Source organism: Akkermansia biwaensis (assembly GCF_026072915.1).
Lineage (GTDB): Bacteria > Verrucomicrobiota > Verrucomicrobiia > Verrucomicrobiales > Akkermansiaceae > Akkermansia > Akkermansia biwaensis.
The window spans coordinates 115,344-173,014 of the sequence record NZ_AP025943.1 but is presented as its reverse complement, the minus strand read 5'-3'; the positions used below and the strand labels follow the sequence as shown (position 1 = coordinate 173,014).

Below are 57,671 nucleotides of genomic sequence, written 5' to 3'. Positions count from 1 at the left end.
GGACATGTTTAGTCTGTGCGCAGACATGAGCAGCATTTGTCATTTTACCAAAGCTCTGACACTCCGTTTTGGTCGGCTTGCCGCAGTGGCGGCAGCCGTCTTTTTCATGGCCGCCGGAGCGGGAGAGGCTGCCGTGCGTGCGGCGGAGCCCGCCTATCCCGCCACGGAAATTGGAGGAGAATCCCAATACAGCCATTTCCCGATTCCGCTCAGCCAGTACAAGCAGCTGCCCCCGGACGCCAGCCTGTCCCAGGTGCTCAGCGAACGCAACGAACAGTCCGGCGGCTTCAACCTGGCCGTGACGCTGGTATTCCTGGGCGCCATCATACATACGTTCCTGGCGGGGCGCTTTGAACGCTACTCCCACAAGCTGGCTCTGCGCTACAAGGAAAAGCTGAAGGAATCCAACTTCCGCGTGATGCATCCGGAAGAACGGCTGCCGGTCTCCTTTGCCTCCGCCATCTTTCATTTCCTGGGGGAAGTGGAAGCCGTGTTCGGCATTTGGATCATCCCCTTCATGTTCGTGTGCTGGAAATACTATTCCTTTGAAGACTTTTCAGCCTACTTGAATTACGACTGCTCGTTCACGGAGCCCATGTTTGTGATGATCATCATGATCATCGCTTCCTCCCGCCCCATCTTCAAGCTGGCGGAATCCGTAGTCAACTGCGGCGCCAGACTGGGGAAGGCCACTCCAGGCGCCTGGTGGATTTCCGTCATGTGTCTGGCCCCGCTACTGGGTTCCCTGATTACGGAACCGGCCGCCATGACGATCGGCGCGCTGATCCTGAGCAAGAAATTCTATGACCTCAAGCCCAAGCGCTCCCTGATGTACGCCACGCTGGGCCTGCTGTTCGTGAACATCTCCATCGGCGGAACCCTGACTCACTTTGCCGCCCCTCCCGTCGTGATGGTTGCGGAAAAATGGGACTGGGGCCTGGCGCACATGATCCAGCATTTCGGCTGGAAAGCCGTGTGCGCCATCATCATATCCAACCTGATCTATTTCCTGATGTTCCGCAAGGAATTTGCCCGTCTGGCCACCCAGCAGCGCGAATTCAGCGAGTTTGACGATGCCATCCCCCAGTCCTGGGAAGACCGCAACGATCGGATTCCCGTGTGGGTGACGCTGGCGCACGTGTGCTTCCTGACCTGGACGGTGCTTTTCTCCCATGAACCGGTGATGTTCATCGGCAGTTTCCTCTTCTTCATCGGCTTTACGGTTGCCACGCCGCAGTACCAGAACCAGATGTCCCTGCGCGTTCCGATGATGGTGGGCTTCTTCCTGGCCGGGCTGGTGATTCTGGGCGGCGTGCAGGCCTGGTGGCTGGAACCGGTGCTGACGCGCCTGGGGGACTACGCCATGATCGGCGCCACCCTGCTGACGGCGTTCAACGACAATGCCGCCGTCACCTTCCTGGCTTCCACCGTTCCCAACCTGCCGGAGGCCGTCAAATATTCCGTGGTGGCCGGCGCTGTGACGGGCGGCGGCCTGACGGTGATCGCCAACGCCCCCAACCCGGCGGGGCAGGCCATTCTGGGCAAATACTTCAAGGGAATCAATCCCCTGTGGCTGTTCACGTGGGCGGCCCTCCCCACGGCGATCGTGTTCATCTTCTTCACCTGTTTCGGCCATTGAACGCCGAATCCTGATTGACTCTTATGTTTACCGGACTTGTTGAAACAACTGGAACCGTGGTGGGGTTCACCCCCATTGACGGCGGAGCCAGGCTGACGCTGGACATTCCTTTCGGCAGCGAACTCTCCCTGGGAGATTCCGTGGCCGTGAACGGATGCTGCCTGACGGTGGATGCCCTGGATGGGAACCGCGTTTCCTTCGACCTGCTTTCCCAGACCATCCGGGTGACCAGCTTAGGGAATCTGAAACCCGGCAGCCTGGTGAATCTGGAACGCGCCATGTCCGCCATGGACCGTTTCGGCGGCCACTTTGTGATGGGGCACGTGGACAACACCGGAACGATCGCGGCGCTGGAACCCGTGGGGCAGGATCACAGGCTGGAAGTGCGCATCCCCGATGAACTGGCCCGCTACTGTATCGACAAGGGCTCCATCACCATTGACGGCATTTCCCTGACGATTGCCAATCTCAACGGAACCTTGCTGGAATTCTGGATTACCCCTCATACCTTCGGCCGTACCAATCTTCAGGACGCCGCTGTAGGACAGCCCGTAAACCTGGAAGTGGACATGCTGGCCAAATACGTGGAAAAGCTGTTCACGGCCCGTGAAAGCGCAGGCATTTGATGTCCCCAAATGGTGAACTGTTCCCTGTTTATACAAGCCAGTAGGTGATCATGGGCAGAATAATACTGGCGGCGATCAGCGTATTGACGATGAGCAGCAGCAGGTAAAAGACGCCTATGGTCTTATTCATCTTCCCGTTCCAGTAACTCCGGAAATGGTACAGGGCATGGAAATACAGCAGGAAATTGATGGTCATGTAGGAATATTCCGCGATTCGGCTCATGAAGCCGGCCAGATACAGTCCCATGATCAGGGCCGCCAGCGGATAGCCCAGAAGGCTTAATACCCAGGCTCCCGTGAGCAGGTTTTTCCAGTCGTCGCTGTTTTTTCTCCCGTCGTTTTCTTTTATGGCCGTGTCCGCGGGATTATACGCGGGCCGTTGATGCCCTCAGTCCTCCTTTGGCCGTCACCCATTTCCCCCGTTTGATTACTTTGTCAAACGTGAGTCCGCGGCGTTCCGCGGACGCCTTCGTTTCCTCCCACTGGGAGGCTAGAATACCGGAAATGACCAGCACGGCATTTTGCTTCATGGCTGTGATGATGCGCGGAAAAGCCTTCTGCAGAATGGTGGAAAACAGGTTGGCGACAACCAGGTCGCCCTTTTGCCCGGCCGTGGGAGTCCATTCAAACACGTCCCCCACAAACAAATCCAGCCGGGTATCGGTAATGCCGTTGCGTTCCATGTTGTACCGGGCCACTTCAATGGCCATCGGGTCGAAGTCGAAGGCGGCGGCGCGGGCCGCCCCCAGTTCCAGCGCGGCCATGGCCAGCACGGCGGTGCCGCAGCCGATGTCCGTCATGCTCCAGTCCGTTCCCTTGCGGGACTTGGCAAAGTCGCAGATGAAGCGCAGGCAGGCGGATGTGGTGGCATGGTCTCCGGTGCCGAAGGCCATTTCCGCCGGGACGCTCAGGATGCGGCGTTTGGGAAACTGCTGTTGCAGGGCTTTCAGCTTTTCGGCATCCGTTTGTTCCGTGATGAGCAGGGAATCCCTGATTTTCAGGGGAGGGCGCGGCTCCCTGTTTTGCGCCGCTACCCAGTCCTGTGTCTTGACTTCCCGGACGGACCCTCCGAAATGTTCTTTCAATATAAGGGCATCTTGTTCCGTATCGCAGTAAACGACAATTCTGATAGTTTTGCCCCCCTTGATTTGCGTAATGACGGCATTCGGATTTCCGGCAATGCGTTCGCTCCAGGCGTCTTCCCATTTGGCGGCGGACAATTTGTTCCAGCTCCAGCTCATGGTGTGAGTATGAAGACTTTTTTCTTTGGAGGCAAGAATGGATGCGGAAAGGGAAGCTGCTTGGAATTATTTTGATGAAGGCTCTCCGCATTCGGACAGGAAAGTATGATGAAGAGTCCGGTATTTTTCCTGGATTTCCTACAGAAGAAACTGCAGTTCAAAACATGATTTCTATTATGGAGCTTCATTGGCGGATTTGGAATCCGGAGTCAAGCTACGATTCTGAAGAAAAATCATTTGGACAAATTCTTCCTTGTTTTCCTCCATGCCGAATGCCCGGAAATGGCGGCATTCCGGCTTTGGCAGTGGAAACATTTCCGAAGCACAGGGAAGGGAAAATGCTCCTTCGTTTTTTGCTGTCCGGGACTTTGCAAGGAGCTGATTTATTTGGTCTCATGCATTTATGGCACTTCTGCAGGGACGGAAGGTGTATGCCGGACCATGGAAGCCTGAAACTCTGATTCACCGGTACACCTGCCTGTTTCTCCCCTTGAGAAATGCGTTTCGGATTCCAAATCCGTTAAAGATCGCCCGTACGGTATTGATGTACTTTTGTTTATTCTAACGAGATCCAAAATAATGATAAAAATATTATTGATAAGCGCCCGCAGATTGATGTTCGGTTCCGCGTCCTCAGCCTCTCTTGCCTGGAATGGCGGGAAATCCTGTGTTTGGGTGAGCCGGAAACCTGATTAATACAGGGACGGGCGACGTCCTGTCCTTCCTGCTTTCCGGAATCTGGCACAGCCTCTCCTAGCCTGCCGGGGCAGGCTTTCCTGGCGTTCCGGCTCAGAAGAGGACGAGCCCGCATCCTTTTTGCGTGCCGGGCGGAGCATATTTTCCGGGGTTTTTCCCGGCGTCCCGTTAAAGCGATTTGCCGTTGGGCCACATCAGCATCCGTTTCAGGAAGCGTTCGTTGTTCACGGTCACCTTCGGGAAAATGCGCTTGCTGGATGCCTTGAGTGCGTTGATGGCGTCTTCCCCCTGGAGCGGCGTGCGGTCGGAATCGTCAATGATGGAGCGCAGCCATGCGGTCTGCGGCATGGAACAGGCTTCCACGGCCTTGAAGGGCATGCGTTCCCTCCAGTTGGTGCCTCCGGTGGTGCCGGGAATGTTCAGGCGCTTGTTGATATCGAACAGGGCGGGCCAGAGAATGGCGGAATAACGGGATTTGGAGCGGAACAGGGCACGGTACATGGCCGTCTTGATCTCCAGATTCCAGTAGGACATCCAGGTTTCCGGCTGCATGCCGCAGTAGTCGGCAAACCATTTCAGCAGGCGCGCGCCGTCTTCCGCTTCCTTGATGATGTGTTCCTGTTCCGGATTGGCGGGAGTTTTGGGAACGCCCCCCATCCACAGATTCAGCTTGCGGGCGCGTTCGATCTTGGCATAGCTGTCGTTCCACGTCTGCATGAGCGTTTCAAAATCATGCGTGCCGAATGCGGCGAAAGAGCATTCGTGATATTCCTTGCCCAGGATAATGGAGCCGTCCGGCTTGATTTCCCAATGGGGAATCTTGAAGCCGGGAATGTCAAGCTGGCGCATGTTCGGGCGCACATAGTCCGGCACGCAGCCCAGGTCTTCTCCCACCACGCTGACGCCGGGGGCGGCGGACAACACAAGGCGCAGGTACAAGTCTCCATCCGCCAGATTCATGTTGCGCTCCCACGCCTGGTCGTCGCCGCGCGGCTTGAAGGCGGGCAGGCGGCCTCCGGTTCTTTCGGCGGCCTGCTCCTGTGTCAGGGGCAGGAAAACGTCGTTCTCCGTGGGTTTCCATGGGAAGGCGTAAATGCGGTAAAAGCCCAGGATGTGGTCGATCCTGTACATGCTGAAAATCTTGGTGCAGTACTTCACCCTGCGGCGCCACCAGGCGAAATTGTCCTGGGCCATCACGTCCCACTTGTACAGGGGAATGCCCCAGTTCTGGCCCCATTTGGCCGTAAACGGGTCCGCGGCATAATTGCCTTCCGCCGGAGCGCCGCCGCACCAGTCCGTGTTGAACAGATGGCGCTCAAAGAAAACGTCGGAACTGGACAGGGAAACGCCGATGGGAATATCCCCCATCAGCTTCACGTTGCGTTCGTCCGCATAAATTCGGATGAATTCCCACTGCTTCTCGCAGAGCCATTGAAGCCAGCGGGAGAAATCCTTCTCTTCCTCGTAGTCGGAGGCAATGGCCTTGGCGCGCGCCGGGTCCTGTTCCGGCCAGTGCCACCAGATCGCCGTGCCGAACAGGTCGCAGAGCACCTGGAAGCATACGAAGTCTTCCAGCCAGCTTCCCTGTTCCTTCACCCATTCCCGGAACTTGGGCATGATGCCCGCATATTCCGGCTTGGTCCGGAAATTGTGCCACGCGCCGCGCAGATTCCACATCTTCCAGGAGCGGACCTTGGGGTAGTCCACCAGGTCCGGGCCGGAAGGCTGTTCCCAGGGCGGCGTGTCTTCCGTCTCGTTAAAGACGCGTTCCTCCAGGCCGGGTACGGTCCAGGGTTCCAGGGAAAGGTACAGGGGTTCCAGCGCAATGGAACTGATGGCGGAATAGGGGGAGGGGCATTCGTCCCGGCCCAAGGCATTGACGGGCAGCAACTGAAGAAATCCCACATGAGCGTCTGCCGCCCAGTCTATCCACTGGCGCAGGGCCGTCAGATCCCCGATGCCGTGGTCATTATTGCGGCGCAGGGAAAACAAAGGCAGAACGACGCCGGCTAGTCTCTTTTCATCCATAGCAGATTTTCTGGTGCGAGCCCTCATCCGCCGTGGAACATGGTTCGGAGACAGGCTGGAAAAGAAAGTAGCATTCCAAAGGGGAAAGCGGCAAGTCTAATGCGCATGCATACGCCCTGATGTGTGGCAGTGCCATGAGCCGCTTATGAAGGAGGGTGGAACATGAAATTTCTGCTTTCCTAGGAAGGGGACTGTGATTATGATGCGGGACAATGAAACTTGCATTGCTTCCTTCCGCTCTGTTGCTGGTGCTGGCATCCTGCAGTACGAACAAGCACGTGAATCCGTGGGAACGCCAGAGTTCCGCCCTTGACCCGGTAGGCATCACATCCAAGAAAATGGCGGCGAAGGCCAATGCGGAACAGGCTGTTTACAAGCCGGGGGATTCCGTCACCTTCAAGAAGGAAAAACTGGTGGTATTTGAGCAGAATCCCGAGAACAGCTTCTCCACCAGCGGGAAAGTCATGAGCGGGTCCGGTTCCGCGAAAGTGCTTGTCTGCGGTGAACTGTTCGCCAAGGTGGAATTTGAGGACGGGCGGCAGGGGTATGTAAGTCTTTCGGAAATCGTCAATCCGCAGGAAGCCATGGGATTCTTCCCCGTTTCCGGTACCGATATGTTCGGCCAGGACGGCGGTCTGCTGCCGCTGCCCGCCAATATGGGCGCCGTCAGCCCGGAAGCCGCAGCCGCTTCCCGGGAACTGGATTTGAATACTTCCCTGGTCCCCGTCCAGCCGGGAAATTCCGGTTCTCCGGCTCCCTCCGTCATTCCCCGCCCGTCGCCCGCACCTGTGGAAAACATGCCGCTGCCCGAATCCAGCGTGAAGCAGTGACGCGCCTTTGGGGCAGAGATGGAGCATTCAGGGGCTGACTGCTGAAGATTGTGGAAAGCCGTGGTATTTGGAAAAAGCGGCTTTCGGCCTTTAGTATTTAATCTTCAGTATTTGAATCTAGCCGTCTTGTACGGTTATTTCGCCGTCAGCTCATAGGCCGCGGCATCCGTCACCGTGACCGTTGCAAATTCGCCCACGGGCAGCGTGAGAGGAACGGAAACGGTCCCGTCAATGTCCGGGGCGTCCCACTCCGTTCTGGCCGTGCCGGGAGCATCTACCAAAACCCGGATTTGCTGGCCGATCTGCTTTTGGCCGATCTCCGAAGCAATGCGCGTGAGAAGCATGGTCGCCTCATTGTAGCGGCGCGCCTTCGTGCGGTAGTGGACTTGGTCTGGCATGTTGTAGGCCCTGGTTCCCTCTTCCCGTGAAAAGGTGAAAATGCCGGCGCGTTCAAAGCGGAATTCCTCGATGAACTCCATCAGTTCCTGATGGTCGTCTTCCGTCTCTCCGGGGAAGCCGGTGATGAACGTCGTGCGGATGGCGATGCCGGGCACGGCCTTCCGGATGCCCCTGAGAAGGTTGCGGATGTAGTCCCCGTCCGTCACGCGCTGCATGGCGTTGAGCATGTTGTCGGAAATATGCTGAAGGGGAATGTCCACGTACCGCGCCACCTTCGGGCTTTCCGCGATGGCGGCTGTCAGTTCGTCGCTCCAGTGGGCGGGGTGGGTGTAAAGCAGGCGGATCCAGAATTCCCCTTCAATCGCATTCAGGGCGCGGATCAGGGAGGCCAGGGATTCCCCGCGGGAGGAATCCACCGCGCTGCGGCGGTTCGGGCGCGCGTCCGTCCACTTGTCCATGCCGTAATAGGTGATATCCTGGGCAATAAGGTTGATTTCCTTCACGCCGGCCCTGACCAGGGCTTCCGCCTCGCGCACCACGTCCTCCTGGGAGCGGCTGCGGTGGCGTCCGCGGATCATCGGAATGATGCAGTAGGCGCATCCGTGGTTGCAGCCCTCCGCTATCTTGATGTAGGCGGTGTGGGGAGGTGTCAGGCGGTAGCGCGGCGTTTCCCAGTCCGGAACGTACTTGCATTTGCCTTCCACGAAATTCTTGTTCCGCACGGTCCGGTTCATCACTTCCATGATGATCTCCGGCAGGCGGGTGATCTGGTCCGGGCCGATGAAGGCGTCCACCTCCGGCAGCAGGGCGGGAAGTTCCTTGTGGAAACGCTGGGACAGGCATCCCGCCACAATCAGCTTCTGGTTTTCCGGATAGGTTCCGCTTTCCCTGGCGCGCACCACATCCAGAATGGCGTCTATGGCTTCCTGCTTGGCTTGGTCGATGAACGCGCAGGTATTGACCACCATCACGTCCGCCAGTTCCGCGTCCGGCGTCATCGTCATGCCCGCCTTCTGCAGGTGACCGATCATGATTTCGGAATCGATCAAATTCTTGGGACAACCCAGGGAAATGAGTCCAACGGTGAGAGACATGGCAGTAGTGGAAAAGAGTGATGCGGATTATTCCCCGGCGGGGGATTCGTCCCTGACGACGACGAGGTCGAACGGACGTATGTCCACGACGCGCACAGGGGTACCCTTAATCAGTATGCCTTGTCGAGAGAAAACCTCGCATATTTCGCCATTGATCATGGCCTTGCCGTTGGGCTTCAGTTCCGTGACGGCGTTTCCCCGGTCTCCGACCTGGACGCGCGTGATGCTCACGGCCTCCCCGGCGGGGCCGCCGCTTACGGTGGCGTTGGTCACGCGGCGCATCAGCACGGAATCAGGCAGGTACTTCATCAGGATGGTGATGACAATGGCGCCGCCCGTCAAGCCCAGCACCAGCTTCAGCAGGGGAACGCCCAGGACCAGGGCGACGGTGTTGAAGTCTTCCCACTGGCCTCCGCGGATGACGTTGTCCCATTCCCAGGAACTGATCATGCCGCCGAACAGGGCCAGGAAGATGCAGATGCCGCCCGCAATGGCGGCGATGAACGTGCCGGGAATGACGAAAAACTCCACACACAGCAGAATGACCCCCAGCACGAGCAGGGCGGCCGTTTCATATCCGGCCAGGTTCCCGGCGATGTTGTTGCCGAAAAAGAACAGGGCGAACGCGGCAATGGCCACGATGCCCCCGATACCGAATCCCGGCGTCTTGAACTCCATGTAAATGCCGCCGATGCCCAGCAGAATCAGGAGGGGGGAGGCCCACGCAATCCACAGGCCGATCTTTTCAAAGGCGGTAGGCACTGCCGTGACCACGGGGGCATCCACTTTCTCCTGCGCCAGCAGGTCCGCCACGGAGGTGGCCGTTCCCTGGGCCAGCAGGGGCTTTCCGTCATCCAGCCGGGTGGTGGCCTCCTTGCCCGTCAGGGTCAGCAGGGCTCCCTTTTCCAGCTTGACGGGGCCGAACTCCTGCACCTCTTCGGACGGAATCATCATGGCCTTGATCACTTCCGGGCGGTATCCCTTCTCCGTCACTACGGAACGCGTGAAGGCCCAGAAGGCGCTCTCCGCCTTCTTGCGCATCACGGGGTCCATCTCCTCCCCGGAGGAAGTGATGATGCCCGCCGCCCCGATGGAGGAAACGGGAGCCATGTAAATCTTGTCGCACGCCGCGGAAATGAGGGCCCCCGCGGACATTGCCTTGGGGTTCACGTAGGCATAAGTGGGGATGGTCAGCGGCTGGATGCTCTTCATCATCATCTCGCTGGTTTCCCAGGCCAGGCCGCCCGGCGTGTTCATCTCAAACACCACGGCGCGGGCCTGTTCCTTCTGCGCCCGTTCCAGAATGCGGTTCATGAAGCCGAAGCTTTGCTTGCTGGTCAGGGCGTCCTCCCCCACGGGAATGAGGACAACCTTGTCGCGGAAAGATTCTTCCGCGGCCGCCCGGAACGGAGCGCCCGCAAACAAAGCCAGAAAAGCCAGCAACAGGAGGTGGATGTGCTTCATGGTAAAATGCTATCACGGCGGGTCTTTTTTCTCAATGGGGAAATGCATCCTCCCTGCCATGATGGCTGCGTTGGAAATGGCGGCTTCCGGAAACCGGGTGAGGGTCCGGTTTTAAAGGGACGCAGTCTGAAGCTTGGGATGATTCAAGCGCCTGATGGAAGGAGCTTCTCTTCTGTCTCCTTGTATCAAGCCGGTTCTTGTGATAGTCTGGGCGGGCCGTATGGGAAGGATTGATGAAGACAGCATCAGGCGCGTTCTGGAAGCCACTGACATTGTGGATGTGGTAGGCTCCTATCTGTCCCTGAAGCGCGCCGGGTCCCGCTGGAAGGCGTGCTGTCCGTTCCATAATGAAAAAACGCCGTCCTTCATCGTGGACCAGACCAGGCAGAACTTCAAATGCTTCGGCTGCGGGGAAGGGGGGTCCGCGATCACCTTCGTGATGAAGATGGAAAACCTGGGCTTTGCAGACACTGTCCGGCGTCTGGCGGAAAAGGCTGGCATCACCCTGGTGGAGGAAGTGTACGACGCCGCTGAGGAAAAACGCCGCAAGGCGCGCACGGCTTTGCTGGTAGCCCACAAAAAGGCGGCGGATTTTTTTCACAAGCTGCTCCTGCGCTCCCCAAAAGCGGCGGAAGCCAGGGCCTACCTGAATTCCCGCGGCTACGGCGCGGAGATGGCCAAACGCTGGCAGGTGGGCTGGGCCCCGGATTCCTCCCGCGAGTTCCTGGCATGGGCGAGGAAGGAAGGAATTACGGACCAGGTGCTGATTGACTCCGGCCTTGCCAACCGGGGGGAACGCGGGGATATCTACGCCCGTTTCCGGGACAGGCTCATGTTCCCCATCAACAACGTGTACGGAGAGTGCGTGGCCTTTTCCGGCCGCATCCTGCGGCCCCAGGAGAATGCAGGCAAATACGTCAACTCCCCTGAAACGGCCATCTTTAAGAAAGGGGACGTCGTGTTCGCTCTGGACAAGGCCCGCGGTCCGATGGGCAAAAGCGGAAAGGCCCTCCTGTGCGAAGGGCAGATCGACGTCATCGCCTGCCATGAAGCCGGGCTGTCTTTTGCCGTCGCTCCGCTGGGAACGGCATTTACGCCGGAGCATGCCCGGACGCTTTCCCGTTATGCGTCCCAAATTGTGCTGTGTTTTGACGCGGACAAGGCGGGAATGGCTGCGGCGGACCGCGCTTTCCGGGAACTGGCCCCTCTGGGCAAGGATGTTTATCTGGTGAACCTGCCGCCGGGAGACGACCCGGATTCCTTCATGAAGAGGGAAGGGCGGGAATCTTTCACGGCGATGGTGGAACAGGCCAGGCCCTTCTTCGAGGTGCGCGTGGAGCGTGCCAAAAGCCAGGGCCTGCTGGAAGACGCAGGAGCCAGCGCCTCCTTTGCACGGGACATGACGGCCCTGCTGGCCTGCATGAGCGATCCGGTGGCCCGTGACCTGGCCACGACGGACCTCGCCACGCGGATGCGCATGACCATCGGCAATTTGCGCAGCGCCGTGAAGACGGCCGGACGCCGCAAGGAGCGCGAACAAGTGCGTGCCGCGGACCGGGCCGGGGAAGCTGCCGGAAATGCGCCGGAAGAACTGCCGCCCGTAAAGATGAACCGCGCCGTGGCCGTTTTATGCGAACTGGCCCTGCAGAATGCGCAGGCGCAGGAGCTGATCGTGGACCGCATTGAAGAATTGCTGGAGCCGATGCGCCTGCTGCCGGGCGGGGGCATCCTGAAAAAAATCCTGGCCCGCATGCCGAAACCGGACAATCCGGCCTCCATCCACGCGTTTCTGGAATCCCTGCCTCAGCCGGAGAAGGACGCCCTGGCCATGCTCAGTCTGGACCCCATCCCCATTGCGGACGTAAGCCGGTGCGTGCAGGAGGCCTGTTCCGGCATCGCAAAGGCGGCACTGGAAAAGCACATTGCCTCCCTGATGGCGGAAATTGCGGACCCCTCCACGGATGCTGCAAGAAGGGTGGAATTATCGAAACTTAGTGTTGACTTGAAACGTCTTTTGGGTACAATGTAACGCCTCGATACCTGCGGGTGTTGATATAATGGTGAATTGTGCCCTCTTCCTTTCAAGATATGTCCAAATCCGGTGACCCATCCTCCTCTTCTCCCAAGAAGACCTCTGCCAGCAAAAAAGCTTCCGAAACCAGGGAAAAAGTAGCGGCCAAACCTGCCGCCAAAGCTTCCAAACCCGCCCCGAAGGCGGCTCCCGCCAAAAAAACTGCTGCCAAGCCATCCGCTCCTGCGGCTGCTAAAAAGGCGGCGCCAGCGGCTAAATCCACGGCCAAGGCTCCCAAGGCGGTGCCTGCTGCTTCCGCCGCCAAACCCGCGGAAAAGAAGGCCCCGGTCAAAAAGGCCGCTCCCGTTCCCGCCAAGAAGGCCCCCGCAAAGGCGGCAGAAAAGAAGCCGGCGAAACCTGCCAAACCCGCGTCCAAGCCTTCCAAGAATGAAACTCCCAAAAAATTGAGCGAAATTCTGGAAGAGGAACGCAAGAAGGCCGCCAGCCGCAAGATCACGAACCCGATTGACGCTCCGGAAATCCAGGAAAAAATCCGCGAACTGATTAAGCTTGCCAAGGAACAGGGCTACCTGACCTTTGACGACATTAACGATTCCCTTCCGAACGACATCGTAGACCAGCAGGATTACGAGGCCATCATGGACCGCCTGCGCAGCATGGCGTTCGACATCATCGACGCTTCCGACGTGGACAGCTACACGGACCGCACCCGCATCAATACGGAGGAAGAGGATGAAGAGGAAAAGCTGGAAGCCAAGATGGATATTCTGGACGACCCCGTCCGCATGTACCTCAAGCAGATGGGGCAGGTCTCCCTGCTCACCCGTGAAGAGGAAGTGGCCATCTCCAAGAGGATTGAGGACGCGGAACAGAACGTCCAGCGCTCCGTCCACCGCTTCGGCTTCATCGCCAACGCCTATCTGGACGTGGCCTACCGGCTGCTTGACAATGAGGAACGCTTTGACCGCGTGATTCTGGACAAGAAGATCGACTCGCGGGAACGCTACATGAAGGGCCTGGCCCAGCTTTGCGCCCAGATCCAGCAGACGCACCAGGACGCCTCAAGCGCCTTCCGCAAGCTGTACCGCAGCAAGGAAGCGGCCAAGGCCGTCAAGGCCCGCCAGGCTGAATTCGACAAAATCACCGGCGTTCTGGTGAAGCTGTTCGGCCGCCTGTACTTCAAGCACAAGGTGATTGAAGATTTCTGCTCCGTGATTGACGAAGCCCGCGACCGCGTGCTGCGCCTGCAGAAAAAGATTGAAAAAGACCCCGGCAACAAGGAACTCAAGGAGCACCTTGCGGAACTGGAACTGCGCATGTGGATGACGGCGGATGAAATGGGCGAAGCCTACCAGGAACTCAGGAAATGGCTCCGCGAGGCCCGCAAGGCCAAGGATGAAATGGTGGAAGCCAACTTGCGCCTGGTCATCTCCATTGCCAAAAAATACACCAACCGCGGCCTTTCCTTCCTGGACTTGATTCAGGAGGGTAACATGGGCCTCATGAAGGCGGTGGAAAAATTCGAATACCGCCGCGGCTATAAATTCTCCACGTACGCCACCTGGTGGATTCGCCAGGCCATCACCCGTTCCATTGCGGATCAGGCCCGCACCATCCGCATTCCCGTACACATGATTGAAACCATCAACAAATTGATGCGCGTTCAAAAGCAGCTGGTGCAGGAATACGGGCGCGAACCTACGCCGGAGGAAATCGCGGAAGAAATCCACCTCCCCGTGGAGCGCGTGCGCTCCGTGCTGAAAATGGCCCAGCAGCCCATTTCCCTCCAGGCTCCGGTGGGCGACTCCGACGATACCTCCTTCGGCGACTTCATTGAAGACAAGGCGGCGGAAAATCCCATGGAGGAAGCCTCCTTCTCCTTCCTGAAAGAAAAAATCAAGGACGTGCTGGACACCCTCACGGACCGCGAACGCGAAGTCATTGAACAACGCTTCGGCCTCCGGGACGGCAGTCCCCGCACCCTGGAGGAAGTAGGGCGCCAGTTCAGCGTCACCCGCGAACGCATCCGCCAGATTGAAGCCAAGGCCTTGCGGAAGCTGCGCCACCCCACGCGCATCAGCAAGATCAAGGGCTTCCTGGAAATGACGGAATCCTGACCGGATTTGCGCCACATGCCGTGCTAGGCTCACGGGTCATGAAGACCCGCCTAGCCGCGGCATGCGGCATTTTTATTTTATTGGCTTCCTGCTCAGGGAGCAAGGAATTCAAGCCTGAATTCAACCAGCCTTTGCAGCCCGTGATGCAGCCGGGCTTTGTTTATGTGGACCGGGTGGCCCCCCTCGTTCGGACCAATCTTAAATACGCCGGATATGACAACTTTGTGGGGCGTCCGCTGGACGGCTACCACGGCAAGCGGGCTATTTTGCGCACCCAGGCGGCCCAGGCGTTGAAAAAGGTATCGGAAGACTTGTACAAACAGGGGTATCTTCTGGAAATCTATGATGCCTACCGTCCCCATACCGCCGTGCTGGATATTTGCAGGTGGGGCAGGGATGCCGGAGACCAGAAGATGAAGGCGCGCTATTACCCGAACATTGACAAGTCCAGAGTCTTCGGTGACCACTACGTGCGCGACTTCTCGGAACATTCCCGCGGCGTGGCTGTGGATGCCACTCTGCTGTATGCTAAAACAGGAAAGCCCGTGGACATGGGCGGCCATCATGACCTGCTGGACCCTAGCTCCGCCACGGAAAGCCCCCTGGTGACCCCGTTCCAGCACCGGAACCGGATGATTCTGAAAAAGGCATTTGAGAAACAGGGCTTTGCCAACTATTCCCCGGAATGGTGGCACTACCGTCTGCTGAATGAACCTGCGCCCTCCTTGCATTATTACTTCCCGGTATGGGACGGCATGGCCGCGCGGTAGGCACGGATACTTCCGCTGTCACGGACGCGCATTTTATCCTTTGATTTTTTCCCGGTGGAAATAGGATAACGGAATACTGTAAAATTTGACCAGATGAAAGAAGAACGTTTTCATGATTCCTCCCTCCGGCCTGAGTCCTACCGCTGGGCCGCGGTGATAGCCCTTCCTCTTCGCCTGGTGGTGGGCTGGACGTATTTCTCCGCTTTCTGGCGCCGCCTGGTTCTGGAAAACAAGTTGATTCCGGATGATCCAGGGTATATCGGCGTCAAATTCAACCATTTTCTTCCCAATGCGCTGGGCATCAAGCCGGTCATTGAATATCTGGTGACGCATCCGTCCGAACTCTGGTGGTTTATAGCGGCATTTACTATCATTGAATGCTTGGTAGGGCTGATGCTCATGCTGGGGCTGCTGACGCGTCTGGCGGCCGTAGGAGTTTTCTCCCTGGCGCTGGGGATTCTGCTGGGTTCCGGGTGGCTGGGAACCACCTGCCTGGATGAATGGCAGATAGGCATTCTGGGGATGTGCGCCGGGCTTCTCCTCTTCCTGACGGGGGGCGGTTCCTGTTCGCTGGACGGCAGGCTGGCGCAGCTTCCGTGCTGTGCGCGCCGGGCTTCCCTGTTTGCGTGGGTGGCGTCCGGTCCGCTGCCGCTGGGGTACCGGAAGCTGGCGAAGGTTTCTATCTGGTCCGCCGTGTTCATGATGTTCGTCACGCTGGGAACCAACCAGTTTTTCCATGGCGGGGTCTGGGGGCCGCTCCATAACAAATCCGTGAAACCGCTGCTGGAAGTCAGCGGGGCCTCCCTCTCCGGGGATGGCCTGCGCTTCAACGTATACCGCACGGAGGGCGTGGACACCTACGGTTCCTTCCTGGTCCGCGTCCGGCTGACGGACGGACAGGGAAATACCCTGTGGAAGATGGAGGCGGACGAGCTTTCCGCCCTCCCACCTTCCGCTATTGAAAACAGTTTTATCGCGCGGATCAAGCCGGGAGCTTTCGGTTTGGTTCTACCGCTGGGGGCGAAGGCTGGCGTAACGCTTCCCGTCACGTTGCCCGTGGTTTCGGTAGGTCCGGTCTCCGTCGTGCTGACGGATGTGAGCGGCAAGGAGTGGTCCGCTCCGGTCCGGAAGGCCGGTGGTGCATGAGGCCGCCCCGGAAGAAGGAGAAAGGCACAATAAGGATAAGAACCCCCGTGGGGAAATTTTTCCGGGCGATAAGCGTGTATGATTTCTTCAAGAACAAGCAATACAGTTTCTTCGCCAAGCCCGAAGGATGGAATGACATGCCCATTCATCCGAAAGTCCCTTGAATAAGCAATAAATTATCCTTGGGGTAAATTCGACGGGCCGGACTGTTTAAGTCCGGCCTGTTTTTATTAACGGTTTTCTTGAGAATCCATTGATAAGACATCCTCCCAATGAATCGGAAATATCCGTTAATCCCATTTTTTCGTAAATTCTTTCCATTCCTTTTCCAGATCATCATTCTTCGCGCCGTTCAGGTGCTCGTTTCCTTTTTGTGTGAAAGATATTTGTGCCTGGGGAATCGTAAACGGAAAATAATGGCTGATCGTCGTCGTTCCCTCCTTTTGCCACTTGGTACTTTCCAGCACGACGGTTAGCCCTTTTTCGTCCAGCAGGATTCCTTTTTTGGGAAAATCCGTCCAGACTGCATACTTGGCAATGGGAACCATCCTTCTCTGTGCGTTTCTTTTTACGCACCAGAACGTATAGCAAAGCACGCCCGATGCCGTCTCGTCGTAAATAACGGCCAGGGAGCGGTCATCATTCCAGACAATGGGTTTTGATGAAATATCTTGAAATACCATGGAACAAAAATCCATGTCCGGTAGGAAATCATCTTTAGGGTCTTTTACAGGCGGAGGCGTGGAGGGGACGCTTTCTTCGCTGTTTCCGTTCATGGGGCACAGCATGGCTGTTCCCGCAAGCAAGTATATTACCAGGCTTTTCATCGTATCTTATATAAAATTGTCATTAAAATGGTTTTTCTGAGTAAACCATTATCCCGTATTAGATACGATAAATGATTGGGAAGCAAGGTTATTTCCCGCTTCACGGAAATTCGTCGGAAGAAGCCTCATCCCCTTTAGCAGGAATTTCTGCCTGCTGATAATCAATAGAGAATCCAATTTCAACAGCTGCGAATTCAAGGCCTTTCGGCGTCGGAAGAGACTCTGGTCGTTCCGTGATGGATCGAATGTTCCGGTCGCTGGGAGCTGTTTAGCTGTTCGTATGGAATTTTCATGATTCAGACCCTAAAAAAGCCGTTCCGCCGGAGAGGCGGAACGGCTGAAAGCATGTTGGACACAGGGGGTTAGTGGGGCAGGCGGAAGTTGCGGTTGAAGGCGGAAACTTCCTTCTTGAGCTGGTTAAAGCCTTCCGGGTTGGGGCAAACTTGTTCGCCCACGTGCAGGGCCAGCGCCCGCGCGATGAATTCCGCCACCTGTTCCACGTCTTTTTCCTTCATGCCGCGGGTGGTTACGGCGGGAGTGCCGATGCGGATGCCGGAGGGCTTCATGGGGGAGCCCGTGTCAAACGGGATGGCGTTCTTGTTCACGGTGATGCCCACGCGGTCCAGGGCTTCCTGAGCGTCTGCGCCGTTGATTCCCTTGTTGCGGAGGTCCACCATGAATACGTGGTTGTCCGTACCGTTGGAAACGACGCGGAAGCCCAGTTCCGTCATTTTTTTGGACATGGCCCGGGCGTTTTTCACGACTTGGACGGCGTAGTCCTTGAATTCCGGTTTCAGGGCTTCGCCAAAGCAGGCGGCCTTGGCGGCGATGACGTGCATGAGCGGACCGCCCTGCATGCCGGGGAAGACGGCTGCGTCAATCTTTTTGGCGTATTCCTCCTTGCAGATGATGAAGCCGCCGCGGGGGCCGCGCAGGGACTTGTGCGTGGTGGATGCCACAAAGTCAGCATGGGGAACCGGGTTGGGGTGTTGTCCCCCGGCCACGAGACCGGCTATGTGGGCCATGTCAACAAAGAGGTAGGCCCCGCAGGCCCTGGCGATTTTCGCCATGCGTTCAAAGTCGATCGTGCGGGAATAGGCGCTGGCGCCGGCCGTGATCATGTTGGGCTTCACTTCCATGGCCAGTTTTTCCAAGGCGTCATAGTCAATGGCCTCCGATTCCTGGGAGACTCCGTAATGCACGACATTGTACAGCTTGCCGGAGAAGTTGGCGCGGTGGCCGTGGGTGAGATGGCCGCCGTGGGAAAGATCCATGGTCAGGATGGTGTCCCCGGGCTTCAGGACGGAAAAGTAAACGGCCATGTTGGCCTGGGAGCCGGAATGGGGCTGCACGTTGGCGTGCTCTCCGCCGAAGAGTTTCAGCACGCGGTCAATGGCAAGCTGCTCCACCTTGTCCACCACTTCGCAGCCGCCGTACCAGCGCTTGCCGGGATAGCCTTCCGCGTATTTGTTGGTCAGCAGGGAACCCTGGGCTTCCCGCACGGAGGGGGAGGCGAAGTTTTCCGAGGCGATCAGTTCGATGTTGTTGCTCTGGCGGCGCCCTTCTTCTTCAATGAAGGCAGCCAGTTCCGGATCACTCCATTGCAGGGGGCTGCCGGAGGATTTGATGACGCGGCGTTCATGGCGGCCGCCTTCGAAGTCGGCGTGCAGCCACGCATCCAGCACGTCTTCCACGCTTTCATTGTCCACGTAGGCGGAAGCCAGGCAGAGCAGGTTGGAATTGTTGTGCTGGCGGGAAAGGGCCGCGGCTGGAGCCGTGCGGCAAAGGGCGGCGCGCACGCCTACCCAGCGGTTGGCGGCAATGCTCATGCCGATGCCGGAGCGGCAGATCAGGATGCCGCGTTCATTGGTGCCGTCAGCAATGCTGCTTGCGACCGCATTGGCGTAGTCGGAATAATCGCAGGAATTCTTGGTTTCCGTACCCATGTCGGTCACTTCATGACCCCATGCCTTGAGGAGCTCTACTATGGTTTCCTTGAGGTCGACTCCGGCGTGATCGGAGCCGATGGCAATTTTAAATGTCGTATTCATGATGGTGCATATTGCTGGCGGGAAAATATTCTGCCTCATTTCTTTCCGGCTGGCAAGTCCGGGATGAAGAATTGAATCATTCCATTTTAAAGCTTCCGAAAGCGCCGTTTGAATAATGAAAAGCACCCCGGCTTCTGGCGGAAACCGGGGCGCTTTTCAAAGAGCAGGGATCTCTCCCTTATTTTGTGGAAGTTTGCTGTTTCAGCATGTCCTGGACAATGTTGATGCCTTCCCGGAGTTCGGGATCCAGGCCGGAGGGGTATTCCGGGGAATCGTCCAGTTCCGCCGTGGGGTCTTCCGCCACGTGCATGAACTGTTCATTGTCCTTTTCAGGATTGGCCAGGGGCAGTTCGGGCGCGTTGATGTCGTCCAGCGTCAGGCGGTAGATTTTGTACTTCGCGGCGTCGTCCTTGGCCATCTGCGCAAAGCGGGTTTTCCGCTCCTGGTTGATGGATTTGCGGCGCTCTTCCAGAGAGGCGTTTTCCTGCTCGCGCACCTTTTTGTTCAGGGAGAGCTTGTTGTCCTTGATGCGCTGCTTCATCATGGCGATGTCTTCCTTGGCAATCTGGAGGTCGCGGTCCTTTTCCACGCGTTCGGCGCTGGCCGCTTTCAGGGCGGGGAGCATGCCGGCGATGGCGGAGTCCTTCTTGTAATTGTGGCAGGGGGGAATCTGGTCGTAGGGCATGGCGTAGTCCAGAATTTCCTCTCCCAGTTCAAAGGCCGCCGTGGCGGTGGGAAGCTGGATGTCGCTTTCCACGCCCTTCAACTGCGTGGAGCCGCCCGGCACCCGGTAGAACTTCTGTGTGGTGACTTTCAGCAGGCCGGCCCGGTCCCTGGCGGAGAAGTAGGGCAGGTACTGCCCGATGTCCACAGGCTGCTGCACGGTTCCCTTGCCGAAGGTGGAAGTGTCACCCACGATGACGGCGCGGCCGTAGTCCTGAAGGGCGGCGGCGAGAATTTCCGAGGCGGAGGCGCTGAGCTTGTTGATCAGCACCACAATGGGGCCCTTGAAGAGTTTTTCACGGTTGTTGGCGGTTTTCACGTCCACGTTGCCGCGGGTGTCCTTGATCTGCACCACGGGGCCGCGCCCGGTGAAAAATCCGGTCATCAGGCGCACCTCTTCCAGAGAGCCGCCGCCGTTGTTGCGGAGGTCGATCACGAGGCCGTCCACTTTTTCCCTGTTCATCCGTTCCAAGAGCTTTTTGACGTCTGCGGCGCAGCGGCGGTCGCCGCCGTCCATGTCCGCATAGAAGGAAGGAAGGCTCAGCACGCCGATGCGGTTCTGGCCGTCCGGAGCACCGTTCAGTTCAATGATTTCCGCTTTGGCCAGTTCGTCTTTCAACGGCACCTTGGAGCGGGTCAGCGTGATGATTTTGGCCTGTCCGGGAGCGTCCGCCGGTTCCACCTTCAGGCGGATCTGGGAGTTTTCCGAGCCGCGGATCATATCCACCACCTTGTCCAGCTTCATGAACAGGATGTCCACCATCTCCCCGCTGTTGTTGGAGTCAATGGCCACGATGCGGTCGTTGAGCTTGAGTTCTCCGGATTTGTCCGCCGGGCCTCCCACGACGATTCCGTTGATCTTTGTGGAGCCGTCGTCCTCGCCGCCCAGCAGGGCGCCGATGCCGGTGAGTTCCGGGCTCATGGAAATTTTGAAGCGGTCCACCTGGCGGGCGCCCATGTAGTCCGTGTGGGGATCGTAGGTCAGGGCCACCGCGCTCAGCAGGGTTTCCGCCACGTCTTCCAGGTCCGTTTCCTGGATATTGCGCTGAATGCGCTCATAGCGCATGAGGAGCTTTTCTTCCACGGGCTTTTCATTGGCCAGCGGATCGGGCTTGTTCTGTTCCTTGGCCAGGCGCGCCACGGTCTCGCGGCGCAGGGTCTCGGACAGGAGCTGTTCCTCCACCATGTCTTTCCAGACCTGCTGCATTTCCGCTTCATCCTTGGGCCAGGAGTCGATCTTGCGGCGGGAGCGTTCAATGGTCTTGTCCTGCGTGAACGTAAAGCCGCCCTGTTTCAGCAGGTCGCGCGCATAGGCAATGCGCTGCATGGCGCGCTGGCGGTACAGGGCGTGCATGGCCTTGGCCGCGTCCATCATCTGGCCGGACATCAGGTAGTCGTCCAATTCCCTGCCGTACTTCTTCTTCAGGGCGTCCACATCCTGCTGAGTGAAGAAAATCTTGCTGGGGTCCACCTTGCGCAGATAGGTTTCCAGAAACTTGTTGGAAAGGTCGTCGCTGAATTCCTTGCGGGAAAAGTGGAAGTTCTGAAGCAGCAGGGACATTTGCTTGCCTACCTGGTTGAAATCGGTGGCCGCTGAGGCGCAGGAAGTGATGGCTGCCGCGGCAAGGGCCGAAAACGCTGTAAGTCTGATCCAACGGAATGAGTGCGTGTTCATGGGGGAAAAATGGTGCGTAATCCCTCCATTCCCGGAGGGATGTATTGCTGGGTTGTAAGTGTTACTGATTTGCGTGTGAATGTCTATCTCATAAAACGTCCACATGACGCTATTTTTGCCGGCATTCCCGGAAGCCTTTTAAAATGGGGAAAATGGGACTCTTTCGCATGTATGAAAAAAATAACGGGGAAAAAAGCCGTGTCTTCCTGTTCCGGCACCCCTTCCGTATGACGGCTTTCCGGAGGAAGCCGTTGCGCTGAGCCAATTCAGTATTGAGGTCAGGGACGTTTTCTGTACACTTTGCGCGAGTATGACCACACCACCCCGGGAAAATGCCCCTGCCGGAAGCAAGATGCGCGTGCTGTTCCAGCGTTTGTTCAGCACTCTTGTCCTGCTGGGCCTGCTGGCCGGCGCCCTGGTCTGGAACCGTGAAGCCGGTTATTACGGGCTGGTCTGCATCTTCTGCATCCTGACCGCGTGGGAATGGCGCCACATGCTCATCCGGTCCGGCAAGGCGGGGCAGGCCCGTTTGAGTTTCCTGTTCGGGGCGGCTTATCCGGTGCTGTTGTCCGTGGCGTGTTTTTTTAACAAATTCCGCCTCACGATGCGGGATGAATTCAGGATGATGCCGGACCCCCTGCTGCTGGTTGTGGCGGCTCCGGTGATCCTGGTCGTGGTGGCCTTCATCCGGGAGATGAATCGTCCCGTCGTCGGGAGTCGCGCGCTCCGCTCCGTCGCTACCACGCTGTTGTCTTTCATTTATCCCGGCTGGCTGTTCGCCTTCGCCATTCCCGCCATCCATCTGGGCTACCTGGAGGCGGGGGCCGAGTCTCCGCGCATTGTGATGATGGTGTTGTGGGTGATCCTGGTGACGAAGATGACCGATATTTTCGCCTACGTCAGCGGACTGCTGCTGGGGGGAAAATTCTTCACTAAAAAATTAATTCCCCATATCAGTCCCAAAAAAACGTGGGAGGGCATCATCGGCTCCTGGCTGTTGACGAATGCTGCGGGGATAGGCCTGGTATTTCCGATGTTCGGCACGGCGTCGCTTTCTCCGGCATCCGTCCTGATGCTGGTGCTGGGTATCACCCTCATTTTTATTCTGGCCGTTTATGGGGATTTGGCGGGCTCCCTGGTCAAGCGCAGCCTGTCCGTGAAAGATTCGGGCTCCCTGCTGCCGGGCATAGGCGGCCTCTTCGATCTCATTGACAGTCCGTCCTTCACCGTCCCGTTCCTGTGTCTTCTGATGATGACGGTAGTGTATTGAGCGGAAGAGCCGGACAAGAAAAAAATTGTAAAGCCGCATGTCTGGTACGTCCCTTCCCATTGAGGAAATCCGCGGGGAATTTCTGGAGGCCCTGAAGGGGGCGTCCCCCCGCATTCTGCTGAAAGCGCCCACGGGTTCCGGGAAATCCACCGGAATTCCTCCGATGATGGATGACGCGGGGCTGGGGGAAAACGGCCTCATCGTCGTCGTTCAGCCGCGCCGGATGGCGGCCCGCCTGCTGGCCCGGCACGTAGCCAGGCTGCGCGGCTCGGAACTGGGGCGGGAAGTAGGGTACATGGTTCGTTTTGAGCGGCACATATCCTCCCGTACCCGTATTGCGTACGTGACGGACGGCGTGCTGGAACGCTGGCTGACGGACCGCCCCTGCCTGGAAGGGGTGAGCGCAGTGGTCTTCGACGAATTCCATGAACGGAGTCTTTCCGGGGACTTGTCTCTGGGGCGTGTGCTGGACCTTCAGGAAGGCCCGCGGCCGGACTTGGCCGTGGTGGTGATGTCCGCCACGCTGGAAATGTCCGGCCTGAGGGAATACATGGGGGAATCCTGCCGGGAGCTGGAAGCCTGCGGGCGGCAGTACCCGGTGGAAATCACGTACCGTCCTTCCCGGCCGGTCAGCGACGGCCGGGGAAGGGTGGCGCCGCCGTCCGTCTGGGACCAGGCCGCGGAAGCTGTCCGTGAGGCGGTGAAGGATGCCGCTTGCGGAGACATTCTCCTGTTCATGCCGGGCGTTTACGAAATCCGGCGCACGGTGGAACTGCTGGAGGGAAAACCGTGGCTGGGGGGCTGGGACATTTTCCCCCTGTACGGGGCATTGAGTCCGGAACAGCAGAACCGCGCGGTGGAAAAGGGAGAGCGGCCGCGCGTCATCGTCTCTACGAATGTGGCGGAAACCTCCCTGACGATCGAGGGAGTGAGAACCGTCATTGACACCGGATGGGTGCGCCAGTCCGGATGGGACCCATACCGGGGCATGGACACCCTGCACCTGGTCAGGATTTCAAAGGCGTCCGCCGCCCAGCGCGCGGGCCGTGCGGGCCGCGTGGCGGAAGGCCGCTGCTTCCGGCTGTGGAGTGAGGCCGAACAGGCGAAGAAGGTGGAATTCGACCCTCCGGAGTGTTTCCGGGTGGACTTGTCCGGAGCCGTTTTGAACCTGTGTTCCTGGGGTGTGGCGGACCCGGAGGAATTCCGCTGGCTGGACAGGCCGGACCCTCTGGTTCTTCAGCGGGCGCGCCATCTCCTTGCCTCCTTGGGAGCCGTGGACGGGGAGGGACGCCTGACAGAGACGGGCAGGAGGATGACGGCATTTCCGTTGCCGCCTCGGCTGGCCCGCCTGATTGTGGCCGGGCAGGATGAACGGTGTGTGGTGGAACTGGCCGCCATTGCGGCGCTGATGCAGGGGGAAGGCGTGGAAGCGAAGGGCGGCCTGAACGATGATCTGCGGGATTCCGGCGACTATACGGACTTTCAGGCGGAATGGCGTGCCGTGGGGAAGGCCCTGGATTCCCATTTTGATGCGGGAGTGTGCGGCCGCCTGGGCATTTCCGCCCGCAGTGCGCGGGAAGTGTGGATGGCTTACCGGCAGTTGCTGTCCATCGGCAGCCGCGGGCATTCACGGGAAGTGCCGGAGCCGGATTTCCTGGCGGCGCGTTCTTCCGTCGCCCGGGCATTAATGGAAGGATTTGCGGACCATGTGGGCGTCCGGAACGGAGTGGCGGCCAACACGTGCCGCATGGCGGGCGGCGTGGGCGGCAGGCTGTCCGAAGGCAGCGTGGCCTTGCGCGGCCTGCACTTTGTGGCCGCGGAAATGGCGGAACTGTCCGGAAAGGCGGTGGAAACCCGCATAGGCCGCTGCACGCTCATCACCCCGGAAGAATTGCGCGCCGTATGGCCGGAACGTTTTTCGGGCGGGGAGGCGGCCGTTTTTGACTCCGGCCTGCGCCGCGTGCGCTTGCACCAGCGCCTGATGTATGAAGACCTGGTGCTGGAAGACCGCGACCGCGGGGATGCCCCGGCGGAACTGGCCGCTCCCATTCTGGCGGAAAAAGTGGTGGACGGCACCTTGAAGCTGGTAAAGTGGGACCACGCCGTGGAGCAGTGGATACGCCGTCTGAACGGCCTGAGCCGCTGGATGCCGGAGCTGGAACTGCCCCTGTTCGGGGAAGAAGACAAGCTGGTGGCCATCGCCATGGTCTGTGAAGGCGCCGTGGGATACAAGGACATCAAGGAGCGGGAGATCATGCCCGTGCTCCGGGACTGGCTTTCTGGCTGGCAGGCGAAGGCGCTGGACGACTACGCCCCGGTAATCCTCACGCTCCCCAACGGGCAGCATGCCAAAGTCCGGTATGAGGAGGATTCCACGCCGGTGATCGGCCTGACGGTGCAGAGATTGTTCGGCGTGGCGGAATCCCCCCGCATTGCGCGTGGCGCCGTGACCGTGAAAGTGGAAGTACTGGCCCCCAGCCAGAGGCCGTGGCAGGTGACCGGCTCCCTGGAAAGTTTCTGGCGCAACGGGTACGGCCAGATGAAAAAAGACTTGGCCGGGCGCTACCCCCGGCACCGGTGGCCGGACCCCTCCGAATTGGACTTTCCGCGTTCCTCCCGCTGACGGTCCGGGAAGGGTGAATTTTCTGTAACAAAACAGTGGCAAAATCTCCCTTTTCCGTGTAAAGAGGCGGTGGTGCAGCTCGCGGACGCCCTCCGCCCACCATACACAAGAGACAGTTATGGACTCAATTTACTGGATTATTATCGTAGCCCTGCTGCTTCTGGCGGCGTTTGACTTGATCAATGGCGTCGCGAATGACGCCGTCAACTTCCTCAACTCCGCCATCGGTTCCAAGGCCGCCCCCGTCCGGGCGATTCTTGCCGTGGCCTCCATCGGCGTCCTGGTGGGCGCGTGTTTTTCCGGGGGCATGATGGAAGTGGCCCGTAACGGCATCTTCCATCCCAACATGTTCAGCTACCATGAAGTGATGCTGCTGTTCCTGGGGGTGATGATCAGCGAGGTGATTCTTCTGGACACCTTCAATACATTCGGCCTGCCCACCTCCACCACGGTTTCCCTGGTATTCGGCATTCTCGGCGCTGCCGTGGCCACGGCCCTTTTCAAAATTTCCAAGCTCCATATGACGGAAACGGTGTGGGACTTCATCAACACGGACAAGGCGTTTGAAATCGTCACCGGCATTCTTCTCTCCGTAGCCATCGCCTTCACGGTGGGTACCATCGTCATGTGGATTTCCCGCCTGGCGTTCACATTCAAATACCAGTCCCGCTTCAAATGGTTCGGCTGCTTCTGGTGCGGCATTGCCATGACGGCCATCGCCTACTTTGCGGTATTCAAGGGATTGAAGGAATCCACCCTGCTGGACCGCGGCATGATTGCCTACATTGACCAGAATCTGGGGCTGGCGGTCCTGGTCGCCTTCGCAGGCTTCTCCCTGCTCATGTTCCTGCTTCAGCACCTGTTCATGACCAATATCCTGCGCCTGACCGTCCTGGCGGGAACCTTTTCCCTGGCCCTGGCGTTTGCGGGCAATGACCTGGTCAACTTCATCGGCGTTTTCATGGGCGGCCTGGACTCCTTCCAGTACGCCCGGGGCGTGGTGGCGGACGGCGGAAGTACGGCCTCCATCACTGCCATGGAATGCCTGATGCCCGGCAAGGGCGGTCCCGTGAACCATTACATTCTCTTTGCGGCGGGCTGCATGATGATCTTTGCGCTGTGGTTCTCCAAAAAGGCCAAGACGGTCATCGCCACCGGCGTGGAACTCTCCCGGCAGGGGGAGGGCGGCATTGAGCGCTTCGGTTCCGTGCCTCCGGCCCGCGCCATCGTGCGCAGCGCCATTGCCCTGGGGCGCGGTGTGAAAAAACTTATTCCCGCCCGCATGCTGGTGCGCATGAACCACCAGTGGGACCCCGCTCCCCAGCCCCTGAATCCCAAGGACCGCGTCGCGTTTGACCTGATCCGCGCCACCGTGAACCTGACCGTGGCTTCCCTGCTGATCGCCTGGGCCACCGGCAAGCAGCTTCCGCTCTCCACCACGTATGTGACGTTCATGGTAGCCATGGGTTCCTCTCTGGCGGACAAGGCATGGGGAAGGGAAAGCGCCGTTTACCGGGTTACCGGCGTGCTTACGGTCATTTCCGGCTGGTTCATGACGGGCCTGGCCGCCTTCACGCTGGCCGCCATCATGGCTACGGTGCTGCATTACGGCCAGGTATATGCCATCTTCGGCCTGCTGGCGCTGGTGGCCGTCATTCTGGTGAAATCTACCGTCATGCACCGCAAGCGGGAAAACAAGCTTTCCACCGAACGGTTCGACCAGATCACGGAGGAAAACATTCTGGACGTGTGCAGCCACCAGATCGTGGACAGCACGCTCAAGCTCCGGGAAATATACAACGACACCGTGGAAAACTTCTTCCAGGGAGACCGCAAGGCGCTCAAGGAAATGTCGGAAGCCGCGGAACGCCTGGCCCTCACCAGCAGCGAGCACCACAAGTACGACATCCTTCCCATCCTTTACAAGATGCAGTCCCGTTCCCTGGACATGGGCTATCACTTTGTCCAGGCGCTGGAACATTTGAATGAAGCCACGCAGAGCCTGGCCCAGTTCTCCGAATCCATCTTTACCTATGTGGACAACAACCATACGCCTTTTACCATTGACCAGGTGGGCGACTTGAGGGAAGTCCACACGGCCCTGATGAAACTGCTGGACGAATACTGCAAAATGCTCCAGACGGGAACCTACACCCAGTTCGACTACACGATGGTGGCGCAGGAGCAACTGCTCCAGCTTGTGGCCAAGGCCACCAAGCGTCAGATCAAGAGAACCCAGCGCAACCAGACGCGCACGCGTTCCTCCCTGCTTTATCTGAACATGCTCAATGAAATGAGATTCATGGCTGTCCAGGTGCGCGCCCTGACGAATGATGAAAGAAATTTTGTGGCGGCGTAAGCGGGATATTTGAGGGAGGGGAACGGCCCTCCCTTGTTTTCTTCAGGAAAGGCGGGATAGTGTTGAATCATTTTTTTCCCGGTTATTTTGACAGAAAAGAATCATTCGGCAACGGAGAGAACGGATCCCCTTTTCTTTTTTGAACAGCATTGATTTCACAATGAATTAAGGGAAACGGCTGCGGAAAAAATCTGCCGCCGTTTTTCCATTCAGAGATATTGTTTCAAGCTTGTGTCATACAAAAAAGAGAAATGTTTGAACATATTCACTTCCCGGCTGTCTCACCCATAACGGTTACGATCCGGATGCAGTGAAAGAGAGAGCACTTCATCCACCAAGGATCTCTCCGTCTTCATAGGTAGTTAGTTGAACAGCAGCCCCGGCGAAGTGATTCGCCGGGGTTTGTTCGTTTTTAAGGCAGGATTCTCATGAAGTTGGGTGAAAATAGCCGTCAGGTACTCAGCCTGCCATGACGTTGTGGAAAAAATCTGTACGGGGACATTTGCCGTCTATGATAAATAGGCCGCAGCTGTTCCTTTCGGAATAAATCGGTATTTGTGATCGTCCGGAGGTTGTCAAAGACTGCTGTGGTGTGACAAAAATCTTTTCCTGTGAGGGAAAAAGATGCTTCTTTTCCGCTATTCATGTGGAAAAACATATTTCCGGCGGAGCATTTCACAGGAATGCATGAATTGCCGCCCGTTGATGGCTCCTGTAAGGAAAAAGGGGGGGGGACGGCAGGAATATATCCGGGAAGGAATGCGGTGGATACTGTCCCTGGAAACGGAACAGGGCATGGGGATGTGCCGGAGATTTTACGGATTGGAGGAAATGGCAGGTGTGTTTTTGCCTGAACGGTTTCATCATGAATTGTCGTTACGTTTGATTGACGCGGAGTATCTGTCAGGGCATAGTGGCGCGGTATGAAGAGAGTGCTTTGCGTGATCGCCGGTACATGCGGTTTGCTCGGATGGGCTTCTGCGGACGAGATAGGCATGAAGAATGTCCTGTCCGTCTGGAACAGCAGGCAGGCGGACTGGGAATCTGCGTTCAAGATAGCTGAGACGGACGCGAAAAGGGCGGAACTGCTGAAAAGCCAGCCGGACGCCGTGTCCGCAGCCAGGGACTTGTGGAGGCAGGTGGGTCGCGATCTCTCCAAGCCTTATGCCCTTCCGGCCATTGTCTGGTTCCTGGACCATCCGCAGGCCCTTGAGAAAGCATTTCCCAACGGAGATGCTGCCAGGAAAATCGTCTTGAACTGCCTGAATGCCCTGGAAAACAACATGGTGATGGAAAAGGGAGCGGGACAGGCGGCTCACGCGCTGAGCAATTCGCGCGATTTGCGCTGCCGCACTATCCTGGAAAAGATCAAGGATATGAACCAGTTCCCGGAAGATCAGGGGCTGGCTTCCCTGGGGCTGGCGATGGTCATGAAGGAAAGTTCCGGGATGCAGCAGGATGACTCCCGCCTTGTCGCCGCCAGAGGCAGGCTTTTGAAGGACGCCATCATCAAGTGCTACGATGCCAAATTCGGCCCCGTTCCCGTCCAGGACCTGGTCAAGGAGGAACTGTATGAAATCCTCAATCTCAACATCGGCCAGACGGGGCCTAAAATCAAATTGCCTTCCTCCGCTACCGGAACCTGGGTGGAAATTCCCTCCGGAGACAAGCCCGTTCTGCTGGTTTTCTGGGACCCCCGGGATGCCATGTCCGTCAAGTTTTTGGAAAAGGCGGCCTCCCTGCGCAAGGAATTTCCGGGGATGACGGTGATGCCCATAGCTCCGGTTTCCGAAGAAGGGGTGAAAAAGGCCCTGCTGAATTTGAATCTGGACATACCCTCCCTGGTGGACGCCCAGGCGGTTGCATTCAAGGATTACCGCGTGGCCCATACTCCCCGGGTATATCTGTTGGACCCCAAGGGGAAGATTTTGATGCGGGGCACCCCGGATATGCTGTTTGACGCCAATCTTTATGCCGCCATGAACACATTCGGAGAAAAGGCGGATGAAAAAGCTCCCCAGGCTCCTCCGGCCGCACCTGCCTCCGTGATCCCGGAAAGAATCAATTCACCGGATACGCGTGTTCCCGCGTCCCGTCCGGTCCCGGCTTCACGGCAGCTCGTCCGTCCGGCGGCTCCGGCGGCGCCTCCCGTATCCGCTCCCCCTCTGCGTCCCATTCCGGAATAGCCGTTCCATGGAAAGAACCCCGATGAGAGCGGCGGCAGAAGCCGTGGCGCGGTCATTGGCCCGGGCTGGGCACCTGGTGTATTTTGCCGGGGGATGCGTTCGGGACCGGCTGATGGGGTATCCCGTGAAGGATATAGACATTGCCACTTCCGCCCGGCCTGACGAAGTCTTGCGCCTTTTTCCCGGTTCATGGGAGGTGGGTGCCGCCTTCGGCGTAGTGCTGGTTCTTCACAAGGGTTTCTGCTTTGAGGTGGCCACGTTCAGAAAGGACGGAAATTACAGCGACGGCCGCCGACCGGACGCCGTCTATTTTACGGATGCGCGTGAAGACGCCCGGCGCCGTGACTTCACGATGAACGGCCTGTTTGAAGAACCTTTTTCCGACCCTCCCGGCGGCATCGTGGATTATGTGGATGGCGTGGCGGACATTGAGGCGGGAATTCTGCGGGCGATCGGGAATCCGGACTGCCGCTTTGAGGAAGATTCCCTGCGCCTGATGCGGGCGGTCCGCTTTGCCGTCACCCGGGAAGTGGCCATGGAAGCGGAAACGTACGCTTCCGTTTGCAGGAACTCCGGCCTGCTGGCCCGGATAGCCCCGGAGCGCATCCGGGAGGAGCTGGACAGGATACTGCTGGCTCCGCGCAGGAGGGCAGGGGTGGAAATGCTGGTGGAAACGGGACTCATGAAACACATCATCCCGGAAGTGTATGCAATGGTGGATTGTGGGCAGCCCCCCCAGTGGCACCCGGAAGGGGATGTGTACACACATACCCTGATGATGCTGGAAGCGCTGGGGACGGACGGAGGTCCCGTTTCCCTGGAACTGGCCCTGGCCGTGCTGCTGCATGACATCGGCAAACCCGCCTGCCGGGAGGTGGATGAAACGGGAAGAATCCGTTTTTCCGGTCATGACAAGGAAGGTGCTGCGCTGGCCCGTGTCATTTTGCGGAGGCTGAAATACTCCAATGCCGTGGTGGATGCCGTGGCGGACATGGTGGAGCGCCACATGCGCTTCATGCATGTCCGGCAGATGAAGAAATCCACCCTGAGAATGTTCATGAATTCCCCCTTCTTCCGGGACGAACTGGAGCTGCACCGGCTGGATTGCCTTTCCTCCAATGGATTGATGGATAATTGGCAATTCGTCCGGGACGCCAGGGAATCCTACCGGCAGGAACCCCTGGTGCCGCCTCCCCTGGTGACCGGGCGCGACCTGATGGCTCTGGGATTTTCTCCGGGACCGGATTTCAAAAAATGGCTTTCCCATATCCAGGAACTTCAACTGGAAGGCACGCTGCGGAACAGGAGGGAGGCCTTGCTGCGGCTGGGCCAAATTGCCCCGGTGGATCAGAATACACTTGCAGAGTACCTGGAAAAACTAGCATTATAAACGGACTCCCTTCCTGCGGAAGGAAGAGGGCATCGCCTGTCCCCTTCTTTTTCGGGGAAGGGCTGCATCAAGTCATTTCAATTCATGCGTCCGGTCATCTATCAACTGTTTGTCCGCCACTTTTCCAACATGGAAATGCACGGAGTGGACTGGGGAAGTCGGGAGGAAAACGGCTGCGGCACATTTAACGGGGTAACGGACAAGGCTCTGCGGGAAATTGCCAGGATGGGCTTTACCCACATCTGGCTGACGGGCGTGCTGAGGCATGCCACGCAGACGGCCCACCCCGGGCTGCCCGCGCAGCCGGAATCCATCGTGAAAGGGCTGGCCGGCAGTCCTTATGCGGTTCTGGATTACTTTGATGTGGACCCTGACCTGGGGTCCGTTACGGAATTGAGGATGGAGGAATTCAAGGCCCTGGTCAGGCGGTGCCGGACCGTGGGACTGGTGCCTCTCATGGACTTTGTCCCCAACCATGTCTCCCGCGCCTACCTGGCGGACTGGGACGGCCATGACGACTTTGGAGAAGGGGACGACCACCATACCTTTTTTTCACCGGAGCAGGGATATTTCTACCTCACTTCCAACAGCCCCGGCGACGGCCCCCCCCTGCGCCTCCCGGACGGGCTGTTCGAAGGGGAGATGACTTTCGGCAGGGTGACGGGAAATAATGCGGTGACGTGGGAGCCGGACCGGTGCGACTGGTATGAAACGGTCAAGCTCAATTACGGCTATAACTTTCTGGCGGGGCTCCCGGCCCTGCGCCTGTTGCCGGACTGGACAAGTCCCAAGCAGAAGGTCCCCAAGACATGGAGAATCATGGACGATATTCTTTCATTCTGGCAGGGACTGGGCATTGGCGGGTTCCGGTGCGACATGGCCCAGATGATTCCCATGGCGTTCTGGAAATGGGCCATTGCCCGCTCCCGGGTGCGTCTGCCCGACGTGTTTTTCATGGCGGAAGCCTACAATGACCATCTGAAAACCACTCCGGGCGATCCCTGTACCGCCCTGCTGGAATCCGGATTCAATGCCGTCTATGACGCCGATTGCTACCATCTGGCGGAACATGTCTATACGCGGGGGAACTGGGCCAACGATTTTGACCGCCTCTTCCGGAGTGAGCCCCAGTATTTGACCCACGGCGTCCGTTATGTGGAAAACCACGATGAAAAGCGTGTCTGCTCGCCGATAGCATGGGGCGGGACGGGGCGCACTATTCTGCCGGCCATCATGACGCTCGTGTATGCCTCCAGCAAGGGCCCCGTGCTGGTGTACAACGGGCAGGAGGTGGGGGAACGCGCGGAAGCTCCGGGCGGCTTTGGCGGCCATAACGGCCGGACCAGCATCTTTGACTATACCTGCCTGCCGCAGTTGCAGCCCTGGGTGGCCGGCGGCAGGTTTGACGCCTCCCTGCTGGACGAGGATTCCGCGGAATTGAGGGACTTTCACGCGCGCCTGCTGCCCCTCCTCCAGCATCCCGCACTGGACCGCGGGGATTTTTATGGCCTGAACTGGGCCAATATGAAAAACACCACCTTCGGCAGGGAACCGGCGGAAGACACTTCCGGACACTGGGTGTATGCCATGCTCAGGTACCATGCCCATGCCCATTCCACGGTGCTGGTGGTGGGAAATCTTTCTCCGACCATCAATTTCTATAACCTCCGCATCTCCATTCCCCAGCATGCGTTCAACTGGTGCGGCATCCAGACGGCGAAAGTGCGCGCCAGAAACCTGATGAAGAAAGATGGGAAAGACAGGTTTTTTGACAGGAGCGAACTGATGGAGAGGGGACTTCCCTATCCTCTGAAACCGGGAGAAGTAGGCGTTTTGGAACTGTCCGGAGCATAGAAGAAGCCGGGGCGCGGAGCCCTCTTCTTCACATTCGATATTTTTTGCTCCTCTGGGCGTTTTTATAATGACGGACGGAATTTAATTCGTTATAGTCCCGAAAATTCCTATGACTAGACGTTTTCCTTACTCCATGTCTACCATTCAGCAGATTGCTCTGGCGCTTGCCGTTGCCGGAGCCTGTCCTGCCCTGGCGCAGGACGGCGCAGGCGCCGCCCGCCGTGCTGCTGCCCGGATGGAAGAACAGGCGCAGGCTTCCATGCTGCTTCTGAATCAGGCGCGTCAGCAATATTCCGAGGGCAAGTACCAGGAGGCTCTGGAACTTTACCGTAAAAGCCTGAATACCTTGCCCAAGGCTCCCAATATGGAGACCCGGCGGCGCTTTCTGGAAACCAGTATTGCGGATGCCAGCGTGGCCGTGAGCCAGGAATACATCAAGGTGGGACGTTATGACGAAGCCTCGGAACTGCTGGAATCCGCGCTGAAAACGACTCCGAACCATGCCTTGGCCAAGCGTACTCTGGAACTGCTCAAGGACCCGATCCGGACGAACCCCGCCCTGACTCCGCAGCATGCCGTGGACGTGGAAAAGGTCAATGGCCTCCTTCGCCTGGCATTCGGGTATTATGAGCTGGGACAGTACGACGAAGCTCTGAAGGAATTTAACTCCGTCCTTCTCATTGACCCCTACAATACGGCGGCGCGGCGCGGCATGGAGCAGGTGAACCGTGCGCGCACCAGCTATTTTTCCTCTGCGCGGGACGAAACCCGCGGGAACGCCCTGGCGGAGGTAAGCGGCCTCTGGGAACGCCGTCCTTCCGTTACGGAAGTTCCCGAGGAGCCGGAATCCTTTTCCCAGCCCCTGGAAAATCCCGTGGTGAGCGTGGACCGGAAGCTGGGCATGATCCGTTTGCCCAGGGTGCAGCTGGAGCAGGCTACGGTGGAGGAAGCCGTGGACTACCTCCGCAACCAGTCCCGGGTGCATGATGAAACGGCCCAGACCGAGGCCGAGAGGGGGATTAACATTTCCCTGGACCCCGGTCCTCCGGACAGCGTTACCGCCAAGGATATCGCCGCCAAGAAAATCACCCTGAATCTTCAAAACATTCCGTTGCGCGAAGCCCTGCAGTACGTAGCCCGCGCCTCCGGGCTGATTTTCCGCACGAACGCCTATGGCGCGGAACTCGTCACTCCATCCGCCGGAACATCCTACATGGTCTCCAAGACCATTCCCGTTCCTCCCGGTTTCTTCTCCGGGACGGATTCCTCATCAGGTTCGGACGATCTGGACCCGTTCGCTTCCGGTGATTCCGGTTCCTCCGGAATGACGCTGAAGCGGGTGGACCCGCAGAAGATGCTGGCCGCCATGGGGTTGAAATTGCCGGCCGGCAGCTCCGTGAAATACAACGCGGGCAACTCCACACTCTTTTTCCATGGAACTCCCAGGGACCTGAACTTCCTGGAAGAACTGGTGGCTGCCAAGTCGGCGGCTCAGCCCCTGCAAGTAATTGTAAGCGCCACGTTTCTGGAAGTCAACCAGGCGGATTTGGAAGAACTGGGATTCAACTGGATCGTGAACCTCAACCTTGACCCCAACAAATGGTTCATGGGCGGGGCAGGGACGAATAAGAACGATTATAACAATACCGTACTGGACAGTGCTGCCAGAGTGGCCGGGGCCGCATCTCCCGCAGGAGTAGTGGGCGGCCTGAGGTCAGGCAACCAGGTATTTACGGAAGACAGCATTGACGGGATGATCGAACGCGGCACTTCCGCCAGAAGTTCGGATGCCGTTTACACCCCCGGCGGAGCGCCGAGCATCCTGACCATGCGCGGCATGTGGAGCCAGGCGGACGTCACCATGATCATGCGGGGCCTGAGCCAGAAAAAAGGCACGGACATCATGCAGCATCCTTCCGTGGTAGTACGCCCCGGAGAAAAGGCAACCTTCTTCAGCGGCAGGGAACTGATTTACCCCACGGAATATGATCCGCCCGAAATTCCCAACAGCACCGGCAGGGACTACAACAATGACGACTATTGGGGCGACGATGACGACGTAGGCGAACGCATTCCCATCATGCCGATGACGCCCGCTCATCCTACGGCATTTGAAACCAGGCAGCTGGGTACCATATTCAATGTGGAGGTGACTGGCATCAGTGAGGACAAGTCCATGGTGGATCTTACGGTTGCTCCGGAACTCGTGGATTTTGACGGGTTCATCAACTATGGTACTCCCATTTTCCTGCCTCTGGTATCCCAGGAAAAAGGGAAGGATGAAGTAACCATGACCAAAGCGTCGGACAACTTCATTCTCCAGCCCGTATTTTCCAAGCGCAGCATGACCTCTTCCGTCCGCGTCATCACGGGCAATACCCTGGTGATCGGAGCCTTGAAAAAAGCTACCTCCGTCCAATATGAGGACAAAATTCCCATTTTGGGGGATATCCCCTGGGTAGGGCGCCTGTTCCGTTCCCAAGGGTCCAAGGAACAGCGCAAGGCCATCATCATCATGGTGAAGGCGGAAGTGGTGGATCCGGGAGGCAAGGAACTGTACACGCCGAATACTCCCGCTCCGGAAACTCCGGAAGGCGGTGCGGGTCTTCCCGCTCTCAGTGCCGTTGAGTAACCTTTAAAAAATCAAGCCTGTGAAAAACAGCGATTCTGATGCTGAATTCCCCCAAGGTGCGGGGAACATCATGCGCCAGCTGCATGATTCCGATTCCCAAGGCGTGGAGCGGAGAAGGGAAGTGGTGGTGCGCCCGGACGGCTCCAAGGTCATCCGTGTGGAAAAACGCCGCCGCTCTTATGGTGATGAACACCAGAACGACAAAAAGGCCGCCTTGAAAAACAAGCGTTTCCTGATCGGCCTCTGCATTCTGATTCTGCTTGTCGTCGGAGGGTTGGTGGGAACGTACATGTACCGGCTCACTTCATTCAATACGGTGGAATTTTCCAACCGCATGCAGGAGGAACTGTCCGCTGCGTGGGGGGGGGATGTGGAAGTTTCCGGAATGGCTATGGACGGCCGTTCCCTGAAAGCCTCCCGCATCAGGATCACCTTCCCGGAAGACTCCTGCCTTTCCTTCATCACGCTGAACGGGGTCTCCGGGGAAGTCTCCGCGACTTCCCTTTTCCTGGGCAGGGTGAAAGGGGAAAGCCTGAACGTGTCACAAGCCACCATCGGCCTGCGTCCGGGATACACCAAATTCTCGCTGCCCCGGACCGGTAAGGAACTGCCGTTCGCTTTTCAGCGCTATACGGCTCCGCGTCTGGAAGTGGGTTATGCCCATGAACGGGAGCCCTTCACCCTGGAGAAAAACGAAGGGCCCTTTTACCTGACGGCGGAAGCCTACATCCGTACTTCCAGGGCTGGCGGAGCATCCACGGAATACGTACTGGACCTTTCCCAGCAAAAATTGAAAATCAAGGGGTGGCCCCTGCTGGCCATGGATGCGGGCTCCGTCATTCTGGACGGTTTCGGCATCAAGCAGCTCACCTTCTCCGGTTTTGTGGACAAGGGGGTCATGTTCAACAAGCCTACGGACCTGAGCCCCTTCATGATTACGGGCAGCATGCGCCTGGACAACGATTTCCGCCACCGTCACTGGACGCTGACCGGCAGAAACTTTGACCTGTCCCAGCTCGTCGGGGAATGCTTCTCTTCCCTCATCAAGGTGCGCATGGGCGAGCAGCCCGTGGAGGAAAAGCGTGAATTGAGCGTGACCTTCTCCCTCCCCGTAGGACCGGAACAGAAAAGGCCGTCCCTGCAGGGCACCAGCGGTTCCGTCATCAAGGCTTCCATGATGCGCCTTCCCGTGTTCCAGCTTTTGAAGGCCATGACGGAACGCAGAATGGAAACCGGCCTGCCGTATTCCTCCCCCGTATTCTCGTCCGGTTCCTTTGTTTTGGAAAGTGACGGTACGGACCAGTCCGTTTCCCTGAAGGATATATCCCTGTTTGAGCAGAGCTTTCTGGGCGTTACGGGCAACTTGCATTGCAGCGGTTCCAATATATCCGGGGAGCTTGTATTCAAGCTGCCCTCCTACATGGCGAATGGCCGCCGCATTCCGAAAGGAGTCACGCAGGACGGACATGACTTCGTTATCCCCGTGAAGGTTTCCGGGACGTTGGCTTCACCCACGGATAATTCCGGCGGCATGCTTCAGGAATTGAAATCCGCCGCGGAATCCGGCATTCTGCCTCCCGCCTATCCGTCCGGCGGGACAGACGGTTCTTCTCCGGCTTCTCCCGTTCCGTCTCCCGGCCGCATTACCGTGGACGGATTCATGTAATACTGGTGCCGTTTCATGCTTCCCCCCCTTCCCAATTTACGGAAAACGACTGAAAAGCGGACCCGCTGGTGGACGCAGATGGCCGGGCTGGGCCTGTGGTCGCTCCTGCAGCCCTTGTGCATGAGTCTCAATATCCGCTCCATCAAGGAGGAGCATGACGATATATACACGACGCCCTTCCTGGTGGCTCTCTGGCACAACCGCACCGTCGTGCCGGGATACGCCTGGTCCCTGGCCCAGAAGCCGCTCAACATGTGCGTGCTCACGAGCGCCAGCAAGGATGGGGCCCTGGTGGAGGCCGTCTGCAAATACTTCGGCCTGGAAGCCGTCAGAGGTTCCTCCGGGCGCAGGGGTGCTCTCGCCTACATGGAAATGCTTCGGAAAATCCGGGAGGGAAACATCTGCTTCTGCTTCACTCCGGACGGTCCGCGGGGGCCCATGTACCAGGTGCAGCCGGGTATCATCAGGCTGGCCTCCCAAACGGGCTTGCCCATTATTCCCGTCTGCATAGAATATGAAAGTTGCTGGCGTCTGAACAAGGCATGGGATCATTACGCCATCCCGAAGCCGGGTTCCAACGTGAACATTCTCTGGAAAAAAAGGCTGTTCATCCCTCCGGGCATCACGGATGAACAAGTGGCGGAATATGGTCGGCTGCTGGCCGGCATGATGCAGGAAGGTGTCCCGGACTTTCCTCCACTTACCCAATCAAAATTATGCAAATCATCGACGGAAAGCTAGTGGCCTCCCAGGTTCTGGAGGAGGTTAAGGGAGACATTGACCGGCTCAAGGCGGCCGGGATTACGCCGGGCCTGGCCGTGGTCCTGGTGGGGGATGACCCCGCTTCCCAGGTATATGTCAATTCCAAGGTGAAGAAATGCGGAGAACTGGGCATGCATTCCCGGAAAATCGTTCTCCCTGCGGATGCCTCCCAGGAGGAACTGCTTGAGGTCATCAGGGAACTGAATGCGGATGCCTCCATCCACGGCATTCTGGTGCAGAGCCCGCCCCCTCCCCATATTGACGAGGCTGCCGTCGTGCTGGAAATAGACCCCGCCAAGGACGTGGACGGTTTCCATCCGGAAAACGTCGCCAAGCTGGTGATGGAAGACGAATCCGGCTTTGTGCCCTGTACGCCGCTGGGCTGCATCAGACTGCTGAAAGCGGCAGGCATTGAAACCGCGGGTGCCAATGCCGTGGTGATCGGCCGCAGCATGATCGTGGGCAAGCCGATGGCCCATCTGCTCATGTCCAAGCAGTCCAACGCTACGGTGACCGTAGCCCATTCCCGCACGAAAAACCTGCCGGAACTCTGCCGTTCCGCGGATATCATCGTTGCGGCTATAGGCCGCCCCTCCTTTGTAACGGCGGAATTCGTGAAAGACGGCGCCGTCGTGATCGACGTGGGTATCAACCGCGTGGAAGACGCGTCCGCCAAGCGCGGCTACCGTATTGTGGGTGACGTGGCCTATGACGAGGTGGCGCCCAGATGCCGCGCCATCACGCCCGTTCCCGGAGGCGTGGGACCAATGACCATCGCCATGCTGATGGCCAACACGGTCAAGGCCTGCCGCCAGCAGACGGGGGCGTAGCCCGTTTCCGGTGACGCCCGTTTTTCTTGTCAAAAGCGGGAAAGTAGGGCAGTATTCACCTACCATTATGTCAAGTAAAATACTCGAAGGCAAAGTTGGTGTCGTAGTCGGCGTGGCGAACAAGCGCAGTATCGCTTTCGCGATTGCCAAGGCATGGCATGAAGCGGGCGCAAAGCTCATCTTCAACTACCAGGGCGAACGCCTCAAGGACGGCGTGATCAAATTGATTCATGAAAACTTCGGTGAAGACGCTCCCGTTTATGATCTGGACGTGAGCAGTGACGAATCCATTAATGCTTTCTTTGAAAACGTCCGCAAGCACACGGACAAGGTGGATTGCATGCTGCATTCCGTAGCCTTTGCTCCCAAGGAAGCCCTTGGCGGCGGCAGTTTCCTGGAAACGGGACGGGACGCCTTCAAGATTTCCCTTGATATCTCCGCGTATTCCCTGGTGGCGCTTTCCCGCGCTGTGGAGCCGATGATGTCCGACAACGGCAGCATTCTGGCCATGTCCTACCTGGGGTCTGAAAAGGTGGTGCCCAACTACAACCTGATGGGGGTTTCCAAGGCCGCCCTGGAAGCCTGCACCCGGTACCTGGCGTACGACCTGGGCCGCTCCCGCGGCATCCGCGTCAACTGCATCAGCGCCGGTCCCATGCAGACGCTTGCGGCCCGCGGCGTTTCCGGTTTTTCCACCATGTTCAAGGTTTATGAGGAACACGCCCCCCTGGGCCGTTCCTGCACGGGCGAGGAACTGGGCGCTACCGGCGTATTCCTGGCCAGCGACGGCGCCGCCGCCATCACCGGCCAGGTGATTTACGTGGACGGAGGCTACCAGATCATGGGCATGTAACGCTCCGTGATTTTATTTTCCCTTGGGGCCGTGCCGCTTGTCGGCACGGCCTTTTTCAGGCCAAACGGGATGAAAGGGCCGGGGTTCCTGTATTCAGGACAAAAAAATCTTGCACGCCGCTTTCCGGTTGATTAGAGTCCACGAGTGACAGTCCCCTATCGTTATTCATATAACGGAGAGGCATGCGGCAGCCTGGAGGAAATGCTGAACCAATACCGTATGGCTACTCATGACTCCCGTATTTCCCTGCTCAACGGGGAGGGCGCCTATATGGAAGCTTCTCTGGCCGGAAGCGGCCTGCATTGTTGCGGTGTGGGAATCGAAACCAAGAATTACATTTGCCCCCGCGAAATGACCTTTGAGGAACTGTCTGAGGAATTCCGCCTTTTTGATTCCGGCGCGGACTATTCATTCGTGATGCAGGAATGGATCATGCTGCATGATTCTTTCTCTCTGCTGCCTGTCTTCATTAAATGGATTGCCGTTGCGGCCGTTCTGGATGCCGTCATCATTCTGATATTCTTCGGCGTGCCGGAAAACCATGTTCTTCACTATTCCCATATTCTGGATACGTTCTCGCGCTTCCTGCCCTGGTAGGGCGGCGTGAAACGCGTTTTCCCGGTACGGGTGAATGGGCCGGAGCGGATTTTTCCTCCCGGTGGGGGTCTTTACGGAGCGAAAACTTTGAGTTTGCCGGCGCGCGTGATTTGCACGGGGGCGTCTCCCGCATAATCTCCATCCAGTTCACAGGCCGCGTGGCCGATGGCGGCAACTTGTCCTTCCGTCATCCGCACATATTCAAAACCGCCGTAGCGCAGGGAATGAAACCCTCCGTGAACGAGTGCCAGCAGGCTTTCTCTGATGATGGAAGGAGCCGCATGCTTGAAAACCACGGCATCCAAAAGGCCGTCTTCATTATTTGCCTCCGCAAACAGTTTCATGGGGCCGCCGTACCTCCGGCCGTTGCCGAAGATGATGGAGCGCCCCTCCAGCACCCTGCCGTCATCCGTCGTCAGGGTCAGGAGCGGCTGCCGTTCCGTGAAAGCCCTGGCTCCTGCGATTACGTAAGCGAAGGCCTTCCACTTCTTCTTCATCTCCCATGTCGTCAGCTCCACGGAGCGTCCGTCCGCTCCGATGCCCGCCATTTGAAGAAAAGGTTGCCCGTTGAAGGCAAACAAATCGACCTCCCTGGTCCGGCCCGTTTTCAGCACGTGCAGGGCGTGGTGGAAATTCTGTCGGAATCCCATTTCACGGGAAAAAACGTTGGCCGTTCCCGCAGGGAAGAGGGCCAGGGCCGTATCCGTATTGCAGAGGGCGCGGGCCGCCAGCCTCAGCGTGCCGTCGCCGCCCGCCACGGCTACGGCGGGCGCCCCGGAACGCGCCTGAGCAGCCAGGCGGTTCAGCATATCCTCGCTGCTTTCCGGCTCCATGACGTCGAAAACGGAGCCATATCTCTTCAGCCACCGGCGGAAGCGTCCCGCCCTGGCGCTCCGCGCCGTGTTGTTGAAGAACAGGGGAATCTTCATCGGAGACTTGCGGAAAGATTCAGAATCTGCACCGGAGCCTCCGTATGCGTGATGGCCTCCCTGCGCACGGTTCCGTCAGGAAGGAGGAATTCCAGCATGCCCCGGCTCACTTTCTCCGGCAGCGTAATTTCCAGAAACTTCCGCATGTCGTCGGACGGACCGGGTGTGACGCCTTCCGCCAGAACTATCCCTTCTTCCGTCTTGAGGGAAACATGGAGGGGCAGTCTCCGGCGTTTGCCTCCCTCATCCTCCGTGATGTCCAGCATCAGCTTGCTGCCGGGAACATATTCCGGCTGGGAAGCCGCCCAGGAGGAAGCCAGCTTCATGTAGCGTTTGGTGATGTTGACGGCGGGGACAATCCGGCTTTCAGGGGGAAACTCCAGCGCGTTCCTTTTCCTGTCGTAGCGGGCCTCCCAGACCAGGGGGAAAAACATTCCTTCCGTCTTCTTCTTCCAGGATGTGGCGTAAATGGCGTTCTCCGGCTTCCGGGGGTCCAGCATGCTGATGGCGGACATGACCCAGGGCGTGTTGAAATCCTTTTCATTGTACTCCAGCATCCGCCATTCTCCGTCGCACCAGGCTTCCACCCAGTTGTGGTTGCCCCGGACGTGGTTCCAGGTGACCACGCCCGCCATGCGGGCCGGAATGCCGATGGAGCGCAGGGCGCAAATGAGCAAAATGCTCTGCCCGGTGCAGGAAACCTTGCCGGACTCCAGAGACTCCTTCACACCTTGGTGGGGGACTCTCCTCTCCGTGGAATATTTCACGTGCAGCGTCTTCTGGATGCAGGCGGCTACGGTGAGGGCGGCTTCCCGCCCCGTTTTGCAGGAGGAGACGAGCGGAGCGAAAAGGTTGCGGAACTGCTCCCTCCATTCGTCGCGCGGTTCGTTGACCACGGCGTAAGGCAGCACGTCGTTCTCGTAAACTTCCCAGGGAACCTTGCCCGCCCAAGGGAAGCGGCTGCGGACGTCCAGGGCCAGCCTGACCTCTCTCTTCAGTCGCTCTTCCGTAATCACCGGCTTGTCCTGTTCCGGCATGTAGGCGCGTAAAAACTCCATGCCCTGGGTGACGGAATCATGAGCGGAGCAAAGGGCGGCAGTCACGCCCAGCAGAAAGACATGCGGCAGCGGATTCATGAACGTCGTCATTCATAGCTGAATTCCGGCGGGGAGACAAGCCTTCTCTTGAGTGAGAAGAGCGTTGAAATGGGCGAACAGGTGGGTATCTTCCGGAGGGGTGGACGGGAAGGGGGTATCATTGTCCAGAATCTCCTCGCAGATGTGCATGAAATCGCGCGAGGTTTTGGCCCGTTTCATGTGGTGGTCAAACTCTTCCGGAAGGCCCCGGGCGGTATAGACCAGATACTTTTTCATCCGGTGGATGTGTTTTTCCTCCACGTAATGGTCCTGCATTTCCAGCGTGTGTTTGTACAGGCTGCGGATGTAGCGGAGGAGGTCCCGGAACGTGGGGGCGGTTGCGGCTTCCCCCCGGAAGTGGGCGCGCAGCTGGGAAAAAATCCACGGATTGCGCAGGGCGGTCCTGCCTGCCATCAGGCCGGCCGGAGCCGCCAGCCTCACCCACGCCTCCGCCGTCTGCGTGTCCACGATATTCCCGTTGGCGATGACCGGGCATTTCAGCGTTTCCACCGCCCATTTGACCCACTCCGGATGCACGGGGGAACGGTAGCCCTCCCGCACGGTGCGGGCATGAATGCATACCCGGTCCGGTGCGTGCCGGGCGATCACGGGGAGAATGCGTTCAAACTCGTCCGGGGTCTCGTAGCCCAGGCGGCATTTGACGGAAAAGCCTCCGGCGGGAAGGGAGTCCCGGAGCGCTCCCAGGGCGGAATCCATGGCCCGAAGGGAGCGCAGCATGCCGCCTCCGGCGCCCCGCCTGCACACGATGGGGGCGGGGCAGCCCATGTTCAGGTCCACCCCGGCGCAGGCGTGGTTCATCAGATTCAGGGCATCCCGGACCAGGTGCTCCGGCTCCTGGCCCACCAGCTGGCCGTAAATGGGGCGCCCGGTCGGGTTTTCGTCTATGGAGCGCATGATGTACGGGTCCATCTTTTTGTGATGGGCCACCGTTCTGAAATACTCCGTAATGAAATAATCCGGCAGGGAATTCAAGTCGTTCAACGTCTTGATAAAAGCCAGGTCCGTGACGTCTTTCATCGGGGCTAGGGCCAGCAGCATGGGCTTGTGCATACCGTGAAAAGCCCGGCTTGGCAAGCTGTGATTGTCTTGACGAAAGAAGGAAAGTGTGGAAGCTGTGAGCATGAATCAGGACTCAACCCGCAAAGCCAGAGTGAACGTGAGACGCGCCGAGGTGATGGAACTGGTGGAGAAGGAAATCCAGCAGCATTACCAGAGCGAACTGATTTCCCACATCCGCGCCGCGGGCAATGTGTACAACCTGGGCCATACGGAATTCTTCCTGGCCAGGGAATTCGGATTCTGCAACGGCGTCCGCCGCGCCATCGACATCGCCTATGCGGCGCGCAAGGTCTTCCCGGACCGGCAGATTTACCTGATCGGCGACATCATCCACAATCCGGAGGTAAACCGCCAGCTGGAGGGGAAGGGCATTAAAAAACTTCCCTGGAAGCATCTGGACGCCTCTTATGATCAAATTGTCGCGGACGACGTGGTGATCGTTCCCGCCTTCGGCGTTCCCACCTCCTTCATGGACGCGCTGGAGGAAAAGGGAGTCCAGATCGTGGATACGACCTGCGGAGACGTCATGAAAGTGTGGAAAAGGGTGAAAAACTACGCCTCCATGGGCATCACCTCCATCATTCACGGCAAAGCCACCCATGAGGAAACCAGCGCGACGGCTTCCCGCGCCCTGGGTGAAAAGGGCAGGGGAAAATACCTGGTGGTTTATGACCTGGAGGATGCCGCCGCCGTATGCGACTACATCCTCGGCAAAGGCAGCCGGGAAGCCTTCATGAAACGGTTTGAAGGCTGCTGTTCCCCCGGATTTGACCCGGACCGCGATCTGGAGGAAGTGGGCATCGCCAACCAGACGACCATGCTCAAGACGGAAACCCAGACGCTCCAGAAAATGATCAGGGACGCCATCGTCCAGCGCGACGGCGACGACGACAACTTCTATGTGTTCGACACCATTTGCGGCGCTACCCAGGACCGTCAGGACGCGCTGTACGATCTCTTGAAAAACCCCTTGGACGTGATGTTTGTGGTGGGCGGCTACAATAGCTCCAATACCACGCATCTGGTGGACATCGCCAGGAAACACGTTCCCACCTACTTCATTGAATCCGCTGAAAGCATCAAATCCATCCAGTATGTGGACGCCTTTGATACGGAAACGCGGGAAGTCCGGAGAATGACCACGGAACCCGTAGTGCAGAATCTGGGCAAATCCCTGAAAGTGGGCATTACGGCGGGAGCCTCGTGCCCGGCCAACCTGATTGAGGCAACTATCCTGCGCATTGCAGACCTCCGCAAATAGAAACGGCCTGCCGTTCCTGCACGGAGAGATGAAAAAGGAGCCTGCCCCGGAAGGGGAAGCTCCTGAAAAAACTGTTGAGGCGGAATGGCGGCCCGGAAGGAAGGCCGGGCGGCGAAAGTCCTACTTTTCCAGATCTTCCGGCGTGACGGAACGCTGCTCGCGGGAGGCAAGCAGCACGGCCTGTTCCACGACGTAATCCGGATTGGCGTCAAAGCGGTAGGCGTTGCAGTTGGGGCATGCCGCAGTGGTTTCGGATACGATGGAGCCGCAGGCTTCGCAGACCTTGAAATCCGCGGGGCGGTCGATGATCAGTTTGGCTTTATCCAGGCGGGATTGCTGCATGGGAGTCATAATAAAAACAAGCCGCTCAGATAAACAGAGCGGCTTGCCATAAGATCGACAGAAAACCGAAGTGAAAACTTAGGCGATTTTTGCGATGGCCTTGGCGGCCTTGCTCTTGTAGTTGGCGGCGCGGTTGGCGGGGATGGTGCCTACCTTGGCGGCCTTGTCAACTGCGGAGGAAAACGTGTTGTAAGCGGCGGCGGCGGCTTCCTTGTCAGCCGTTTCAACAGCGGTGGAAATCTTCTTGCGGAGAGTTTTCAGCTTGGAAGTCGTGGCGCGGTTGCGGGCGGTGCGGGTTGCGGTCTGACGGATGCGCTTGAGTGCGGATTTGGTATTGGCCATGTTCGAAAAAAGGTTCGGTTTTCGTTTCGAGGTGGCAGAAACATTAGAATAACAGGATAAAATGTCAAGCTTCGGATGTATTTTTTAAGCCATTCCGGCCGCATGCGGTCAGACTGCGGGCTTTACCGGAAAACGGAGGTGTGGCATCATAAGCGCCGTCATGAACAAGCGCGTGGATTTGCCTGAGAAAAAATATGAAGGATATATTTTTGACCTGGACGGCACTCTTGTGGACAGCATGCCCCTCCACTACAAGGCATGGCGCAAGGCCCTGGCCCGCGCAGGAGCTCCCGAATCCGTCTTCCGGGAGGATGAATTCTACTCCTGCGGCGGAAAATCCGCCAATGACGTGGTGTACTTCCTGAATGAACGCTACGGACTGGTGCTGGATGCGGAATCCACCGCGGCGGACAAGCGCCGCATTTATCTGGAAATGCTGGAGCAGGAAGGCATGCAGCCCATCGGGGAAGTGCTGGAATTCGTGCACTCCCTGGGGGATGCCCCCAAGGCTATTGCCACGGGCAGCGCCATTCCCGGCGCGCGCCGCACCCTGGCCGCCGCCGGATTGACGGGACTGTTCGACGTGATTTTAACCCCTGAGGACGTGGAACACGGCAAACCGGCTCCGGACATGTTCCTGCTGGCCGCGGAACGGTTGGGGGCCGCCCCCTCCCGCTGCGTGGTATTTGAAGACGCCGTTCCGGGCATTGCCGCGGCTGCCGCCGCAGGCATGGACTGCGTGCGGGTGCGCAGGACGTCCCTCTCCTGATATTGTCCTCCGCGCCTGTGCTGCGGCATCTTTTCCCGGCGTATTCCCGCAGGCGGCACGCCTCTGACTTTTCGATGAAAAGGCTTCACATTGCGCGCGGAATGCGCTAGAACCTCTTTTCCTACGCAACAAATAAAAATATTATTTGCACATGAGTACAAACGACAAAACATCATCCGCCCCAACGAAAACCCGCATGACAGGAGCCGAAGTGCTCGTGGAATGCCTCGTGCGTGAAGGTGTAGACGTCGTCTTTGCCTATCCCGGCGGCGCCAGCATGCCGATTCACCAGGCCCTGAGCCATCAGCCCAAAATCCGGACCATCCTCCCCCGCCACGAACAGGGCGGCGCGTTTGGAGCGGAAGGCTACGGCCGTGTTACGGGCAAGGTGGGCGTCTGTATCTCCACTTCCGGCCCCGGCGCCACCAACATGATCACCTCCATTGCGGACGCCTATCTGGACTCCACGCCCCTGGTGGCCATCACCGCGCAGGTCATGCGCTCCCTGATCGGCCGCGGAGCCTTCCAGGAAACGGACGTGTTCGGCATGACCGCCCCCATCGTGAAGCACAGTTACCTGGTCACGGAACCGGAAGAACTGCCCCGCATCATGAAGGAAGCCTTTTACATCGCTTCCACGGGCCGTCCCGGCCCTGTGGTGATTGACATGCCCAAGGACGTGCAGGAAGCCGTCTTCACTCCGGACTTCGACATGGAAATGGACCTCCCCGGCTACAACCCGGTGCTGCCCGTTCCCGCGGAAGAGCTGGAAGCCCTCATCCCCCTCATTGAAAACGCCAGCCGTCCCGTCATCTATGCCGGCGGCGGCATCATCACCGCGGAAGCCTCCGCGGACCTGCTGGAATTCGCGGAACGCACCCAGATTCCCGTGGCAACTACCCTGATGGGCATCGGGGCCATGCCGGAAACTCACCCGCTCTCCCTCCGCTGGCTGGGCATGCACGGAGCCGTGTTTGCCAACAATGCCGTGAATGAAGCGGACCTGGTCATCGCCCTGGCCGCACGCTTTGACGACCGTGTGACGGGAGCCGTCAGCATGTTCTGTCCGGACTCCACTATCGTCCACATTGACATTGACGCGTGCGAGATCAACAAAAACAAAAAAGTCGCCCATCCCATCCGCGCCAATGTGAAGGACGCCCTCGGCGTTCTCAACGCGGCCCTGGCAGGGAAGGGGTGGGAACGCAAATCCTCCGGCTTCACCCGTACGCCGGAATGGTTCAAGACGATCGAAGGCTGGAAGGAACAGTACCCCTTCTCCTATGAAGACCGCAAGGGCTACATCGCTCCGCAGTCCGTGATTGAGGAACTCTACCGCCAGACGGCGGACAAGGACCCCATCATCTGCACCGGCGTGGGCCAGCACCAGATGTTCGCCGCCCAGTTCTTCAAATTTGACAAGCCCCGCCGCCTGGCCACGTCCGGCGGCCTGGGCACCATGGGTTACGGCCTCCCCGCCGCCATGGGCGCCTGCCTAGCCTATCCGGACAAGCTGGTCGTCAACATAGACGGAGATGGCTCCATGCTCATGAACATTCAGGAGCTGGCGACCATCCACGTGGAGCGTATGCCCGTCAAATGCATCATCCTGAACAACCAGCATCTGGGCATGGTAGTACAGTGGGAAGACCTGAAGTACGACTCCAACCGCGCGCAGACCTTCCTGGCGGACCCGCACGACGACTACGACCCCACCCACAAGACGGAAGATATCATCTACCCGAATTATCCGCTCATCTGCGCCGGGTTCGGCGTCAAATGCGAGCGTGTGCTCCGCATTGAGGAACTTCCCGCAGCAATCACCCGCATGATTGAATCCCCGGAGGCATACGTTCTGGACGTGATGGTTCCCCATGACGTGCATGTTCTGCCGATGATTCTGGGCGGCATGAGTTACAAGGACGTGATCCTGGAACGCATCGCCGGCGACGGTACTGCCAAAAAAGCGTCCGAACTCGGCAAGGAAATCCCGACCGCCCTGTAGGGCGAAAAACATTTCCCGTTCACCATCATTCAAGACGGGGCCGCCCTTGAGGGCGGCCCCGTTTCATGTTGGCGGAAAAGAAACTAACAAATGGGCGGGAATGAAAAATGGAGGCCGGAAAAAAAGCGGAACTCACCCTTGAAAACTCTGTGGACAAATGCCGGGACTGTCCTGGAAAAATGAACCGGGAATACGGATGAAAGACAAGCCGGGAATGACGGTGGTGTTCGAAGAAGCTTCTGGACGTTCCCCCAGGGAATGGCTAGCATGTCGGCATACCACCTGACTGTGCACAAAGCGGTCATGGCAGGAACATGAAACAATTCGTGCATGTCCTTTCTGCTGCGGCCCCCTTGCGCCAACCCCAAGCTCACAGAAAATCGCCGGGAAACTGGCGCACTCTGTAAGTCATTGAGGCTCGAAGATTGACAAACGAACCACTCATCATTACGACCTGCAAGGCGCAGGATGATTGAACAGGTTGGCGCAAAACGCCATTGGGACCTCTGACTTTCAATCCCTGCGCTTCAGGCCGTCGCACCCTCACGGGTGCGTGGATTGAAACTTCTTCAGGTCGTTGATTTTGTCCTCCACGATCTGTCGCACCCTCACGGGTGCGTGGATTGAAACCCGGTCCAGGTCATCCATATCTCCGGGGCCAGGTGGTCGCACCCTCACGGGTGCGTGGATTGAAACTCCGGGCGTCAATTAGAGACACCCAAAAATTGTGTCGCACCCTCACGGGTGCGTGGATTGAAACCAGGCATGAGCGGTCCACAATCACTCTCTGCCGGTCGCACCCTCACGGGTGCGTGGATTGAAACGTTAAGACCACCCGCGCATTGTTGCCCTACGACGTCGCACCCTCACGGGTGCGTGGATTGAAACGAGGGATGCCTGGCGCTTCCTGGGGTCTGCCACGGTCGCACCCTCACGGGTGCGTGGATTGAAACTTCTAGATAGGGGGAACTAAGAGTCAAAAATGAGTCGCACCCTCACGGGTGCGTGGATTGAAACCGTCACGTATTCGGTACGTGCGTCAATGAGGGATTCGTCGCACCCTCACGAGTGTGTGGATTGCAACGCGGGGACGCTGTTATATGTTGCATACTTGCAGTTTGTGATGGACAGGAAGGAGGGAAAAGAGTGATATGAGTACGGTATGCAAAAGGATTGGTTGAAAGATCTTTTGGAGTGGAGTCCCCTCTTTCTGGTACTTCTGGCAGGGGGAGCGCTGTGGCTGTATTCCAAGTGGCAGCTCAGGAAGGTGGACAGATCGTTGAAGGAGTTATGGGGGAGCATTATCCGGAAGGCTGAGTCGGGCGATGCGTATTCCCAGTTTCAGGCGGGACGCATGTACCAGAAGGGAAATGGCGTTTCCAGGGATGCCGTATTGGCGGATGAGTGGTTTCACAAGGCGCTTCCCGGATTGAATCGGGAGGCCAATGCCGGAGACAGGGACGCCGCCTTTTGCCTGTACGAGTGTTTCAGAGAAGGGTTGGCTGTGCAGAAAGATGACGCCAAGGCTCTGCTCTGGCTTCAGCGCGCCGCGGAACAGGAGGAGCCGGAGGCCATGTTTGCGCTGGCTCTGGAATACCGGGAATGGGGGCTGGTGGAGAAGAATGACGCTTTATTCATGCATTGGCTGAGAAAAGCGGCGGAGGAAGGGGACGAGGCAGATGCCCAGTACCTGCTGGGCGCCTGTTATGAACACGGTAACGGAGTACCGCAGGACTTGAACCTTGCACGGGAATGGTATGAACGTGCGGCAGGCAGTCTGTCATTCGGCGCCGAGGATGCCTTGGAACGGCTGAAGGGTTCCTAGTCCGTCAGGAGGCTGTCTTTCGACTGGACAAAAAGGGCAGGGAACGACACTCTATGCCTTTCATGGAGGGCATAAGCTATTATAACCGTTATACGGGCCGAGTGGAGCAGGAACAGGTGCTGGGGGAGAAGTACCTCCAGTGGATTTACGGCACCGCTTCCGGGAGGCTTGCCCTGCATGCTCTGGTCAAGCGCGGCATGTTTTCCGCCTTGATGGGGTGGTGGAAGAACCGGCCTTCCAGCGCCAAAGGCATTCCCGCCTTTGTGGAGGAGTACGGCATCAACATGGAGGAGTCCCTCAAAGGGCTGGGAGAGTTTAAACATTTCAACGATTTTTTCTACCGTCGCCTGAAAGCCGGGGCGCGTCCGTTGTCCGGAGGGGAGGAGACGGCTGTTTTCCCGGCGGACGCCCGCCACATGGGCTGGGAGCGGGCAGACCGCATCAGCGGCGTTTTTGTGAAAGGCCAGCGTTTCGATCTTCCCGCGCTGCTTGGGGATGCCTCCCTGGCGGAGCGGTATGCGGAAGGCGCCGTTGTTCTTTCCCGCCTGTGCCCTACGGATTATCACCGCTTCCATTTTCCCGTTTCCGGAATTCCCGGCAGGTGGAGGAGAATGGGCGGCCCTCTGGCCAGCGTGTCTCCGTATTGCCTGAGCCGGAGCCTGTCATGGTTGTGGACGAATAAGCGGAATCTGACGCTCGTCCAGTCGGAATCCTGGGGCCAGGTGGCCATGCTGGAAGTGGGCGCCACCGGGGTGGGACTTATTGAAGAGACTTATGTTCCGGAAGAGTTTGCCGCCAGGGGGGCGGAAAAGGGATATTTTGCGTTCGGCGGCTCCACGGTGATGTGCTTTTTTGAACCGGGGAGAATCAGGCTGGCTTCCGATCTGCTGGAAAAAACGGGAGAAGGTATGGAGATGTTTGCTCGTCAGGGCGATATGATGGGTAAGTCTGTTTAATGGCAGATATCATGAGAAAGGGAGTGAAACGGCATTCCCGGATTCCTAATCCGCATATTTACTTTACCGTTTGCAGCCCGTGTAACTTCAAGAAGATCATAGACAAAGAGAGATGGTTAAAAAAGACCAGACCCAAATTAGAGTGATCATTTTCAATGTTTTATAAAAAACAAGGCATTCATCGTTAACAATTCACGTTGTTAACGGATTAGGAATCCGTTATTTTCTTTTTGTTGCGGTATTTTTCCGTATTTAACCCCCTATAGATAAAGGTTATGAAATGTTTATGCATTCTCGGCATACTGGCGTCCCTGGCAACGGCACAGGCCGCCACCATTCTGAGCACGACGACCAAGGATGATCCTTCCACCCTGACTTCCGGGGGATATGGCGCCTATTACGGTTTTTCCTTTGATCTGGACCATATGCTTGTTTCCTCCGGGTCCGGCATTGCCCAGAATTCAACGGTGTACCTCCAGTCCCTGGATATCGCCAAGGCCACCAACAGGGCGGATGCCAATAACGGCTTGTACGTTACGATTTTTTCCTCCGCCACCACGAAGAACGGCACTACGTTTGTAGGCCAGTCCACTACGACGATCGACATGGCAGGGGAGGGCGCGGCGGATGGCTCCGCCTCATGGCAGAGTGCCTCTTTTAATAATCTGGAGCTCAATAGCGGAGTGACTTATTACGTGGCTTTCACCACAGTACAGATTACGGACGACACCGCCTGGGATGGCGTGAATTTTGTCACTGCCCGGCTGAGGATTGGAAAGGAAGCCGACGGAGTGGCCATTGGAGATGTTTATACGAACGCAGGGTTTACCAGCATCCAGTCGGGAGACTGGGCACCGTCCTTTAAGGCGGAAGTGACCGTGGCGCCCATTCCGGAACCCGCAACCGCTTCCCTGGGAATTCTGGGGCTGGCAGCTCTGCTGATGCGCAGACGCAGGGCCTGACAGCCATTCCGCAATTGTCTTACCAAGTCCGGCATTCCTCGTGGAGGGATGCCGGTTTTTTGTTGTGTACCCGGCAGGAAAGGAAAGAAACGGGAAATGAGGGGAAAAAAGAGAGAAAATGTCGGGTTCTCCGGCAGTTATTTCATTTCCGCAATAGCCTGGGCCATGTCCGCGGCCTTGAAGGTGGAGGAACCCGCCACCAGAACGTCCGCTCCCGCCAATGCGCACTGGTCGGCATTGTTTTTGCCAATGCCGCCGTCCATCTGAATCAGGAAGGATGCCTGGTGGTCTGCTCTCCATTCCGCGGCTTTCACTACCTTGTCCAGGACGGAGGGCATGAAGGATTGTCCGCCGAAACCGGGCACCACGGACATGACCAGCAGCAGGTCTATTTCTCCCAGGAACGGAAGCAGGGTTTCAAAGGGAGTAGCCGGATTGACGGCCAGCCCGTTTTTCACGCCCGCCCTGCGGATGCGCTTGAGAGTGTTGCGGATGTAGTATTCATCCCCCAGTTCCACATGGAAGCAGATGAGGTTGACGCCCGCTTTGACAAAACGGCCAAAGTAGTGGTCCGGCCGTTCGATCATCAGGTGGGCATCCAGAAAACGGTCCGGTCCCACCGCCTTTCTGACGGCGGCGCAGATTTCAGGACCAAAGGAGATGTTGTCCACAAAGTGGCCGTCCATGATGTCCAGGTGCAGCCAGTCGGCTCCTGCTTCAAAGGCGCGGCGCGCCTCTTCCCCTATTCTGGAGAAGTCGGCGGCCAGCAGTGACGGGGCGATCATGGTCATGATCGGGGCATCCTTTCCTGTAAGATTAATTGGCTACGATATTGACGAGGCGGCCGGGCACGACGATGACTTTTCGTACCGTTACGCCGTCCAGGAAGACTTTTACCTTGGAAGATGCCAGGGCAAGCTTTTCCAGTTCTTCCCGGGAGATGTCCCTGGGCACTTCCAGCTTGTCCCGCAGCTTGCCGTTGACCTGGATGACCATCGGCACCGTGTTTTCCACCAGCAGGGCTTCATCGCAGGCGGGCCAGTTTTTCTGGCAGAGCTGCGTTTCCGGCACGTCGGGGAATGCCGCCTGGAGACGTGCATGGATTTCTTCCGTAATATGCGGGGCAAACGGGTTGAGCAACGTCAGGAACGCCACGTAGTCCTGCACGTCCACTACGTCCGCGGAGGTCATGGCGTTGGTGCATTCCATCATTTTGGCGATGGCGGTGTTGAAGGACATGCTTTCAATGTCGTCCGTCACTTTTTTGATCGTCTTGTGCAGTTCCTTGCGGACGGGCAGCACGGCGGCTTCCGGCGCTCCGGAGACGAGCTTGGGATTGATTTCCCATTCCCCTTCCTGGTTTTCCTGGAAGGCCACGCGCCAGACGCGGGCCAGGAAGCGGGAGATACCTTCCACACCCTTGGTGGCCCAGGGTTTTACGTCTTTCAGCGGACCCATGAACATTTCATACAGGCGCAGGGCGTCCGCACCGTATTCGCGCACGATATCGTCCGGGTTGACGACGTTGCCGCGGGACTTGGACATTTTCTGCCCGTCTTCGCCCAGGATCAGGCCCTGGTTGACGAGTTTCTGGAACGGCTCGTTGGTGCTGAGGTAGCCCAGGTCAAAGAGGACCTTGTGCCAGAAGCGGGCGTAGAGCAGGTGGAGCACGGCGTGTTCCGTGCCGCCCACGTACAGGTCCACGCCGCCGGGCGTGCCTGCGGAGCCCATCCAGTATTGTTCCGCCTCGCGGCTGACGAAGCGTTCGTTGTTTTTCGGGTCCAGATAACGCAGGTAGTACCAGCAGGAGCCGGCCCACTGGGGCATGGTGTTGGTTTCCCGGTGCGCCGTGGGCGTGTAGGCGATCCATTCCGTGGCCTTGACCAGCGGCCCGCGGGGGTCTCCCGTGGGCGCGAAGTCGTCCAGAGCGGGCTGGAGCAGGGGAAGTTCGTTTTCCGGAATGGCGCGGTGGCAGCCGTCTTCCCAGACGATGGGGAAGGGCTCCCCCCAGTAGCGCTGGCGGGAGAAGAGCCAGTCGCGCAGCTTGTAGTTCACCTTGCGGCGTCCCTTTCCGCGCTCTTCCAGCCACAGGATCATTTTTTCCTTGGCCTCCGGCGTGGGCAGCCCGGTCAGGAAGCCGGAGTTCACGCTGGTGCCCTCATATCCGCAGTAGCCGCGCCAGTCGGTATCTTCGGTGGGCGGTTGCACCACCTGGAGGACCGGAAGGCCGAATACCCCGGCAAATTCGAAGTCGCGTTCGTCGTGGGCGGGAACGGCCATGATGGCTCCGGTTCCGTAGCCCATCAGCACATAGTCCGCAATCCAGACGGGAATCTGCTCTCCGTTGACCGGGTTCACGGCATGCGCGCCGGTGAAGACGCCCGTTTTTTCCTTGGAAAGGTCCGTGCGTTCCAGATCGCTCTTGGAGGCGCACTGGGCGCGGTACTGCTCCACGGCTTCTTTCCGTTCCGGTGTGGTGACGGCGTCCACCAGCGGGTGTTCCGGGGAAAGGACCATGTAGGTGGCGCCGAAGAGGGTGTCCGGCCTCGTGGTGTAAACGGTGATGGTTTCCCCGCCCAGCTCAAAGTCCACTTCCGCCCCTTCCGACTTGCCTATCCAGTTGCGCTGGAGTAGCTTGATGGATTCCGGCCAGTCCAGGGGCTCCAGTTCGTCAATCAGGCGTTCGGCATAGTCCGTGATGCGCAGCATCCACTGGCGCAGCGGGCGGCGTTCCACGTGGTGGCCCTTGGCTTTCCATTCCTCCACTTCCTCATTGGCGAGCACAGTGCCCAGGTCCGGGGACCAGTTCACGGCCACTTCCGCCACGTAGGCCAGGCGTCGCTGGTCGATTTCCTCGCGGGTGAGGCCCTGGGCCTCCAGTTCGGAGACGGGGCGCGCCTTTTTCAGTTCCCTGTTGTAGTAGGAGTTGTAAAGACGGAGAAAGATCCACTGGGTCCAGCGCACGTATTCATGGTCCGTCGTGGCGATTTCCCGGTCCCAGTCATAGGAGAAGCCCAGCATCTTGAGCTGGCGGCGGAAGTTGTCAATGTTCCGGAAGGTGGTGATGGCCGGATGCTGCCCGGTCTTGATGGCGTATTGCTCCGCGGGAAGGCCGAAGGAGTCCCAGCCCATGGGGTGAAGCACGTTGAAGCCGTTCATGCGCTTGAAGCGCGCCACAATGTCCGTGGCGGTGTATCCTTCCGGATGTCCCACATGGAGGCCCGCGCCGCTGGGGTAGGGGAACATGTCCAGCACGTAGCACTTGGGCCGGGAAGCGTCAAATCCCTCGTCCCCGGGGTTGCCTGTTTTGAAGGTCTTCCGTTCGTCCCAGATCTGCTGCCATTTGGGTTCAAAGACGTCAAAAGGATATGGTTTCTTGCGCTCGGACATGATGCGGAGGAATGTATACTCCGACCGGGGGGCGATCAAGTCTAAACCCCGGCGACATCAGGCGTTTCCGGACCTTTCAGAGGATCAATCCCTTTTTCCGGAAAAAAAGAAAGACCAGAGACGCAGGATGCGTATTTTAAAATTGAAAGGTTTGTCCTGACGTTATTAACTAAAAAATCATGAAGTTCACAGTCTGTTTCCTCTCCGCCGCCTGCGGCGTACTCTCCCTGCTTGCAGGGGCGTCGGCCCAGAATTCCTCCCATGCCGTTTCCGGAAAAAAGCCCAATATCATTGTTTTCCTGGTGGATGACATGGGATGGCAGGATACGTCCGTGCCGTTCTGGACGGATGAAAAGGGCCAGCCGGTCAAGACTTTCCTGAACAAGCGCTACCGGACGCCGAACATGGAGAAACTGGCCGCCCAGGGCATGACGTTTACGGATGCGTATGCGCACCCCCTCTGCACGCCGTCGCGCGTAAGCCTGATGTCCGGCATGAATCCGAGCCGCCACCGGGTTACCAACTGGGTCAGGCAGCAAAACCAGACGACAGACCAGAATAGCAAGAATCTCCAGCCGCCGGACTGGGCCCTCAACGGTCTTCAGCCAGTCGGAACGCCCGCCAAGGGAGTGACGAAGCGCCCCATTTCCGGAGAGGACATGCACTACAACATGACCCGTCCCTTCGCCACGGCAATCACGCTGCCCCAGCTGCTGAAAAAGTGCGGCTATGTGACCGTGCACTGCGGGAAGGCCCATTTCGGCACGCAGGGAACGCCAGGCTCCAACCCGCTGAACATGGGGTTTGACTACAATATTGCCGGTACGGAAATCGGACATCCGGCGGATTATCGCGGCTCCAAGCATTACGGAAAGGGTTTCAACCATGTGCGCGGACTGGATGAAAATAATTATTACCAGGACGACGTGTTCCTGACGGAGGCGCTGACCCAGGAGGCCATCAAGAGGCTGGAGGCCATCAGGAACAATCCCAAGGAAGCGGGAAAGCCCTTCTATCTGTACCTGGCCCAGTATGCCCTTCATTCCCCGCTGGATGAACGCGCGTATGACAAGAGGTTTGCGGATGCCTATAAAGACCCGCAGGACGGTCACGCGTGGTCGCCGAGGGAAAAACATTACTCCGGCCTGATCGAAGGGATGGACAAGAGCCTGGGGGACATCATGAAATACTTGAAGGACAACAATCTGGATAAAAATACGGTGTTAGTGTTCATGTCTGACAACGGGGGGCTGGCCATCTCCGGAAGGCTTGGCAACGTGGATTCCAATTATCCGCTTTCCTTCGGCAAAGGAGGGTGCATGGAGGGCGGCATCCGTGAGCCGATGATTATTTCCTGGCCGGGAGTCACCAAGGGAGGTGCCCGGTGCTCCGTGCCGGTCATTATTGACGATTTTCTGCCAACGCTGCTCGATATGGCGGGATGCAGGAATTTGAAAACACCGCAGAAGCTGGACGGCCTCAGCCTGGTGCCCCTGCTGAAAGGGGCGCAATTCCCCGCCGACCGTCCCCTTTTGTTCCACCAGCCCAACAACTGGGGGGAAGGCAGCCGCCAGGCAACGCAGTACGGCGCTTCCACCGCACTGCGGCGTGGTGACTGGAAGTTGATTTACCGTCACGTGGACCAGAGTTTTGAATTGTACAATCTGCGGAAGGATATTAGCGAAAAGAATAACCTGGCTTCCGCGGAACCGAAGAAAGTGAAGGAGATGGCTTCCATGATGGGCAGGCTGCTCCGGGAGAGGAAGGCTCTGATGCCCACTTACAAGAAAGGAAATTCCCTGGGAGTTGCCGAGGGCACGTCAGTGCCGTGGCCTGACCAGGTGAAGTAATCCTGGTCTTGGTGCTTCTCCGGCGTTGTTGCATAGAGAGAGCCATATCCGCTTTATACTATACGCGGCATGTTTTCCGATCTCCGGCAGCGGGTTGGGAGGACATGCCGTTTTTCATGCGGATGGAATGGCGGTTTTTCCCCGGATATTGTACTTCCGCTTCCGGATTTCATCCGGAGGCTCGTCTCCGTGCCGTGTTTTATCCCCGTTCGGGGGGATAGGAAACAGCCCCGCTCCGGAAAACCGGGCGGGGCTGTTGATGCAAAGTGCCTGTTCAGGGATGATTTCCCGGCGGGACGGCTGTCTTAAAAGTCGTCGGCGGGAGCGTCCGCAGCGGGGGCGTCTCCTTCGGCGGCATTGTCCGCAGCCGGAGTATCCGTGGCGGTAGTATCTTCCGTGTCGGTTGCCGTGGCGTCGTCGGAAGGCGTTTCCGCCGCGTTGTCG

Annotated in this window: 43 protein-coding genes and 1 CRISPR repeat array (1 of these 44 only partly in view); of the genes, 27 read left to right on the top strand and 16 right to left on the bottom strand. The window is 58.2% G+C overall.

The genetic code is table 11. The features are described from left to right. Positions 1 to 25: 25 nt before the first annotated feature. On the top strand, positions 26 to 1,639 hold the full coding sequence (locus tag OQH67_RS00635; RefSeq protein WP_067981868.1) for a putative Na+/H+ antiporter: 1,614 nt from the start codon (positions 26 to 28) through the stop codon (positions 1,637 to 1,639). Positions 1,640 to 1,662: 23 nt separating this feature from the next. After that, positions 1,663 to 2,265 (top strand): riboflavin synthase, encoded by a 603-nt coding sequence (locus tag OQH67_RS00630; protein WP_215434988.1) that lies wholly within the window; start codon positions 1,663 to 1,665, stop codon positions 2,263 to 2,265. Between the two features lie 28 nt (positions 2,266 to 2,293). Here the strand turns inward: OQH67_RS00630 and OQH67_RS00625 are convergent, their stop codons facing one another. Both OQH67_RS00625 and OQH67_RS00620 read right to left on the bottom strand, forming a co-directional pair. After that, positions 2,294 to 2,512, bottom strand: a complete 219-nt coding sequence (locus OQH67_RS00625) for a hypothetical protein (protein WP_215434989.1) — start codon at positions 2,510 to 2,512, stop codon at positions 2,294 to 2,296. Positions 2,513 to 2,630: 118 nt separating this feature from the next. Next, positions 2,631 to 3,506, bottom strand: a complete 876-nt coding sequence (locus tag OQH67_RS00620) for a 50S ribosomal protein L11 methyltransferase (RefSeq protein WP_215434990.1) — start codon at positions 3,504 to 3,506, stop codon at positions 2,631 to 2,633. Positions 3,507 to 3,577: 71 nt separating this feature from the next. On the opposite strand from OQH67_RS00620, the gene OQH67_RS00615 reads away from it, so the two are divergent. Beyond that, positions 3,578 to 3,967: a hypothetical protein gene (locus tag OQH67_RS00615; protein ID WP_215434991.1), complete on the top strand. Its 390-nt coding sequence runs from the start codon at positions 3,578 to 3,580 to the stop codon at positions 3,965 to 3,967. A 403-nt stretch (positions 3,968 to 4,370) separates the two neighbouring features. Here OQH67_RS00615 and OQH67_RS00610 read toward each other — a convergent pair whose 3' ends face one another. Next, positions 4,371 to 6,230, bottom strand: coding sequence for a 4-alpha-glucanotransferase (locus tag OQH67_RS00610; protein WP_215434992.1), 1,860 nt, complete (start codon positions 6,228 to 6,230; stop codon positions 4,371 to 4,373). A 212-nt stretch (positions 6,231 to 6,442) separates the two neighbouring features. On the opposite strand from OQH67_RS00610, the gene OQH67_RS00605 reads away from it, so the two are divergent. Then, complete coding sequence (locus OQH67_RS00605) at positions 6,443 to 7,060, top strand: hypothetical protein (RefSeq protein ID WP_215434993.1); 618 nt, start codon at positions 6,443 to 6,445, stop codon at positions 7,058 to 7,060. 134 nt (positions 7,061 to 7,194) lie between these two features. Here OQH67_RS00605 and rimO read toward each other — a convergent pair whose 3' ends face one another. Then, the gene (rimO, locus tag OQH67_RS00600; protein ID WP_215434994.1) at positions 7,195 to 8,553 is read right to left on the bottom strand and encodes a 30S ribosomal protein S12 methylthiotransferase RimO; all 1,359 of its coding nucleotides are present in this window, start codon (positions 8,551 to 8,553) and stop codon (positions 7,195 to 7,197) included. A 27-nt stretch (positions 8,554 to 8,580) separates the two neighbouring features. Continuing rightward, complete coding sequence (locus OQH67_RS00595) at positions 8,581 to 10,017, bottom strand: NfeD family protein (protein ID WP_215434995.1); 1,437 nt, start codon at positions 10,015 to 10,017, stop codon at positions 8,581 to 8,583. 220 nt (positions 10,018 to 10,237) lie between these two features. Here OQH67_RS00595 and dnaG point away from each other — a divergent pair, with 220 nt between their 5' ends. From dnaG to OQH67_RS00570, 4 genes are all read left to right on the top strand, one after another. Next, positions 10,238 to 12,046, top strand: a complete 1,809-nt coding sequence (gene dnaG / locus OQH67_RS00590; RefSeq protein WP_215434996.1) for a DNA primase — start codon at positions 10,238 to 10,240, stop codon at positions 12,044 to 12,046. A gap of 59 nt (positions 12,047 to 12,105) precedes the next feature. Beyond that, the gene (rpoD, locus tag OQH67_RS13090) at positions 12,106 to 14,166 is read left to right on the top strand and encodes an RNA polymerase sigma factor RpoD (RefSeq protein WP_215434997.1); all 2,061 of its coding nucleotides are present in this window, start codon (positions 12,106 to 12,108) and stop codon (positions 14,164 to 14,166) included. A 38-nt stretch (positions 14,167 to 14,204) separates the two neighbouring features. Further along, positions 14,205 to 14,936 (top strand): M15 family metallopeptidase, encoded by a 732-nt coding sequence (locus OQH67_RS00575; RefSeq protein ID WP_215434998.1) that lies wholly within the window; start codon positions 14,205 to 14,207, stop codon positions 14,934 to 14,936. A gap of 93 nt (positions 14,937 to 15,029) precedes the next feature. After that, the gene (locus OQH67_RS00570; protein ID WP_215434999.1) at positions 15,030 to 16,082 is read left to right on the top strand and encodes a TQO small subunit DoxD; all 1,053 of its coding nucleotides are present in this window, start codon (positions 15,030 to 15,032) and stop codon (positions 16,080 to 16,082) included. 290 nt (positions 16,083 to 16,372) lie between these two features. Here the strand turns inward: OQH67_RS00570 and OQH67_RS00565 are convergent, their stop codons facing one another. From OQH67_RS00565 to OQH67_RS00550, 3 genes are all read right to left on the bottom strand, one after another. Continuing rightward, complete coding sequence (locus OQH67_RS00565; protein WP_215435000.1) at positions 16,373 to 16,909, bottom strand: hypothetical protein; 537 nt, start codon at positions 16,907 to 16,909, stop codon at positions 16,373 to 16,375. A 362-nt stretch (positions 16,910 to 17,271) separates the two neighbouring features. After that, complete coding sequence (gene rpiB / locus OQH67_RS00560; protein ID WP_286011353.1) at positions 17,272 to 18,960, bottom strand: ribose 5-phosphate isomerase B; 1,689 nt, start codon at positions 18,958 to 18,960, stop codon at positions 17,272 to 17,274. 178 nt (positions 18,961 to 19,138) lie between these two features. Further along, positions 19,139 to 21,358: a carboxy terminal-processing peptidase gene (locus tag OQH67_RS00550; RefSeq protein ID WP_215435001.1), complete on the bottom strand. Its 2,220-nt coding sequence runs from the start codon at positions 21,356 to 21,358 to the stop codon at positions 19,139 to 19,141. 310 nt (positions 21,359 to 21,668) lie between these two features. Between OQH67_RS00550 and OQH67_RS00545 the strand changes: the two genes are divergently transcribed. The 12 genes from OQH67_RS00545 (at position 21,669) to OQH67_RS00490 (ending at position 40,380) form a co-directional block, all read left to right on the top strand. After that, positions 21,669 to 22,628, top strand: a complete 960-nt coding sequence (locus OQH67_RS00545; protein WP_215435002.1) for a phosphatidate cytidylyltransferase — start codon at positions 21,669 to 21,671, stop codon at positions 22,626 to 22,628. Between the two features lie 37 nt (positions 22,629 to 22,665). Beyond that, on the top strand, positions 22,666 to 25,251 hold the full coding sequence (gene hrpB / locus OQH67_RS00540; RefSeq protein ID WP_215435003.1) for an ATP-dependent helicase HrpB: 2,586 nt from the start codon (positions 22,666 to 22,668) through the stop codon (positions 25,249 to 25,251). A gap of 118 nt (positions 25,252 to 25,369) precedes the next feature. Further along, positions 25,370 to 27,610, top strand: a complete 2,241-nt coding sequence (locus OQH67_RS00535; protein WP_215435004.1) for an inorganic phosphate transporter — start codon at positions 25,370 to 25,372, stop codon at positions 27,608 to 27,610. A gap of 923 nt (positions 27,611 to 28,533) precedes the next feature. After that, the gene (locus tag OQH67_RS00530; protein WP_215435005.1) at positions 28,534 to 29,796 is read left to right on the top strand and encodes a TlpA family protein disulfide reductase; all 1,263 of its coding nucleotides are present in this window, start codon (positions 28,534 to 28,536) and stop codon (positions 29,794 to 29,796) included. Positions 29,797 to 29,839: 43 nt separating this feature from the next. Further along, positions 29,840 to 31,186 (top strand): CCA tRNA nucleotidyltransferase, encoded by a 1,347-nt coding sequence (locus OQH67_RS00525; protein WP_265145553.1) that lies wholly within the window; start codon positions 29,840 to 29,842, stop codon positions 31,184 to 31,186. Positions 31,187 to 31,270: 84 nt separating this feature from the next. After that, the gene (locus OQH67_RS00520; RefSeq protein WP_265145552.1) at positions 31,271 to 33,040 is read left to right on the top strand and encodes an alpha-amylase family glycosyl hydrolase; all 1,770 of its coding nucleotides are present in this window, start codon (positions 31,271 to 31,273) and stop codon (positions 33,038 to 33,040) included. A gap of 133 nt (positions 33,041 to 33,173) precedes the next feature. After that, positions 33,174 to 35,672, top strand: coding sequence for an Amuc_1098 family type IV pilus outer membrane protein (locus tag OQH67_RS00515; protein ID WP_215435007.1), 2,499 nt, complete (start codon positions 33,174 to 33,176; stop codon positions 35,670 to 35,672). A 70-nt stretch (positions 35,673 to 35,742) separates the two neighbouring features. After that, positions 35,743 to 37,338, top strand: coding sequence for a hypothetical protein (locus OQH67_RS00510; protein ID WP_215435008.1), 1,596 nt, complete (start codon positions 35,743 to 35,745; stop codon positions 37,336 to 37,338). A gap of 15 nt (positions 37,339 to 37,353) precedes the next feature. Next, positions 37,354 to 38,079 carry a lysophospholipid acyltransferase family protein gene (locus OQH67_RS00505; protein ID WP_215435009.1) on the top strand — a complete coding sequence of 242 codons (726 nt, stop codon included), beginning with the start codon at positions 37,354 to 37,356 and terminating at the stop codon, positions 38,077 to 38,079. Then, on the top strand, positions 38,055 to 38,930 hold the full coding sequence (gene folD, locus OQH67_RS00500) for a bifunctional methylenetetrahydrofolate dehydrogenase/methenyltetrahydrofolate cyclohydrolase FolD (RefSeq protein WP_067570042.1): 876 nt from the start codon (positions 38,055 to 38,057) through the stop codon (positions 38,928 to 38,930). The genes OQH67_RS00505 and folD overlap by 25 nt, the downstream gene beginning before the upstream one ends. Positions 38,931 to 38,997: 67 nt before the next feature. Continuing rightward, positions 38,998 to 39,783, top strand: a complete 786-nt coding sequence (locus tag OQH67_RS00495) for an enoyl-ACP reductase FabI (RefSeq protein WP_215435010.1) — start codon at positions 38,998 to 39,000, stop codon at positions 39,781 to 39,783. A gap of 219 nt (positions 39,784 to 40,002) precedes the next feature. Beyond that, on the top strand, positions 40,003 to 40,380 hold the full coding sequence (locus OQH67_RS00490; protein ID WP_215435011.1) for a hypothetical protein: 378 nt from the start codon (positions 40,003 to 40,005) through the stop codon (positions 40,378 to 40,380). A 71-nt stretch (positions 40,381 to 40,451) separates the two neighbouring features. Here OQH67_RS00490 and OQH67_RS00485 read toward each other — a convergent pair whose 3' ends face one another. Genes OQH67_RS00485 through OQH67_RS00475 form a run of 3 tightly spaced genes read right to left on the bottom strand, consistent with a single transcriptional unit; the run spans position 40,452 to position 43,516 of the window. Then, on the bottom strand, positions 40,452 to 41,309 hold the full coding sequence (locus tag OQH67_RS00485) for a diacylglycerol/lipid kinase family protein (RefSeq protein WP_215435012.1): 858 nt from the start codon (positions 41,307 to 41,309) through the stop codon (positions 40,452 to 40,454). Beyond that, the gene (locus OQH67_RS00480) at positions 41,306 to 42,445 is read right to left on the bottom strand and encodes a transglutaminase-like domain-containing protein (RefSeq protein ID WP_215435013.1); all 1,140 of its coding nucleotides are present in this window, start codon (positions 42,443 to 42,445) and stop codon (positions 41,306 to 41,308) included. The genes OQH67_RS00485 and OQH67_RS00480 overlap by 4 nt, the downstream gene beginning before the upstream one ends. Positions 42,446 to 42,457: 12 nt before the next feature. Continuing rightward, positions 42,458 to 43,516 (bottom strand): tRNA dihydrouridine synthase, encoded by a 1,059-nt coding sequence (locus OQH67_RS00475; RefSeq protein ID WP_215435014.1) that lies wholly within the window; start codon positions 43,514 to 43,516, stop codon positions 42,458 to 42,460. 70 nt (positions 43,517 to 43,586) lie between these two features. Here OQH67_RS00475 and OQH67_RS00470 point away from each other — a divergent pair, with 70 nt between their 5' ends. Next, on the top strand, positions 43,587 to 44,786 hold the full coding sequence (locus OQH67_RS00470; RefSeq protein WP_067570032.1) for a 4-hydroxy-3-methylbut-2-enyl diphosphate reductase: 1,200 nt from the start codon (positions 43,587 to 43,589) through the stop codon (positions 44,784 to 44,786). Positions 44,787 to 44,906: 120 nt separating this feature from the next. Here OQH67_RS00470 and OQH67_RS00465 read toward each other — a convergent pair whose 3' ends face one another. Together OQH67_RS00465 and rpsT are read right to left on the bottom strand one after the other, a co-directional pair. Next, the gene (locus tag OQH67_RS00465; protein ID WP_067570030.1) at positions 44,907 to 45,137 is read right to left on the bottom strand and encodes a hypothetical protein; all 231 of its coding nucleotides are present in this window, start codon (positions 45,135 to 45,137) and stop codon (positions 44,907 to 44,909) included. A 69-nt stretch (positions 45,138 to 45,206) separates the two neighbouring features. Further along, positions 45,207 to 45,470: a 30S ribosomal protein S20 gene (gene rpsT, locus OQH67_RS00460; RefSeq protein WP_067570028.1), complete on the bottom strand. Its 264-nt coding sequence runs from the start codon at positions 45,468 to 45,470 to the stop codon at positions 45,207 to 45,209. A gap of 160 nt (positions 45,471 to 45,630) precedes the next feature. Between rpsT and OQH67_RS00455 the strand changes: the two genes are divergently transcribed. The 5 genes from OQH67_RS00455 (at position 45,631) to OQH67_RS00435 (ending at position 51,987) form a co-directional block, all read left to right on the top strand. Beyond that, positions 45,631 to 46,239 carry an HAD family hydrolase gene (locus OQH67_RS00455; RefSeq protein ID WP_215435015.1) on the top strand — a complete coding sequence of 203 codons (609 nt, stop codon included), beginning with the start codon at positions 45,631 to 45,633 and terminating at the stop codon, positions 46,237 to 46,239. A 196-nt stretch (positions 46,240 to 46,435) separates the two neighbouring features. Next, a complete protein-coding gene (ilvB, locus tag OQH67_RS00450) occupies positions 46,436 to 48,244 on the top strand; it encodes a biosynthetic-type acetolactate synthase large subunit (RefSeq protein ID WP_251828288.1) in 1,809 nt (602 codons plus the stop codon). Between the two features lie 534 nt (positions 48,245 to 48,778). After that, positions 48,779 to 49,328: direct repeats of the CRISPR family, unit length 31 nt; unit sequence GTCGCACCCTCACGGGTGCGTGGATTGAAAC. Positions 49,329 to 49,421: 93 nt separating this feature from the next. Next, positions 49,422 to 50,069, top strand: coding sequence for a tetratricopeptide repeat protein (locus tag OQH67_RS00445; protein ID WP_215459031.1), 648 nt, complete (start codon positions 49,422 to 49,424; stop codon positions 50,067 to 50,069). A gap of 62 nt (positions 50,070 to 50,131) precedes the next feature. Continuing rightward, on the top strand, positions 50,132 to 51,025 hold the full coding sequence (locus OQH67_RS00440) for a phosphatidylserine decarboxylase (protein WP_215435018.1): 894 nt from the start codon (positions 50,132 to 50,134) through the stop codon (positions 51,023 to 51,025). A gap of 275 nt (positions 51,026 to 51,300) precedes the next feature. Next, a complete protein-coding gene (locus OQH67_RS00435; protein WP_215437205.1) occupies positions 51,301 to 51,987 on the top strand; it encodes a hypothetical protein in 687 nt (228 codons plus the stop codon). Between the two features lie 137 nt (positions 51,988 to 52,124). Here the strand turns inward: OQH67_RS00435 and rpe are convergent, their stop codons facing one another. Next, positions 52,125 to 52,778 carry a ribulose-phosphate 3-epimerase gene (rpe, locus tag OQH67_RS00430; protein WP_130083448.1) on the bottom strand — a complete coding sequence of 218 codons (654 nt, stop codon included), beginning with the start codon at positions 52,776 to 52,778 and terminating at the stop codon, positions 52,125 to 52,127. Positions 52,779 to 52,803: 25 nt separating this feature from the next. Next, positions 52,804 to 55,377 carry a leucine--tRNA ligase gene (leuS, locus tag OQH67_RS00425; protein WP_215437207.1) on the bottom strand — a complete coding sequence of 858 codons (2,574 nt, stop codon included), beginning with the start codon at positions 55,375 to 55,377 and terminating at the stop codon, positions 52,804 to 52,806. A gap of 179 nt (positions 55,378 to 55,556) precedes the next feature. On the opposite strand from leuS, the gene OQH67_RS00420 reads away from it, so the two are divergent. Further along, positions 55,557 to 57,227 carry a sulfatase gene (locus OQH67_RS00420; RefSeq protein WP_215437209.1) on the top strand — a complete coding sequence of 557 codons (1,671 nt, stop codon included), beginning with the start codon at positions 55,557 to 55,559 and terminating at the stop codon, positions 57,225 to 57,227. A gap of 305 nt (positions 57,228 to 57,532) precedes the next feature. On the opposite strand, the gene OQH67_RS00415 is transcribed toward OQH67_RS00420, so the two are convergent. Further along, a protein-coding gene (locus tag OQH67_RS00415; RefSeq protein WP_215437211.1) for a hypothetical protein crosses the window boundary here: on the bottom strand, positions 57,533 to 57,671 show its 3' end. 647 nt of this gene lie beyond the right edge of the window; the window shows 139 of its 786 coding nt (coding positions 648–786); the start codon falls outside the window, past its right edge — the gene reads right to left on this strand; it ends in the stop codon at positions 57,533 to 57,535.

Excerpts from the sequence above, each read along its gene's own strand:
- OQH67_RS00635 (WP_067981868.1), top strand. The coding sequence starts at position 26 with ATGAGCAGCATTTGTCATTTTACCAAAGCTCTGACACTCCGTTTTGGT.
- OQH67_RS00630 (WP_215434988.1), top strand. The coding sequence starts at position 1,663 with ATGTTTACCGGACTTGTTGAAACAACTGGAACCGTGGTGGGGTTCACC.
- OQH67_RS00625 (WP_215434989.1), bottom strand. The coding sequence starts at position 2,512 with ATGGGACTGTATCTGGCCGGCTTCATGAGCCGAATCGCGGAATATTCC.
- OQH67_RS00620 (WP_215434990.1), bottom strand. The coding sequence starts at position 3,506 with ATGAGCTGGAGCTGGAACAAATTGTCCGCCGCCAAATGGGAAGACGCC.
- OQH67_RS00610 (WP_215434992.1), bottom strand. The coding sequence starts at position 6,230 with ATGGATGAAAAGAGACTAGCCGGCGTCGTTCTGCCTTTGTTTTCCCTG.
- OQH67_RS00605 (WP_215434993.1), top strand. The coding sequence starts at position 6,443 with ATGAAACTTGCATTGCTTCCTTCCGCTCTGTTGCTGGTGCTGGCATCC.
- rimO (WP_215434994.1), bottom strand. The coding sequence starts at position 8,553 with ATGTCTCTCACCGTTGGACTCATTTCCCTGGGTTGTCCCAAGAATTTG.
- OQH67_RS00595 (WP_215434995.1), bottom strand. The coding sequence starts at position 10,017 with ATGAAGCACATCCACCTCCTGTTGCTGGCTTTTCTGGCTTTGTTTGCG.
- dnaG (WP_215434996.1), top strand. The coding sequence starts at position 10,238 with ATGGGAAGGATTGATGAAGACAGCATCAGGCGCGTTCTGGAAGCCACT.
- rpoD (WP_215434997.1), top strand. The coding sequence starts at position 12,106 with ATGTCCAAATCCGGTGACCCATCCTCCTCTTCTCCCAAGAAGACCTCT.
- OQH67_RS00575 (WP_215434998.1), top strand. The coding sequence starts at position 14,205 with ATGAAGACCCGCCTAGCCGCGGCATGCGGCATTTTTATTTTATTGGCT.
- OQH67_RS00570 (WP_215434999.1), top strand. The coding sequence starts at position 15,030 with ATGAAAGAAGAACGTTTTCATGATTCCTCCCTCCGGCCTGAGTCCTAC.
- OQH67_RS00565 (WP_215435000.1), bottom strand. The coding sequence starts at position 16,909 with ATGAAAAGCCTGGTAATATACTTGCTTGCGGGAACAGCCATGCTGTGC.
- rpiB (WP_286011353.1), bottom strand. The coding sequence starts at position 18,960 with ATGAATACGACATTTAAAATTGCCATCGGCTCCGATCACGCCGGAGTC.
- OQH67_RS00550 (WP_215435001.1), bottom strand. The coding sequence starts at position 21,358 with ATGAACACGCACTCATTCCGTTGGATCAGACTTACAGCGTTTTCGGCC.
- OQH67_RS00545 (WP_215435002.1), top strand. The coding sequence starts at position 21,669 with ATGACCACACCACCCCGGGAAAATGCCCCTGCCGGAAGCAAGATGCGC.
- hrpB (WP_215435003.1), top strand. The coding sequence starts at position 22,666 with ATGTCTGGTACGTCCCTTCCCATTGAGGAAATCCGCGGGGAATTTCTG.
- OQH67_RS00535 (WP_215435004.1), top strand. The coding sequence starts at position 25,370 with ATGGACTCAATTTACTGGATTATTATCGTAGCCCTGCTGCTTCTGGCG.
- OQH67_RS00530 (WP_215435005.1), top strand. The coding sequence starts at position 28,534 with ATGAAGAGAGTGCTTTGCGTGATCGCCGGTACATGCGGTTTGCTCGGA.
- OQH67_RS00520 (WP_265145552.1), top strand. The coding sequence starts at position 31,271 with ATGCGTCCGGTCATCTATCAACTGTTTGTCCGCCACTTTTCCAACATG.
- OQH67_RS00515 (WP_215435007.1), top strand. The coding sequence starts at position 33,174 with ATGTCTACCATTCAGCAGATTGCTCTGGCGCTTGCCGTTGCCGGAGCC.
- OQH67_RS00510 (WP_215435008.1), top strand. The coding sequence starts at position 35,743 with ATGCGCCAGCTGCATGATTCCGATTCCCAAGGCGTGGAGCGGAGAAGG.
- OQH67_RS00505 (WP_215435009.1), top strand. The coding sequence starts at position 37,354 with ATGCTTCCCCCCCTTCCCAATTTACGGAAAACGACTGAAAAGCGGACC.
- folD (WP_067570042.1), top strand. The coding sequence starts at position 38,055 with ATGCAAATCATCGACGGAAAGCTAGTGGCCTCCCAGGTTCTGGAGGAG.
- OQH67_RS00495 (WP_215435010.1), top strand. The coding sequence starts at position 38,998 with ATGTCAAGTAAAATACTCGAAGGCAAAGTTGGTGTCGTAGTCGGCGTG.
- OQH67_RS00490 (WP_215435011.1), top strand. The coding sequence starts at position 40,003 with ATGGCTACTCATGACTCCCGTATTTCCCTGCTCAACGGGGAGGGCGCC.
- OQH67_RS00485 (WP_215435012.1), bottom strand. The coding sequence starts at position 41,309 with ATGAAGATTCCCCTGTTCTTCAACAACACGGCGCGGAGCGCCAGGGCG.
- OQH67_RS00480 (WP_215435013.1), bottom strand. The coding sequence starts at position 42,445 with ATGAATCCGCTGCCGCATGTCTTTCTGCTGGGCGTGACTGCCGCCCTT.
- OQH67_RS00475 (WP_215435014.1), bottom strand. The coding sequence starts at position 43,516 with ATGCACAAGCCCATGCTGCTGGCCCTAGCCCCGATGAAAGACGTCACG.
- OQH67_RS00470 (WP_067570032.1), top strand. The coding sequence starts at position 43,587 with ATGAATCAGGACTCAACCCGCAAAGCCAGAGTGAACGTGAGACGCGCC.
- OQH67_RS00465 (WP_067570030.1), bottom strand. The coding sequence starts at position 45,137 with ATGACTCCCATGCAGCAATCCCGCCTGGATAAAGCCAAACTGATCATC.
- rpsT (WP_067570028.1), bottom strand. The coding sequence starts at position 45,470 with ATGGCCAATACCAAATCCGCACTCAAGCGCATCCGTCAGACCGCAACC.
- OQH67_RS00455 (WP_215435015.1), top strand. The coding sequence starts at position 45,631 with ATGAACAAGCGCGTGGATTTGCCTGAGAAAAAATATGAAGGATATATT.
- ilvB (WP_251828288.1), top strand. The coding sequence starts at position 46,436 with ATGACAGGAGCCGAAGTGCTCGTGGAATGCCTCGTGCGTGAAGGTGTA.
- OQH67_RS00440 (WP_215435018.1), top strand. The coding sequence starts at position 50,132 with ATGGAGGGCATAAGCTATTATAACCGTTATACGGGCCGAGTGGAGCAG.
- OQH67_RS00435 (WP_215437205.1), top strand. The coding sequence starts at position 51,301 with ATGAAATGTTTATGCATTCTCGGCATACTGGCGTCCCTGGCAACGGCA.
- rpe (WP_130083448.1), bottom strand. The coding sequence starts at position 52,778 with ATGACCATGATCGCCCCGTCACTGCTGGCCGCCGACTTCTCCAGAATA.
- leuS (WP_215437207.1), bottom strand. The coding sequence starts at position 55,377 with ATGTCCGAGCGCAAGAAACCATATCCTTTTGACGTCTTTGAACCCAAA.
- OQH67_RS00420 (WP_215437209.1), top strand. The coding sequence starts at position 55,557 with ATGAAGTTCACAGTCTGTTTCCTCTCCGCCGCCTGCGGCGTACTCTCC.